Origin of the sequence: Anoxybacillus flavithermus (assembly GCF_002742685.1) — a bacterium.
GTDB lineage: Bacteria > Bacillota > Bacilli > Bacillales > Anoxybacillaceae > Anoxybacillus > Anoxybacillus flavithermus_E.
The window spans coordinates 344,423-389,910 of sequence record NZ_PEDM01000001.1 but is presented as its reverse complement, the minus strand read 5'-3'; the positions used below and the strand labels follow the sequence as shown (position 1 = coordinate 389,910).

The following is a 45,488-nucleotide window of genomic DNA, read 5'->3' as shown; positions in this document are numbered from 1 at the left end:
AGCTTTTTTTCGTCAAAAACCGCATAAAATCAATAAAAACTTAGGGTATGTCTTTAAAACTTTTGACAATACCTACATGAACAGAAAGGTGAATGCTATGAAAAAATGGCTTGTACTCATTCTCGTCTTTTTTCTAATGAGTTGTGCACATGAACAAAAAGAACAACAACAATCGCTGCAGCAAGAAAATATCACCAATGTTAGCCATGACGGAAGCGCGAAACGAGGCGACCAACAACATGCCGAAAAAGCCGTACAGATGTTAAAGGAACGACAAGATGTGAAAGATGCGGTGGCGGTCGAGGCGAACGGACGGTTGCTTGTGGCGTATCAAGTGAAACATTTGCATCGCTTTCGCATGAAACAAATTGAAAAAGAGGTAGGTAAAGCGCTGAATGAACAATTTCGCGAAAAAGTGATCGCCTCGCACGATTTAAAAATTTTTTGGAAAACGAAAGCGTTAAAAGAAAAAATCGAAACGAAAAATATTAGCGAAAAAGAGATCGAAAAAGAAGTAACGATCATTCAAAAATTAAGTGAAGAACAAACGTAGTGAGGTGAAATAATGGCAAACGAAAAGCGAAAACATTTAACGCCCGTTCAACAAGAGTATCATCAATTTGAACAAGTGCGTGAAACGAAGCGGCCGGTGTTGAAAAATTGCGTGCGTGCCTTTTTTGTCGGCGGATTCATTTGTGCCATCGGTCAAGCAATTTCTTATTTTTATATGTACTTTTTCGACTTTACAGAAAAAACGGTCGGCAATCCGACGGTAGCGACGATGGTGTTTATCGCGATGTTGTTAACCGGGTTTGGCGTATATGACCGGTTAGCGCAATTTGCAGGAGCAGGGAGCGCTGTGCCTGTCACCGGTTTTGGCAATGCCGTCATTTCCGCCGCCATTGAACACCGAACGGAAGGATTTGTGCTTGGCGTTGGCGGCAATATGTTTAAACTAGCCGGTTCCGTCATTTTATTCGGCACGTTTTCTGCGTTTGTCGTAGCGCTCATTAAAACAATTGTAGTGAAATGGGGTGGGCTCGGATGATGAAAGGACATCGCACATGGGTATTTGAAAACCGTCCAGTCATCGTCGCCACCGCCACAGTCGGCGGACCGTTTGAAGCGAACGGAAACATTGCCGATGATTTTGACTTATTGCATGAAGACCTTTGGCTTGGGGAAGATTCGTACGAAAAAGCGCATAAAGTGCTGTTTGAAGAAGCGTTTTTTCAAGCGATGAAAAAAGCAAACATCGAAAAAGAACAAGTGCAGTTTATGATTGCAGGAGATTTGATTAATCAAATGACTCCTTCAAGCTTTGCCGCCCGCACGCTCAGCACTCCGTATTTAGGCGTATTTGGCGCCTGCTCGACGTCGATGGAAGCGCTCGCGTTAAGCGCTTTTATCGTCAATTACGGCGGGGCGAAGTACATATTAACAGGTGCCGCAAGCCATAATGCTGCGGTTGAAAAACAGTTTCGTTATCCGACGGAATACGGTGGGCAAAAGCCGCCGACAGCGCAATGGACGGTGACAGGGGCAGGAGTAGCGCTCGTCGGAAGTGAAGGAGACGGGCCGCGCATTACTTCCGCAACGATTGGGAGAGTCGTCGACATGGGATTGACCGACCCGTTTAATATGGGTGGGGCGATGGCACCAGCGGCGGTCGATACGATTGAAGCGCACTTACGCGATATGCAAGTTGATGCGTCGTATTACGATTTAATCGTGACAGGTGATTTAGGAAAAATCGGCCGCACTGTCTCGCTTGATTTGTTGCGAAAAAATGGGATGAAGCTTGAAGAAGAACGATATCAAGATTGCGGATTACTCATTTATCGCGAAGGGCAACCAGTGTTGTCGGGAGGGAGCGGGGCAGGGTGTTCTGCAACCGTCGTGTACGGTCATTTGTTAAACCGGATGAAGCGGGGAGAAATGAAGCGCATGCTTGTTGTAGCGACAGGAGCGCTTTTATCGCCGCTCACGTTTCAACAAGGCGAGACGATTCCTTGCATTGCCCATGCAGTTGCGATTGAATATGGAGGCGATCATTCATGATGGCGATGTTTTTCTGGGCGTTTGTCGTCGGAGGGCTTATTTGCGTCATTGGACAAGTGATGTTTGATGTGTTTAAGTTGACACCTGCCCATACGTTAAGCGCACTCGTTGTGACAGGCGCGATTTTAGACGGATTTGGATTGTACGAGCCGCTTATTGATTTTGCAGGTGCTGGCGCAACGATTCCCATTACAAGTTTCGGCAATGCGCTCGTGCACGGGGCGATGCAAGAGGCAGAAAAACATGGCATCGTCGGGGTGTTGACAGGGATGTTTGAAGTGACAAGCGCCGGCATTTCCGCCGCCATTGTATTCGGTTTTATCGGAGCATTATTATTTAAACCGAAAGGATAGAGGGACATGACAATCGGTTCACAAGTAAAACAAAGTTTGGCGAATATGAAAGCGATTCATGCAACATTGCAAGAGCTTGCGCTGACGTCAACGAATGATGAGGCGCAGCGTGCGTTTCATGAAGCGATGTTACAAACGGAACAAATGATTGCAGCATTAAAAGGGCGCATCTCGACGCTTGAGCGCGAAGAGCCGCAATATAAGGGGATGTAGGTATGCCAGCGTGGTTAGAAGTTGCGATTCGCTCGATTTGTATTTTAATTGGGCTGTTTGTTATTACAAAATTATTAGGGAAAAAACAGTTGTCGAAGCTGTCATTTTTTGAATATATCGTTGGTATTACGATCGGGGATATTGCCGGGTCGATGTCGATGGATTTAGATATTCGGTTAACGGAAGGAATAACGAGCATTTTGATTTGGTCGCTTTTTCCTGTCGCCATTTCAATCATTTCGTTGCGCAGTAAAAAATTTCGCGATTTCGTTGAAGGCAATTCCACCGTCTTTATTAAAAACGGAAAAATTTTAGAAGATAATTTGAAAAAAGAAAAATATACAGCCGATGAATTGCTTGAACAGTTGCGGAAAAAAGACGTCTTTCGCGTTGCGGATGTCGAATTTGCGACGCTTGAGGCAAACGGTGATTTAAGCATTTTATTAAAGCGCGACAAACAGCCGCTGACGATTGGGGATGTCCAAAAGTACGTTCCAGAGGAAAAAGAACCACAAACGGTCATTATGGACGGAAAAATTTTAGACGAACCGCTTGCGACAGCTCGTTTAAACCGCGGTTGGTTAAAGAAACAGCTCGATCAAATGGGCGTTGCTGTCGAAAACGTCTTTTTAGCGCAAGTTGATTCGTATGGTCAACTGACTGTCGATTCATATGACGATCGCATTCAAGTACCAGAGCCGCAACAAAAACAACTATTGCTTGCCTCGATGAAAAAAGCAGAAGCGGACTTCGAACTATTCGCCTTGCAAACGAATGACGCCGAAGCAAAACAAATGTATGAACAACAAGCGAAACAAATGCAACAGCTTATTCAAAAATTGCAGCCGTTTCTTATGTGAAGCCACGACTCGTACGTGGCTTTTTTGGTGTTCGTTATCCCCTTCAACGTAATTTTTTGATTTATATGTACAAACAATCAGCTAAATTAGCTGATTGTTTGAAGAAACTCCTCGACTTGTTCGCGTGTTTTGGCGTTGGCGCTATGTAAGTGGGCGATTTTTTCGCCGTTTTGGAACACAAGCAAGCTCGGAATGCCCATGACGTTGTACGTTTCGGCGATGTGTGGCACATCGTCGCGATTGATGTCATACCATGTAAATTGTGGATAAGCAGCGATCACTTCGTCGATAAATTGATCCATGCGCACGCAGTCCGGGCACCATGTTGTAAAAAACTTTACGACAACAGGCGTGCTTGATGCGATCGCTTGTTCAAATTGTTGTGCGTCTTGTAGTCGTTTCATATGACACGTCCTTTCTTATCATTTCGTGTTTTATTTTAGCACATTTTTACGTTTGTTACGTATGAAAAAGCAAGGGGGGAAGAGGATGGATCGTTTGGAAAAAGAATTGCAATCGTATACGCGCAAAAAACATCAAAAGCACGATGCGTTCATGAAAGCATTTGACACGTGGGGAAAAGAAGTGGAAGCGACGTTAAACAAATTAGAAAAAATAAACGATGCTCTATTTCAACAGTTTCAAGCAAATATGGGCGATGCGGAAGCGTTTTTTGCGAAAAAAGAAAAGCAGTTTGCACGCATGTTTCGACAGTTTCGTGAATGAAGAGAAATTTGATCAGCGCCCATACCAAATGAATTTTTGCGCATATGATGTAAGCGACAACGTTGAAGGAGGTGGAGTCTCATGGGCTTCGGATATTGCGGATATGGTTACGGTGGCTACGGCTACGGCGGCGGATACGGTTCAACATTCGTGTTAATCGTTGTGTTGTTCATCTTATTGATTATCGTTGGTGCAGCGTTCGTTCACTAAGAAGAGGCGTTCCAAAGGGCATACCTTTGGAACGTTTTTTTTTGTTTTTCATATGCTGAAAAAGAAAAGTGAAGGAGGCGGAGAAAAATGGATCAACATTTTTTTAAAAATATCGAAAAGAAAACGGGTGTGAATATGCAAGATATTTTTGCGCTGGCGAATTCTTTACAACATGCGAATTTTAAAGATGAAAAAACGGTGCGCGGCATCGTCAAACGCGTCGCTCAAATTGCGAATCGCAACGTACCGAAAGAATTGGAAGATAAAATTGTGCAGTCGATCGTCAATAACGGAAAACAAATTGATTTTAATACGATTGCGAATATGTTAAATAAAAAATAAGAAAAAAGCGAAAAGTCTTAGACGAGGCTTTTCGCTTTTGTTTCAAGGAAAGAAAGCAAGCGCGAGGCGTTTGCTTTTTTTAATCGGCGCATGGACGGAACAGAAATAAAGAGGCGCTCTTTGGCGCGTGTGATGGCAACGTAAAAAAGGCGGCGTTCTTCTTCAAGCGGAGCGACATCGCCATTTCGATACGCTTCAAGCGCATAGTCATGTGGCAATAGCCCATCGACTGCCCCGATGATATAGACGACCGGAAACTCTAATCCTTTCGAGCGGTGAATCGTCATGAGTTGAATGCCGTCATCGCACGTCGTATGGGCGTATGACTGAACGCGCTTGACGTGAGATAGAAACGCTTGAATCGTTTTAAATTTTCGTGCGACGACTTTGACATCGCGTACGTCGTCGGACCCTTTTTCAATCGTATTTCCTTCATTGCCGCGCTTTTTTAAAAATTCGCCTAAGCCCATCTCTTTTTCGATGAAATCGATCGCATCAAACGGCTTCATCTCTTTTACTTTCGCAAAAAGCGGGGCGATCGTGCGCAATTTTTGTTGTTGAAACGGTTGAATGCCGTCGAGCTTGGCAAGCGCCTCCACAAGCGAACAATCTTGTAAAATGGAGATCGCTTTTACATCGTTTATGACTGTCTGTTTTAAAAACAATACGGTGGCGACGTCTGCCATCGCTTGTTCATCGTTTGGATCGAGCGCAAGTTGAAAAAAGCTTAACAAATAGCGCACGATGCGGCGATTGTAAAACGAGTCACCGTCTGTTGTGACGGGGATGTGAAGTTGTGAAAGTCGCTCAAACACAGCACGCGCCGATGCGTTCGTGCGACACAAAACGGCGATATCGCTCGGTTTGACGCCTTGTTTCATTCGTTCTTCAATGTCGCAGGCGATCATCGTCGCCTCTTCTTCTTCATCGTACGGAAAAAACATCGTCGGCATATGTCTGCTATCTGTTTGGGCGTTCATTTGTTTCGGAATGCGCGTGCGACTTTTCGCAATGATGCGGTTGGCGAGTGCGACGATTGGATGTGATGAACGATAATTTTCCGTTAGCTTGACGATTTTTGTGTTCGGAAAGTCTTGTTGGAATTGGTGAATGAACGATGAATCGGAGCCACGAAATGCATAAATGGCTTGGTCGTCGTCACCGACGGCGCAAATATGATGCGTATGGGATGCAAGTAGTTTCATCGTCTCGTATTGCACACGGTTAATGTCTTGAAATTCATCGATTAAAAAGTAATGAAACCGTTCGTGGTATTGTCGCAATCGTTTTTCATCCGTCCGCAACATGTCATAGCACGCATATAACATATCATCAAAATCAAACAGTTCGAGCTGTTGTTTTTTCATTTCATATTGTTTATACAACTGCACGACGCGCTCGTCCCATTCGTTTTCAATGGCGATATCATCGAGCGATGTGAGCGTATTTTTCCAATACGACATGCGCTGTATTGCTTCATCGTACGGAAAATCACGTTCGTCAATGCCGATGTGGCGTCCGATTTCTTTCATCATCTTTTCTTTTTGCCAGTCACGAATAAGCCGTTCGTGCCGCCAACGGAACGGATCGGCATGTTGTAACATGCGATAAAATAAGCTATGGAATGTGCCGACGGTCGGTATGTCGAAAAGGTTGTACGACTGTAGTCTTTCGGCTAGTTCTTTTGCTGCTTTTGTCGTAAAGGTGACGATCATGATGTTTTTCGCTTTGATGTGATGAGTTGTAATCATTGTTGCGGCGCGTGTCGTTAGCGTGCGTGTTTTGCCGCTGCCAGCCCCTGCAAGAACAAGAAGTGGTCCTTCGACATGATGGACAGCTTCGTATTGCTCGGCATCGAGTGGGATACCGCATACGGTCATTTGTTTTTTTTCTTTCATATGAAACGGTTCGGTTGGGCGAATCGAGATGATGTTCGCTTGTTTTCGTTCTTCTTTTATACAAGCATTTGACACATGATAAAAGTGCGGGGCATGTTCAATCGCTAAATGAAAGCGAACGATTCCACCGCACGTCGGACACGTCCATTTGTTGCGTAAACTTTGTTCGTAAACGAGCTCATATTTTTCTCGTGGTAATGTATGAATGTCAAATAACTTGCCGTTATATTGCGCTTTGTTCATCGGTCAAACTCCTTCGTCTAACGTCAACGTCTATGTTAACAAAACATACAATAAGAGAAAAGGAGTTTTTTGTTGGTTGGCGAATATATAAAAAAAGGAGGCGAGCATATGCATATTCCACCGATTCGTTCAAACCCGCTTCATGTTCCACGCGTCACAAACATACAACGAGCGACAAACGAGAAAAAAGAACAAACATCACAAAAGAAAAAACGACCTCAAGATCGTTCGTTGAAAAAACGTTAATATGCCTGCACGTGCATGCCTTTGCCGTCTTGCCATTCGGCGTATAAAATGTCATCGTAGTTTTCAAAGCCAGCGTGGCGAATATGTTTTTTTAGCCATTGTTCGTCCCAACCGTTCTCTTGTAAATTGTCCCAAATGACTTCCCCGTCGATAATGACCGTCACAGGCAATGTCGCTTCCGATGCAGACATGTGATGATCTTGCCGCGTCGGTTGCTCGTATGGGGCTTTTTTCATGACGCTCACTGTGCCGTCTGTTTCTAAAATGGCGTATTCCACTTCGCGAACGGAAAAGACGTTGCGGGCGCGAAGCAAATGTTGCAGTTGGTTTAGGTCGAGCTTCGTTTGTTTTAGCGCTTCATATAAAATTTTTCCTTTCGAAATGACGATCACCGGTTTTCCTTCTAACAATTCGCGAAGTTCTTTTTTCTTTTGTGTAATCATTTCTGTTGCGTAAATGAGCAGTCCCCATAGTCCAATCGCAAACAATACTTTCGCGAGCCCAACATCGGCATCGTATAGCCCATTTCCAACAAGCTCTCCGAGAACGAGGGCGGAAATAAAGTCAAATGGCGTAATTTGCGTAATTTGTGTCCGCCCAAGTATTTTCGCCATAATAAATAAGGCGATATAACCGACAATGAGTTCGACTGCAATTTGCCCAAATTCGTTCATAACGATATCCTTTCTTCTGTCGCTTCTTTTGTTAGTATGCCAAGGGAAAAAGAAAACATGCGACCGCTATGATCGCATGTTTTTTACCATCGTCACATGTGGAATGCCCGCGTCCAGAAAGACGTCGGATACCGTTTCGTAGCCGAGCTGTTTGTAAAACGGTTCGGCATGTGTTTGGGCGTTTAGTTTCACCTTTGTGACGTGCTGTTTGGCGTATTGTTCGATCGCTTCCATGATCCGTTTGCCAATGCCGCGTCCGCGATATGCTGGAAGGACGCAAATGCGTTCGATTTTCCCGACGTCATCGATTATACGAAAACGTCCTGCGGCAATCGGTTGATCGTCATCGTATATGACGAAATGAATAGATTCGCGCTCGAATGCGTCAATTTCTTCTTCTTCCGACACCCCTTGTTCGTCAATAAAGACGGCGCGGCGAACAAAAAGGGCATCGTGCCAAAGCGCTTCGTCTTGTCCTCGTTTGACGTACATGTTGTTATTCCTTTCCAAGATGAAATGTTTCGTATGCTGACCACGATCCGTTTTCAAGTTGATATAGTAAATGGAAGCGGTCGACTTGTTCTTCAAAATGGACGGACTGCATGTTAAAGCGGCCGAATACATCCGAATATTCGTCGTTTGACAAATCACGTGCGATCGTAATGTGCGGTACGAACGCATAGTCTGTTTGTTCAACAAACGGTGGACGATGTAATTTTTCATGTAGTTTGATGAGCGGCTCTGTTTTTTCCACTTTTAAATAAATGACGTTGTTGACCGGATAAAACGAACTAAATTTCGTGATGCGCAACGTGAATGGCTCTGTTTCGCGTGCGACATCGCGAAGTTGTTGAACGAGCTCATTGAGCTTGTCTTCCTCCACATCAAACGCATATTTTAACGTAATATGCGGTGGGATTAAGGCGTAGTGAGAGTCGTACCGTTTACGATACGAATTTGCAAAATCTTGAATTTTTTTTGATGGAAAAATCGCGATACCACATTTCATGCGACGTTTCCTCCTTTCGTCATTATATTTATATATTATAACAAATTTTCGGAAAATACTGTTACATTTCAATCACTTTTTTTAATCCGATCGGCAAATCTGGCTGCCAGTATGTCCATGAATGATCGCCGTCAAACTCGTGATAATGATAGCGAACTTGTTTTGTTTGAAGAACGTGAGAAAGCGCACGATTTGGTTCAATGAAGTTACGGACAGCTCCGTCTGTCGTTTTCACTTCTTTCTCATGTATGCCGATCGAGTGATAAAGCGCAAGTAAATGCCAGTCCGTAAATGATTGCACGTGCGCTATCACATCATCGTTCACATATGGCGACTGCATGACGACTTTTCCGAACGTATGTGGATATGTCATCGCGGTAAGAAGCGAAACGGTTCCTGCAAGCGAATCGCCAACGAGAATGCGTGTTGTACCCATTTGATATGTCGAAAAATGTTCATCAACGAGTGGCGCCAGTTCGTTTGCTAGAAAGCGCATGTACGCTTCGCGTTTTTTTCCGTTTGGATGATATTTCTCATAGCGATCTGACACGTTGTGATACGGCACGCCGATGACGACAGCACGTATGCCGAGCTCGTCGATGACGCGGCCAATTTTTCCGAACATAAAATAATCTTGTCCATCTTGTGCGATGATGACGAGATGTTTATAAAGCGGCGTGACAGGTTTAGAGCAATATACAGGTAACGATAGTTCCTCGTCTAAATGTTGGCTGTGAAGTGTTAACTCTTGCATGTTCTCCCATCCTTTTTCGACGTTGTTCTTTCTTATCGTACCACATTTCTGCATTTTTTGTCGTTGCATGATATAATGAGAGAACGAGAGGGGGAATAAAACATGAAGCGTATATCAAGTAAAGAAGTGTATGAAAGAACGTTGCAACTATTAACAGAACGTGGTGTGACGATTCCAGCGATTGCTGAGATTGTATATGAAATGCAAAGCCCATACAATAAAAATTTAACGATGGCAGAATGTATTGAAAGCGTAGAAAAAGTGTTACAAAAACGTGAAGTACAACATGCGATTTTAGTTGGGATTGAGCTTGATAAACTCGCAGAAAACGGCATGTTGTCAGAGCCGCTTCAAACGATTGTCGAAACGGATGAAGGGCTGTTTGGCGTCGATGAAACGTTAGCGTTAGGGGCGGTACTCGGATACGGAAGCATTGCGGTGACAACGTTTGGCCATCTCGATAAAAATAAAGTCGGAATCATTAAACAACTTGATACGAAACGTGGCAAAGGTGTGCATACGTTTTTAGACGACTTAGTCGCAAGCGTTGCCGCAAGCGCCTCTGGTCGCCTTGCGCACAACTTGCGCGACGAGGAAGAAGCTGCGTTGAATGCGTAAAAAAAGCCGTAAATCCGTATGGGTTTACGGCTTTTTTGAAGAGATGTGAACATCACATGCAGGAAAATAGTCGATGTTGTCGAATAAAAACATCGAAACGATTGTATGCGAGGTGACTATATGTCCATTGACCACGATCGTCTGTTTAAAGAGTTGATCCAAACGTTTTTTGAGGAATTTATCATTCTCTTTTTTCCGGCGATGCACGAGCATATCGATTTTCGCCACGTCTCGTTTTTATCCGAGGAACTGTTCACCGATGTGACGGCAGGGGAGAAGTACCGCGTCGATTTGCTTGTCGAAACGAAGTTAAAAGGCGAAGACGGGCTTGTGATTGTGCATATCGAAAATCAAAGCTATGTGCAACCATCATTTCCTGAACGGATGTTTATTTATTTTAGCCGATTGTTTGAAAAATACCGTAAAAACATTGTACCTATTGCTGTATTTAGCTACGATACGATCCGCGACGAACCATCGACATTTACCCTCCAATTTCCTTTTGGCTACGTGCTTGATTTTCGTTTTTTCACTGTCGAATTGCGCAAACAAAACTGGCGAAACTACATTCGTCAAGACAATCCAATCGCTGCTGCACTGCTAAGCAAAATGGGATATACTGAAAGTGAACGAGTAGAACTGAAAAAACAATTTTTACGCATGCTTGTCCGGTTGGAATTAGAGGAAGCGAAACAACGATTATTGTTTGGCTTTTTTGAAACATATGTAAAATTATCTGATGAAGAAGAACGAAGACTACGAAGCGAGGTGAATGAAATGGAGACGAAAGAAAAAGAACAAGTGATGGAATTGATTATTTCGTATGAACAAAAGGCGTTAGAAAAAGGAAGAGAAGAAGGAATGAAGCGCCTTGTACGAACGATGGCGAAAAAAGGGATGAGCGTAAAAGACATTGCGAACGTCACGGATCTTTCAGAAGAAGAAGTAAAGCAGTTCGTAGAGAAAGAATGAGTGGGAAGCCCCCAAAAAGCTTTGGGGGCTATGTCGTTTCTTTTTGTTGTTTTAATAAATCGCGAATTTCTGTGAGCAGCTGTTGTTCTTTTGTGATCGTTGGTGCCGTTTCTTTCTTCTCTTCTTGTTTTTTGATTCGTTCGGATAAGTTGTTCAGCAGTTTGACGAATAGAAAGATAGAAAAGGCAATGACTAAAAAGTCAACGACGGTTTGAATAAAAGCCCCGTATTTTACTTCTGCTTCACCGACTTTCCAAGATAAACTGCTAAAATCAATCCCTCCTAAAACGAGACCGACAAGCGGCATAATGATGTCGTTGACGAGGGAAGAAACAATTTTTCCAAATGCTCCACCGATAATGACCCCGACAGCTAAGTCGATGACGTTGCCTCGTACCGCAAATTTTTTAAACTCGTGCCACATCACAATTCCTCCCTTACGTTTGTCCCTAATTTACCATATATCGTTTCGATTTGTCGATTTTTGCATTCGAGGCGCAAGATCGGGCAGTTGTGCATAACATGACGATGAATATGAAAAAAGAGGTGGGAACATGTATCATTACTATCCGCATTATGTGTATGTGCCGATGTATCCGTATCCGATGTATCCGTTTCCGCGAGAACATACGAAAGATTACGGACCGAACCCGTTTGTCATTCAAATTGAAGACGCGACGAAACGAAACAATATGTTTCGTACGACGTTATGGACGGGACCTCATTTACAAGTAACATTGATGAGCCTTCGTGTCGGGGAGGATATCGGCTTAGAAATTCATCCGGGCGTGGATCAATTTTTACGTATTGAACAAGGAGAAGGAATTGTGCGGATGGGCAAAAAGAAAAATGAGCTAACGTTTGAACGACGAGTGGGTGACGGTTCTGCCATTTTTGTGCCTGCAGGAACGTGGCATAATGTGATTAACATAGGGAGCGTTCCGCTAAAATTGTATTCCATCTATGCACCGCCACAACATCCAGCGGGAACCGTCCATCCGACAAAAGCCGATGCTCTTGCAGCAAGAAAATAGGGGACAATTTTTGTCCCCTTTTTCACTGCCAAACTACAAAAAATGTGAAGTGCATCAAAAATTGCCTTGAGTACTCAACTTCAAAACCGAGAAGCTATTGACACAGTGTTGTCGGTTCTATTGGATCTGTGTATTTTGTTCATAGGAAACTGTAATGATTTGAATGCAGAATTTGAAGTATTGATATTATCTCTTTTTATGATTTTGTTCTATTAGTAATTGGATAATGTGTTCGTTTTGTTTAATTTGTATATCGCTATTTTTTTTTAGCTGGTAAGCACATTTCAAAAGAAAAAATAGTGAAAATGCAAAAATAATAATAGCTACAAGTGAAAAGTATCCCATTGCTCTCCGTCCTTAGTAATTAGTTTTCAATCAAATAATAAAAATCATTCTTAGAGCTAGTGAACATTTATTAATCGTCCTACATTCTTGTACTTATAGTAAGCAGATTCCCAGATAAAATTGCCTTAACATAAACATTTGCTCCACCAAGTCCTCCCAACCATGATACATCAGCAGAAAATTTAGCTGTTTGATCCGTATGATTCAAAGTAATGTTATTCAGAGTTCCACCGATAATCCAATAATCATAGGAATAAGCTTTAATAATTTGAGATTGTTCGATATTGTTAGGAATGTTAACATCAATAAAATAACTAATTCCCATATAAGGGGTTGTTGCTTTTACTTGGTAAGTAGACTTCCCATATGGAAAAAGATGTTGATACGAAAATACACTTACTTTGTCATAATTCATGCTTTCCGATAAAGTAAAGGGCTCAACGATAAAGGTTATTTCTTTCCCAAATTCATCGACGATACTTATCTCTTGTTTTTCTTGATTAGACAAATCGAACTGAACGGCAATCTCTTTTTCGTTTTCTGTTTCTTCTGTAACAGATAGTTCTGATGCATATGAAAAAGTCTCGTAAAATCCGAATACAAAAATATTAGTCAGAAATATTGTAAGAGTAAGAATTTTTTTCAATTGGAATACCTTCTAGTAATTATATTATAATTTTAAGATATATTTTACATGATTATAGTCCGAAATTCGATATCATTCACATTATTGTAAAAAATAAGGTTTGTCATATTCCTATATAAGGAGATTTGGGCTAAATTTCTATTACTTTTGCCTTGTGTATCGTTTCAGACATGTTGTTTTTTCGCTAAAGAATGAGTATGCGTTCCGTTATATCAGATAAGGCTTATCTGTTATTTTTTATAATAAAAAAGGGGTGCATCATCACAACATGTGCTTGACAAGCAATATGCTCTCCTAGACAAGGATTTGCAAAAATCATTGACTCACTGATTTTTCCTTACAAGCGCGAGGGGGACATGTTGTGAAAAAATCAAGCGCAACTTTTAGTGAAGAAAAAAGTTGCATTTTTTTTGAAAATCATGTACATTAGTTAAAAATCAGAAAATTCAATATGCATGTGCATTCTTATCAAGAGAAGGGGAGGGACTGGCCCGATGAACCTTCAGCAACCAGCCGAAAGCGGTCAGGTGCTAAATCCAGCGAATTGGCGTTCAATTCGGAAGATAAGAAGAAGCGTTTGTCTATGGACAGAAAGCCTTCTTCTTAGAAGGCTTTTATTTTTTTAGAAAGGAAGAGAGCGAATGAGCCATGTGGAAACAGTATTAGCGCAAATCGGTAATCGAAGCGAGACGACGACAGGAACGGTCAATCCACCTGTATATTTTTCAACAGCGTATCGTCATGAAGGGATCGGACAGTCGACGGGGTACGATTACATTCGGACAGGAAACCCGACGAGACATATTGTCGAGGAGGCGATTGCGCAATTAGAGGAAGGGGATCAAGGCTTTGCATGTAGTTCAGGCATGGCGGCGATTCAAACGGTGTTTGCGCTTTTTGAAAGCGGTGATCATTTTCTCGTATCGGCCGATTTATATGGCGGGACGTATCGGTTGTTTGAAAAAGGGTGGAAGAAATACGGGCTGTCGTTTACATACGTTGATGTTCGCAATCTCGATGCGGTAAAGGCGCATGTGACGGACAAAACGAAAGCGATTTTTTTAGAAACGCCGACAAATCCGCTTATGCAAGAGGCAGATATTGAAGCGGTGGCGGCGTTTGCGAAACAATATGAGCTGCTTCTTATTGTCGATAATACGTTTTACACCCCTGTGTTACAAAAGCCATTAACGAAAGGGGCGGATATCGTCATCCATAGCGCGACGAAATATTTAGGCGGGCATAACGATGTGCTTGCCGGGCTCATTGTCGCAAAAGGAAAAGCGCTGTGCGAGCAATTGGCGATGTATCATAACGCGATCGGAGCGGTGTTGTCGCCGTTTGATTCATGGCTGTTAATTCGCGGCATGAAGACGCTCGCTCTTCGCATGCGTCAGCACGAACAAAATGCGAAAGCCATTTACGAATTTTTACGTGGACACGAAGACGTCACCGATGTGTTATATCCGGGAAGAGGAGGTATGTTGTCGTTTCGCGTGCGCGATGAAAAGTGGGTCAATCCGTTTTTGCGCAGTTTAACGCTCATTACGTTTGCGGAAAGTTTAGGCGGTGTCGAAAGTTTTATTACGTATCCAGCGACGCAAACGCATATGGATATTCCAGAGGATGTTCGCATCGCCAATGGGGTATGTAATCGACTGTTACGTTTTTCTGTCGGCATTGAACACCATGACGATTTAATTGCCGATTTAACACAAGCGTTTCAACGCATGAAAGAGGTGTAAAAAAAGATGGATATACAAACGCGGCTCGTTCACAATAAATGGCAGGTCGATGCGCAAACGGGGGCAGTCAGCGTCCCGATTCATCATGCGTCGACATTTCATCAGTTCGATTTTGATACGTTTGGAAAATATGATTATAGCCGTTCTGGCAATCCAACGCGTGAGGCGTTAGAGGAAACGATTGCGGAGCTTGAAGGAGGAGTGAGCGGTTTTGCGTTCGCATCGGGCATGGCGGCAATTTCTACGGCATTTTTATTGTTGTCAAAAGGCGATCATGTGTTAATTACAGATGACGTATATGGCGGAACGTATCGCATCATCACGGATGTATTCAGCCGATTGGGCATTGAATATACGTTTGTCGATATGACCGATTTAGATACGGTCGCACGTCATATTCGTCCAAATACGAAAGTGATTTATATGGAAACGCCGTCCAATCCGCTTTTAAAAATTACAGACATTCGCGGGGTTGTGAAGCTTGCGAAAGCCCACGGTTGTTTGACGTTTTTAGATAATACGTTCGCGACCCCTTTATTACAGCGTCCGCTCGATCTCGGCGTTGATGTCGTGCTCCATAGCGCGACGAAATTTTTAGCCGGCCATAGCGATGTCGTCGCTGGACTTGCGGTTGTGAAAGATGAGCGACTAGCCAAAGAGCTTCGGAAGTTGCAGTATGCGTTCGGTGCGGTGCTCGGCGTACAAGATGCGTGGCTTGTGTTGCGCGGGTTAAAAACGTTGCACGTTCGGCTTGATTACGCTTCCCGTTCAGCGATGCAGCTCGCGCAGTTTTTACATCGTCATCCGAAAGTAGCACATGTGTATTATCCGGGGCTTTCGCATCACGAAGGGCACGTCATTCATCGCGAACAAGCGCGTGGGTTTGGGGCGGTGTTGTCGTTTGAATTGGAAAATGAACAAGCGGTGCGGACGTTTGTGAAATATGCGTATATTCCGGTATTTGCGGTTAGTTTAGGAGCGGTAGAGTCGATTTTATCTTATCCGGCAAAAATGTCGCATGCGGCGATGCCGAAAGCAGAACGCCTTCGTCGCGGCATTACGGACGGTTTGTTGCGCATAAGCGTCGGACTCGAGGCGATCGATGATTTAATTGCTGACTTTGAACAGGCGTTATCATACGTATAGGCTAGGCATATGCCTAGCCTTAGCTAATTTGGTCGAGGGCATCGCGTTGCAGTTGTTGCTCGACCATGCGATCGAGTTGTTGAATTTTTTTCAAAGCGAGTTCGTCATCGATTTGGCGATAGTGATGTTTGCCGCCTGGTTCTTCATCTGCTTCATCGGCAAGTTTAACGATCGTCTGAAGCGGTTTTCGTTTTAGCTCTCCTTCTGGAAGATACGAATCGGTATGAAGCAAAATGGCGAGGGCGATTTCTTTGGCGTGTTGAGGATGTTCACCGAGTCGAATAAGCAGTTTATGCGCTCGCTCCGCCCCTTTAATCGCATGAATGTCGTTTTGTTTATATGTTTCATAGTCCCACGTTCCGTTTGAGTACCATTCATAATGTCCAATATCATGAAGCAATGCCGCTTTTGTCGCTAAATCAACATTCACTCCATACTGCAAGGCGAGGCGATACGCGTGATATGCGGTCGCAATGGCGTGTGCAACGCCTGAGCGTTTTAAATACTTTTGGGTGATGGGGTGAAGGAAGATGTCAGTTAATGTGACACGTCTCATCGTGCATTCCCCCTTTTTTTGTTTTTCTGATTATCATACCATGTCTTATTTAATAAAGGCAATACATATTTTTCTGTTTTTCTTCCATACTAAGTGAAAAAGTATGGAGGACGCGTATGTTTTTATCATTATTATTATCGGTTATGACAGCGCTTTCGTTCAATGGGGATACTTGCACGAAAAAATTAGAGGAAGCAAACGTGCAATTGTGTGGCAAAGAAGATGGAGATTGGGTGCGCCATTTTACGCTTCACGTCGGTCAACAGACGTATGCGTTTCCGGAATGGGAACACGTGAACGATCCGAAAGCCAATCCGCAATTGTATTCCGTTGATGTAACGGACGATGGAAAGGAAGATGTCGTCGTTTTTCTCGTGAAAGCACGCGGCAACGGCACGTATAAAAACGAAGTGCACGTATTTGCCCATCGCGAAAACGGCATAGAAGAAATGATCGTCGAAGATCCGCGCACTGTCGTTTTAAAAAGCATGAAAATGAAAGAGACAGACGAAGGAACGGAGATTGTCATCGACCATGTCCATGCACTCATTCCGTACAATCGCCAAGGCGAAAAAGGGATGAAAGTGACGTTCGATCGCTTTGTAAAATACGCGCTCGACAAACAAAAACTGAAGGCTGTTTTACTTCTCGAACGAAAAAAAGGCGAATATATCGGCAGTTTCATCGTCACATACGAATATAAAGATGGCTTTTTCCAAGGCACTCACATCGACTTTATCCGCCATTAGCCATTGCCTAGGCAATGGCTAAAAAATTTTTTAAAAAAGTATTTGACAATGTGAGAGAAGGTAAGTATAATGAAAAATGTGTTCGATAGGACAACAACATACGATTCCGTAGCTCAGCTGGGAGAGCGCCACCTTGACAGGGTGGAGGTCGCTGGTTCGAGCCCAGTCGGAATCATCACAACCCCGAGTTCTTTTAGAGAGCTCGGGGTTTTTATTGAATGATGCATATTTCGTATTGCGTCTACGAGATAAAGTGAGCATGTTGTTCAGTAGATTTTTTACGGATTGATTCGGTAATACAAAGCTCTAGGTTTTGCTTTACAAGTTTCTTTTTATTTAGTAATTTTTATATACAAGTATGTTGAAGGTAGGGAATGCCAGTGGGTCAAAATTTTTGTAAATGTTTATATTTTACATCAAATCGGTTAGCGAGATTAATGAATAAAATAGCAGAGGAAGAATTTTCGTATATTGGTTTGTCGCCGATGCACGCTTTTTTGTTGATGACTGTAAGCGACCAACCGGGCATTACGCAAAAAGAATTGAGTGACATTTTGCATATTGCCCCATCGACGAGTACGCGTTTTGTTGAGAAATTGGAAGCAAAACAGCTCGTATATCGCAAAAATGAAGGAAAAATGACTTTCGTCTACTTAACTGAAAAAGGGATAGGAATACAGGATGACATCAAAAGGTGTTGGCGAAATCTTTATAAGCGTTATGCTCAAATTTTAGGTGATGAAGATGCTCAACGTATTACACAACAAATTGATGAAGTGTGCGATCGACTAGAAAAAAAATAAAAAAATTTTTTTAATGTATTGATTGTATGTACAAACAAATGTTATACTTCTTCATGTGAACGGAAATATATTAATCGAATAAACATTTATTTGTATGTACAAACAAATGTTTATATCGAATGAGACAATGTCATGAACGCGTTGGCCAACGGAATCATACATGTCCATTTATGCCGATGGGAAAGATATGATACGTTATTAACAAATATGGGAGGAAGGTTTACTTCTATGAAAACGTTAGTGATCGTTGCGCATCCGCGCATTGATGAATCGAGAGTGAATCGCGCGTGGGTAGAGCGTTTAAAGAAACAGCCGAATGTGACCGTTCATGAACTTTATAAAAACTATCCGAATGGAAACATTAATATCGAACGAGAGCAAAGACTACTGATTGAACATGATCGAATCGTTTTTCAGTTTCCTTTTTATTGGTACAGTAGTCCGTCTTTACTAAAAGAATGGCAAGATGTCGTTTTATCCTATGGCTTTGCATATGGAAGTGAAGGAAATAAGTTGCATGGAAAAGACTTTGTTATTGCTGTATCGACAGGTGGACCAGAAGGTGCTTATCGAGCAGGGGGATACAATCATTACACGATGAGCGAGTTGCTTCGTCCTTTTCAAGCGATGGCGAATTTAACAGGGATGAGATATTTACCGTCATTCCACCTTCATGGTGCTCGTACGTTAACGAACGAGCAAATTGCAGAAAGTGCGGAAAAACTCATTGAACATATAACAACTGTTTAAAAGAAAGGGGAATGAACATGAATACGTTAGTCATATATGCACATCCAAATCCAAACAGTTTTAACGCTGCGATCAAAGAAACTGTCCAACAAACGTTAACGGCGAAAGGGCATGACGTCCGAGTCCGCGATTTGTATGAGTTGCGTTTTCATCCGGTGTTATCATCAGAAGATTTTGTTCAATTTTCACAACATCAAATACCGGATGATATTCGAATTGAACAAGAGCACATCGCTTGGGCAGATCATATCATATTCATTTATCCGACATGGTGGGCGGGCACGCCAGCGATTTTAAAAGGGTTTATCGATCGGGTGTTTACAAACGGTTTTGCGTTTCAATATACAGAAAACGGAGCAGAAGGGTTGTTGAAAAATAAAAAGGCGATCATTTTTCAAACAACTGGTCAGCCGAAAGAGTTTCTTGAATTAGGAAACCTTCCATCAGCGTTTCAAGCGGTGATGAATGCAGGAACGCTTGCATTTACAGGCATGGAAGTTTTAGATCATACTGTATTTTACTCTGTTCCGTATGTGAGTGATGAAGAGCGAAAACAGATGTTAGAAGAAGTGAAACAGAAGGTTAGCTGTTTAGCTTAAACGTGCGATAAGGGGATTAACATATGTATCGGGTGGAATATTTGGCATATAAAAACCGTATTTATGCACAAGCCACAGGTGCTTTAACGGTAAGTGATGTAAAAAATTATGTGAAAGAAATTACGGATATAATTCATCAGAGAGTACGTGAACAGTGGACATTTTTTGCAGATTTAAGAGGAATGGATCAGCTCAATGATGAGTGTTACGTAGAAATTAACAAACTTCGTCAAGTGATGTTGTCTAGTCCTCACCGTTTGAAAAAGTCTGCTGTTGTTGTTGATAACTTAATTAACCAAATTAAATCAGCAAAAGCGATGAATGCCCTTGAGGAAACATTTACTGAAGAGTATTTTCTTCATCCAAAGCAAGCAGAAGATTTTTTAGACGAATAAAGTTTTTAAAAAGTTCCCCGTGGTACTAGTTAGACGGCTAGCGTTTAACTAGTGCGACGGGCTTTGTATTGTGGGATGTAAAAACTACCGTGGATCGACGTTTGTTTTCTTTAGACCATTAAAAAATTTGATAAAATAAAAAAATAACCATCGTATAGGAGTGAGAAGTATGTATATGTATTTATTTGAAAACGATCAACCAGCAGCTTGCTTCTAAGACGGAGCAAGCGCATGTTCCATCTTGTAGAAAAAAGAAAAAAGACGGAGGGGAAAAGATGAGACAAACGTTTTTCGGTTCGTTGTATTTGTCGCTTGCTGCGAGCATTTGGGGTGGCATGTATGTCGTGAGTAAATATGTGCTCGATTATGTTCCGCCATTTACGCTCGTATGGCTTCGTTATGCGGTTGCTTTTTTTGTATTATGGGCAATTTTACGCGTGAAACGCGTTTCGATGCCGAAAGAGAAGCAAGATTGGAAGCATATCATATCCATTGGGATCGTCGGGTATGTCGTTTCTATTTCCTTACAGTTTGTCGGGACAAAATGGTCGGATGCGCATACGGCTTCGCTCATTACGTCAGCCACGCCTGCGTTTATTGTTATTTTCGCTCGTTGGATGTTAAATGAAGTCGTGACGTTACGAAAACTAAGTGCGCTTCTGCTTGCGACGGCAGGGGTTGTTGTCGTCGTTGGATTTGGTGGGGAAGAGACGACGTCATTTTTCGGGAACGTCTTACTCGTTGGAGCGGCCGTAACATGGGCACTTTTATCGGTACTTGTCAAAATGGCATCGGCGCGACTGTCGGTATTAGTTATTACGACTTATGCGATTTTCGTTGCTTTCATCGGCACAACGCCATTGATGGTATGGGAATGGTGGCAAGTGACGTCTGTAACTTTTTCGTTTCCCGTTGTGCTTGGGGTCATTTATCTCGGTGTTGTGTCAACCGCAGGGGCGTTTTTTCTTTGGAATAAAGGGATGGAAATGATGGATGCCGGTGTTGGATCGCTTTTTTTCTTTTTCCAGCCGCTTGTCGGCTCTTTGTTTGGTTGGATGTTTTTGCATGAGCAATTACATGTTTCATTTTGGATTGGTGGAGCGTTGATCGTTATCGGGGTCGTTATTGCAGTGTTTCGAAAAAAGCAAGTGTAAAAGATGTAGGGTGTCCGATCATGTTGGACACCCTTGTTATATGAACGTATATACGGTTAACACAAGTACAGAGACGAAAACGACGATCATGACATTCGCACCGAGCCAAGAGGCAAAAACAGCACTAACAAAGCCAAGGATGCCAAACCATAGGTCGTCTTGGATGAGAAACATCCCAGGAATAATTAAAGCACCAAGCGTCGCGTACGGGACGTTGCGCAATACACCGCGCCAAAACGGCGGCAAGTGGATGCGATGAAAAACGGTCAATGGAAGCATGCGCGGAATGTATGTGACGATGCCCATGCCGAGAATGATGAAAAGAATGTCACTGCGCATATGTTGTCTCCTTTCCTTTTTCTACAATCCATTGGATAAACATGGATGACATAATCGTTGCGATGACGATCGCCCAGCCTTTTGGAACGTGAAGCCATAATAAAAGCATGCAGTTGATGGCGCCCGAACAAACCGCAAGCCAAAGCGCTTTTCGCTCTGTTTTGACGGCGGGAACTAACAGCCCGACAAACATCGCATAAAGGGCAACAGATAAGCTTAGTTGTACGTTTTCTGGCAAATACGCGCCAACGACATGGCCGATGGCAGAGTTGACGACCCAACTGCTGTACGAAATGAAAATAAGTCCGAACATATACGAAGCAGAGACTGTTCCTTCTTTCATCGCCGCGACAGAAAACGTTTCATCTGTAATGCCAAACGCATATAGTGCCTTTTTCCAAAGAGCATCGCGTTCCGCCTTTTCATTTAGGGATGCGGACATTAAAAAATGACGAATGTTTAAAATAAACGTCGTTACAATGATTTCAAACGTCCCGGTACCAAGCGAAATCAAATTGAGCGAAATGTATTGTGCTGCCCCCGCAAATACAATCATGCTCATAAGCGTTGTTTCTACGATGGAAAGACCTGTTGACTTCGCTAACAAACCGAACGTAAGGGCAACAGGTGCGTATCCGATTGCAATGGCGACTCCCGATTTTACACCATGATGAAACATATGTATCCCTCCTTCTTTTTGTATTTTCATAAAATTTTTTCTATTTCGCAAGGCATATATGTTAAATGTGAAACTTTTTTTTCTATTTTTCGTATATTCATGTATTCAAGAGGAAGGGATGATAACCATGCTGAAAAAATTGCTCGAACTACTTTTACACAAAAGCATGCATAAACATCGTTACAGCAGCAGCGATCGTTATACGTACCGTCCGCATCGCCATCCGTCGCAATACGGCTATAAGCATTATAAAAGAAAACATCATAGCCATAGCATATTCTCAAGCTTTTTTAGCAGCTAATGATTCATTTGTTTCAAAAGCCGTATCGGGAAGGTGCAGTCGTGAATGGACGGTATGTCATTGAAAGACAAATCGGGGAAGGAAGTTACGGGGTAGCATACGTGGCGCGCGATGAAGAAACGAAGGAACTTGTCGTTTTAAAACAGATGAAGCGGACGAAAAGAAAGAAGCGGCGTGCATCGTTTGAACGAGAGGCGCTTATTTTAAAAAAGCTCGATCATCCGCAAATCCCGAAGTTGTACGACTCGTTTGACGTGCAAGGCACGTTGCATCTTGTCATGGAATACATTGAAGGGGATACGATTGAGACACTTATTTTTGATAAAAACAAAACGTACGATGAAAAAGAAGCGTTTTCACTATTAGCGGATGTGTTGCGTGTCGTGCAATACATTCACGCACACGGCATTGTGCATCGCGATTTGCGCATTCCGAATATCGTTTTTCGCGATGGGATTGTATATGTCCTCGATTTCGGGCTTGCGCGCTTTTTATCCGAAAAAAATGAACGGCTGTTCACACTTGAACAGCGGCTAAGGCGAAACATTGATGTAAAAAGCGACATATACGCTCTTGGCCATTTTTTATTGTTTTTATTATATTCTGCTTATGAGCCGACAGCGGACGAAGAAAAAAGCTGGGAAGACGAACTGTTGCTATCGGAGAAAGCGCGTCATGTGTTGCGACGTATGTTGCAGATTGATCGGCCGTATGCATCAGTTGAGTCATTGGCGCGCGATGTTGCAATGATTCAGTAGGCGTTTTGTGACGCCTATTTTTTATGTTTCTCAAGTTCACGTTTCGTACGAATGAATGCAATAAGTTGAATGATTTCGTCTTCCGTTAACGGTTCGCCGTCTACTGTCATATGAAACGCCGCATTCGTTAGCTCAATGGTCGGTTGTTCATCATTTGTGACACCAAGCAAATAATCCGTTGTTGTGCCAAATAACGTGGCAAGCTCTTTGACCGCTTCCAGCGACGGCTGGCGGTAACCAGATTCATAACCAGCATATGTACTTTTTGCGATATTGAGTTGGTCGGCAATATATTGCAATGACCATTGCCTCTTTTTCCGTAACTCCGATAATCGTTTTGAAATCATCGTATTCTCTCCCTTACTATGCGTCGTTCGCAAAACGAATAAAAATACTTGTTATTTTCTATTTTCCTAAATATAATTGAATTAAAGGTACGCGAATCGCGAACAATTTTATTTATAGTTTACACTACATGACACAAAGAATACAATAGATGACTTAAAATCGCCATATTTGAGGTGACGAGCATGAAAAACATTTTGTTGCTTGCGACAGGCGGCACGATTGCTTCTGTGCCGAGTGAAGAAGGATTGACGCCGAAGCTGTCGGCAGAAGAATTGACGAGCTACATTACGATCGACAATCAGCCGTATCGGTTACATAGCGAAATTTTAATGAACATCGACAGCACGAATATGCAGCCAGAACATTGGCGTGATATTGCAACGGCGATTTATACACATTACGACAAATACGATGGGTTCGTCGTTACACATGGGACAGATACGATGGCGTATACGGCGGCCGCTTTATCATATATGCTTCAAAACAGCCATAAACCGATTGTGCTAACTGGCTCACAAGTACCGATTGGGTTTCCGAAGACGGATGCGAAAAAAAATGTACGCGATGCGCTTCGGTTTGCTTGTGAAGACGTCGGAGGGGTGTTTGTCGTCTTCGATGGGCGTGTCATTTTAGGAACGCGGGCAGTCAAAATGCGGACGAAAAGTTACGACGCGTTTGAAAGCATTAACCACCCGTACGTCGCCTACATTCATGGGGAAACGATTCATTATCAATATGAGCTACAAAAGCCGAGCGGAAAGCTGCAATTTGACCCGTCGCTTTGTCCGGATGTGTTTTTGTTAAAGCTTCATCCGGGGACAAAACCAGAAATATTCGATTACATTCGCCACTTATATCGCGGCGTCATTATCGAAAGCTTCGGAAGTGGTGGCGTGCCGTTTCAAGGGCGCAATTTATTGCCGAAAATAAAAGAACTGATCGACGATGGCATGGCAGTCGTCATTACGACGCAATGTTTAGAAGAAGGCGAAGATTTAACGCTATACGAAGTTGGTCGGAAAGTGGCACAAAACACCGTTATTTTATCCGGTGATATGAATACGGAAGCGATCGTACCGAAATTGATGTGGGCGTTAGGAAAAACGACCAATTTAATGGAAATTAAAAACATCATGGAAACGCCAATCGCAAATGATATGACAAAAAAACATGAAGAAGGTTGGGATGCGTAAATGATGCGAACGAAAGAAGTGCGACTTGAACGAGATTTGCTTGGCGAAAAAGAAATTCCGTATGAGGCGTATTACGGCATTCAAACGATGCGCGCCGCAGAAAACTTCCCGATTACTGGTTACCGTTTGCATCGTGAGCTCATCGAAGCGATGGCGATCGTAAAAAAAGCGGCTGCGCTTGCGAATATGGAGACGGGGCAACTTGATCGACGCATCGGTGAAGCGATCGTGAAAGCGGCAGATGAAATTATCGCAGGACAATGGCACGATCAATTTATCGTCGATCCGATTCAAGGTGGCGCAGGCACGTCAATCAATATGAACACGAACGAAGTGATCGCGAATCGCGCACTCGAATGGTTAGGAGAGCGAAAAGGAAGTTACCATATCATTAGCCCGAATACGCATGTGAACATGTCGCAATCGACAAACGACGCCTTTCCGACAGCGATTCATATTGCAGTGTTAAAGATGATGAACAAATTGCTTCAGACGATGAAACATATGCATGATACGTTTGCCAATAAAGCGAAGCAGTTTGATCACGTCATAAAAATGGGACGGACGCATTTACAAGATGCCGTTCCGATTCGGCTCGGACAAGAATTTGAAGCGTATCGCCGCGTTGTGAAACGGGATATCGAACGCATTGCCCAGTCGCGCCAACATTTGTATGAAGTCAATATCGGCGCAACGGCTGTAGGTACGGGATTAAATGCCGATCCGATATATATTGAGCGCGTTATTTTTCATCTCGTTCGTTTGACCGACTTGCCGCTCGTGCATGCGGAGCATCTCGTTGATGCGACACAAAACACGGATGCCTATACGGAAGTGTCGGCCGCTTTAAAAATATGTATGATCAACATGTCAAAAATCGCAAACGACCTTCGTCTCATGGCTTCTGGTCCGCGCGCAGGGCTTGGGGAAATTACGTTACCTGCTCGTCAACCCGGTTCGTCCATTATGCCGGGGAAAGTGAATCCGGTCATGGCGGAAGTGGTGAATCAAGTGGCATTTCAAGTGATCGGCAACGATCAGACGATTTGTTTAGCGTCAGAAGCAGGGCAGCTAGAGCTAAACGTCATGGAGCCTGTGCTTGTGTTTAACTTGCTTCAGTCGCTTCATATGATGGACAACGTCTTTCGTGTGTTTACAGATTATTGTTTAGCTAGTATTGAAGCGAACGAAGAGCGAATGAAGCAACACGTCGAAAATAGCATCGGCATCATCACAGCTGTCAATCCGTACATCGGTTACGAAGCGGCATCGCGCATCGCAAAAGAAGCGCTTCATACAGGAAAATCGGTGCGCGAGCTATGCTTGGAGTACGATTTGTTGAATGAACAGCAATTACATGATATTTTAGACCCGTATGCCATGACAAGTCCAGGCATTGCAGGGAAATAACATGAAGCGACAGAGACAAAGAAAAGGAAGGGTACAACATGTCAAGCGGAGCAAACATGCACATTACGATTCGACTACAATTTGCGAAAAACGTCGTCGCTTTTAGCGACATTGCCACAGCGATTGGACAAGCGGGTGGAGATATTGTCGGCATTGACGTCATTTCTTCAAGTAAAACGCATACAGTGCGCGATATTACGGTGAGCGTTCTTGACTCGAAGCATGCGGACGTTGTCGTTGATACGTTGCGAAAAACAACAGGCGTGAAAGTTATTCACGTGTCCGACCGCACATTTTTAATGCACATTGGCGGAAAAATTGAAGTGAAATCAAAAATTCCGATTAAAACGCGTGACGATTTAGCGCGCGTGTACACGCCGGGGGTGGCGCGCATATGCACGGCGATTGCGGAAGATCCGTCGAAGGCGTATTCATTGACGATTAAACGAAATACAGTCGCAGTCATTTCAGACGGAACGGCGGTATTAGGGCTTGGCGACATTGGACCGTATGCGGCGATGCCGGTCATGGAAGGAAAGGCGATGTTATTTAAACAGCTTGCGGGCGTCGATGCGTTTCCGATTTGTTTAGATACGAAAGATACAGAAGAAATTGTGCAAATCGTCAAAGCGATTGCCCCAGCGTTTGGTGGCATTAATTTAGAAGATATCGCTGCCCCACGTTGTTTTGAAATTGAGGAGCGGTTAAAACAAGAGCTCGACATTCCTGTCTTCCACGATGATCAACATGGAACAGCGGTCGTCTTACTTGCAGGTTTGTTAAATGCATTAAAAATTGTAGATAAAAAGATTGAAGATATTAAAGTTGTTTTAACAGGCATCGGTGCTGCAGGAATCGCCTGCACGAAAATGTTGCTTGCCGCCGGCGTAAAAAACATTATCGGCGTTGATCGTCAAGGGGCGATTCATCGCGGGGTGCAATACGACAATCCGTATTGGAACGAATATGCGCAACTGACAAATCCAGAAAATATAAGCGGTTCACTTTCGGATGTCATCGCTGGTGCGGACGTATTTATCGGTGTATCTGCCCCTGGCATTTTAAAAGTAGAAGATGTGAAAAAAATGGCGAAAGATCCAATTGTTTTTGCGATGGCAAACCCGATCCCAGAAATTGATCCAGAGCTTGCGGAACCGTACGTTCGCGTCATGGCGACCGGACGTTCCGACTATCCGAACCAAATTAATAACGTTCTTTGCTTCCCAGGCATTTTCCGCGGCGCGCTTGATTGCCGCGCCATCGAAATTAACGAAGAAATGAAGCTCGCCGCAGCCGAAGCGATCGCCTCTGTCGTCACCGACGAAGAATTAAGCGAAACGTACATTATCCCAAGCGTCTTTAACAACAAAGTGGCTGAACGCGTGCGCGAAGCCGTCATGAAAGCTGCATATAAAACCGGTGTCGCCCGAAAAGACGATATGATGTTTCGATAAAAACATGGCGTGATTGCGCCATGTTTTTTCGTTTCAAGTTTAAGGCATAAGCTTCCGTTGCTTCTTCGTTGTGTTTGAAATAGAATGATAGAGTGAAATTCTAGAACGGATTTGAAAAGAGGTTTTATCATTGTGTGCAACGTGGAGGAAACGACTTATATCATTATATACCTCGATCGTTTGTTTCAGTGGACTGATTATCTTTTTTTATTCTTTTTCCTTTGATCAAGAGCAAATCTTATTTTCGTTATTGTTGGCGATCGGAGTGGTTCTTCTTAATTATTATGACATTAAACTTCCGCCAAATGGAAATGGGACGTCGTTTGATTCTTCGCTACATTTGGCAGTGCTCGTTGTATTTGGAATGAAATACGTTTTATTCAGTTTGTTATTAAGTACGGTATTTATTTTTATTTTTCAATATAAAAAAATGGTTTGGTGGAAGCATATATTTAATTTTTCTATGTATGTTCTTATGATTTGTAGCGCTTATTATACGTTTCTTTTTTTCGATGGGGAGATTAGAGCGATTGATTTTGCGCATTCTCCTGCGTATATCGCTTCTTTTGTCGTATATTACACAGTCAATGCGCTCATCATGGCTTTTTATTTCTTCCTTAACTCATCGCAGCGAATGTACGTCATAGTGACGAGTATTGTGAAAGAAACGATTTTTGAATATATGATTATACTAGGTGGAGCAGTTATTTTGGCGCTTTCTCTTCCTTTTTATCCTATGTTTGGATTAGCTATGTTTACTGCCATTCTTGTCGTTTTGTCGATCATTTTTAGAAAGTACTCATATTTATATGAAGAAGTATTGAAAGATAAAGTATTTATTGAACAATTACTAAACGCTTTACCGAGCGGAATTATTATGAATGATAAGTTGAAAGGGAATTATTTTATTAATGAATCAGCGGTGACGTTGCTTTCCTTGGGGAAAAAAGATATAGAACATATGCTGAATGAAAGGCAAAAACCGAAAGAAAACAAGGCGTTTTGGGAGCTTTTTTTAACGAGTTCCCCTGTAACAAACAAGAAGATCGTTTACAAAACATTAGAAACGAAAACTTTTTTGATGTCTAAAGTACAGTTGAAAAATAGGTATGATGAGCACATTGGGGAAATTACTTATTTCCTCGACATCACCGAAATGGAACAACTAACGAAGCGAATACATCAATCGGAAAAGTTGGCGTTAATGGGGGAAATGGCGGCGAAGGCAGCGCATGAAATTCGCAATCCGCTTGCGGTTATTCATGGCTTTTTAGCGTTTATGAACGAAAATTTAGCGGAAAACGAGCGTAAACAATACCATATTCCGCTTTTATTAAAAGAAATTGACCGCATTAATGCGATTGTTGAAGATATGCTTCTTATTGCAAAGCCGAGCGCACCGATGTTAAAAGAGACGTACATGGAAACGATTGTTCAAGATCTTCTTTTTTTGCTCCAACACATATGTGAAACAAAAAAAATCGCTGTTCACGTTCGTCTGGATCGGGTTCCGTTATGGATCGATCCGAAACAAATGATGCAAGTGTTATACAATTTGCTTCATAACAGCATCGAAGCTATCGAAGAAAACGGCACGATTTGCATATATTCTGATGTCAATGAGGGGACGTACAATATGTATATTTACGACTCCGGTCGCGGAATTTCAAAAGAGATGGAAAAGGCGCTTTTTGAACCGTTTATGACGACGAAATCATCGGGCACAGGCTTAGGGTTAACGATTGTGAAACGAATTATTGAAAACCATGGCGGAACGATTGCGCTTCATGACAGTTCGGAGAAAGGAACGACGTTTGTCATCAGCTTGCCAATTGGGCGATAAAAAAGCCAGCGTGCTAGACGTTGGCTTTTTTATATAGCTATGCAGGGAAATGGCTGATGTTGTCGAATAAAAACGTCAAAAAAGTATGCGAGGTGAATGTATGTCCGTTGATCACGATCGTCTGTTTAAAGAGTTAATTCAAACGTTTTTTGAGGAGTTTATCATTCTCTTTTTCCCAACGATGCATGAGCATATCGACTTTCAACACGTATCGTTTTTGTCGGAGGAGCTGTTTACCGATGTAACGGCAGGGGAGAAGTATCGCGTTGATTTGTTAGTCGAAACGAAATTGAAAGGGGAGGATAGCCTAATTATTGTCCATATCGAAAACCAAAGCTACGTCCAACCATCGTTTCCCGAACGGATGTTTATTTATTTTAGCCGCTTGTTTGAAAAATACCGTAAACACATCGTACCGATTGCCGTCTTTAGCTACGATACGATCCGCGACGAACCATCGACATTTACCCTCCAATTTCCGTTTGGTCATGTGCTTAATTTTCACTTTTTCACTGTGGAACTTCGTAAACAAAACTGGCGAAACTATATTCGTAACGATAACCCAATCGCCGCTGCACTGCTCAGTAAAATGGGTTATACTGAAAGTGAACGGGTAGAATTGAAAAAGCAATTTTTACGCATGCTTGTCCGAATGGAATTAGACGAAGCGAAACAACGGTTATTGTTTGGCTTTTTTGAAACATATGTGAAACTATCAGATGAAGAAGAACGAAGACTGAGAAGTGAGGTGAATGAAATGGAGACGAAAGAAAAAGAACAAGTGTTGGGGCTCATGATTTCGTATGAACGACAAGGCATGAGACAAGGCATGAAGCATCTTATACAAACGATGGTGAAAAAAGGGATGAGTGTCAAAGATATTGCGAACGTCACAGATCTTACGGAAGAAGAAGTGAAACAGCTATTGGAAAAAGAATAAGTTGTTTGCTCATTATCGTCGATCTCCCGTTTTATGAACACTCCGGGAGATTGACGACAATTATCAAGGAAATGAACCGAATTTTCGGATGTGTGATGATGGTGTATAGCTTTTCCGTGTGTTGATACATTGGCACTTTTTATGGTTGTATTGTGCAAAGGATGGAATGTATCGTTCGCTCGGACTTATTCGATTTGTATCATGCCTATGAGGAATAAACACGTCAGCGTGCTAGACGTTGGCTTTTTTCGTATAGGTTTGATAGGTACTATTTTACTTTTTCTTCAAAATTCGTTATAATAAAAAATAGAGGACATCTTTCTTTCCGATTGTGGTAAAGCGAGATGTTTTTTTCATGGAGACATTGATTTCACAACGAAATGGAGGGATTTCTTGTGAAGAAATACGCCATTGTATATTGTGAAAATCAATTTGGTTCCATGGATGGAAAAACAGCGAATGGGCTTGTGCGCGATTCGGGGTTGTATGAGATCGTGGCAGTCATTGATTCAACAAAAGCTGGTCAAGATGCCGGCGAGGTGCTTGATCAAAAGAAAAACGGCATTCCGATTTGTAAAAATCTTCAAGATGCAATGGCCTCCGCAAAAGAAAAACCGAACTACTTCATCTTAGGAATTGCTCCAGCGAACGCTTTTCTCAAAAAAGAAGAACGACAAGTGATCATCGAAGCGATGGAAGCAGGCATGCATATCATTAACCCACTTCAAGAGTTCTTAACAGAAGACGAAGAAATGATGGCGATGGCGAAACGCTACGGGGTAACGATTCGCGACGTTCGCAAACCGCGTCCGAAAAAAGAATGGACGTTGTTTACGGGACGTATTTTGCAAGTGAAAGCGCCCATTGTGGCGGTGCTTGGGACAGATGGCGCATGCGGGAAACGAACGACGGCGATGATCGTCGCAAAAGAAATGCAAAAGCGCGGTTATAAAACGGCATTCGTTGCGACAGGACAAACGGGCTTAATTCAAGGCGCTTCGTACGGATTTGCGATGGATGCGTTTCCGCTTCAATATATGATCGGTGAACTCGAGCGAGAAATTGTGCGCGCGTACGAAACAGAAAAACCCGACATCATTATTGTGGAGGGACAAGGGGCGCTGAGCCATCCAGCTTACGTCAGCTCGGCTGGCATTTTAAAAGGGGCGCGGCCGCAAGCCGTTATTTTACAACACCCACCGAAGCGAAAAGTGCTTGGCGACTTCCCGTTTGTTGAGATGCCGACAGTGGAAAGTGAAATTGCGTTAATTGAACATTTCGGAAAAACAAAAGTTGTTGCGATCACGTTAAATCATGAAGGCATGACAGATGATGAACTAAAACAAACGATGGACGAATACGAACGAAAATTCCGTATGCCTGTGACCGATGTATTAAAATATGGAGCCGACAAAGTCGTTAATCGTCTCATCGATTATTTCCCATCTTTACAAAAACATGAGGTGGCCGTATCATGACGCCGAGGGTCGAAATTGACTTGCGGAAAATTCGCCATAATGCTGTGACGTTGAAAAAATGGTGCGAAGAAAAAGGCATTCAAATGACCGCTGTCGTCAAAGGGGTGAACGGAGATGTGGAAATTGCCCGCACCCTTGTCGATAGCGGTTTGACAAGTTTAGCAGATACGAAAGTGGAGAGAATCGCAAAATTAAAATTAGCGCATATTCCAGCCACATATATGCTTATTCGCACCCCTGCGTTAAGCGAAGTAAGTCAAGTCGTTCAACATGTCGATGTGAGCGTTCAATCGGAAATCGACGTCGTGCGTGCCATTTCGGCAGAAGCGGTGAAGCAAAATAAAACGCATGCGATCATCATCATGGTTGAAATGGGGGATTTGCGCGAAGGCGTCATGCCTGAAGATGTGCCAGCGTTTATTGAACAAATTTTGCGGTTGCCAAACATTCAACTAGCAGGCATCGGAGCGAATTTCGCCTGCTTCGGTGGCATCATTCCAACAGAGCAAAAAATGCGTGAACTTTCGTCGCTTGCGAAACGTATTCAAAAAGAGTATGCGTTATTTTTACCGTACGTATCTGGCGGCAATTCCGCGAACTATTATTGGCTAAAACAAACGACAGACGTCGGTTGCATTAACCATTTACGATTAGGTGAAGCGATTTTTTTAGGGCGCGAAACGATTCGTGGCGCTGCGATCCCTAACTTATATCAAGATGCATTTTGTTTAGTGACCGAAGTCATTGAAGTGAAGATGAAACCGTCTGTTCCGTACGGTGTACAAAGCCGCAATGCATTTGGCGAAACGCCGACGTTTCAAGAACGGGGTATGATGAAACGCGCCATCGTCGGCATCGGCCGCCAAGATGTGCACGTGAGCGGATTGACGCCACTTTCTCCTGTCGACATCATCGGATCGAGCAGCGACCATATTATTGTTGATGCCACACGTACCGACATTCGCGTCGGCGACCATATTCGCTTTGCGGTCGATTATGGAGCGATGATTTCGCTCATGACGTCTCCGTACGTTCAAAAAACGTATGTACAAACAGATGAAAAAAACGGTCGTTTCCCGACAAAAACATCGGCGTAAAAAGCTAGCGTGTTCGGCGCTGGCTTTTTATATTTTCAACATCTCGATTGTTGTTGCATTTCTTTTTTGGTCATGTCGAAAATGTTTGCAAAGTCCGTTACACTTATGTCTTTTTCGCACATTTTTCAGATCGTTTCTTTGATTTTTTCTTTCAACCCTTTTTTCCAACTGCCGTGAATGTTTGGGAGTTCAGCTCGATCTTTGATTTGTGTACCTATGAGGAATTGAAACTATCCACATCCTTTAATAGTGCCATCATTAAGAATGTTTGTATCGCGCCTATTATGCGAAATAAAAAAGTCAGCGCTAAGTGCGCCGACTTTTTTGTTTATAGATCCGTTTTTCAAGTATACGACCGTGGCGAAAGAAAAAAGCGTCGAAAGTATGAGGCAATAGCACAAGCCCTTGCTTATTCGCAAGGGCATTTAAGACTATTCGCTCAACCGTTCTTGCACATCTTCTTCCGTCATATCGAGTATATGTGCAATCTCTGCCACGCTCATCCCTTTTTCGCTCATTTTTCGGATCGTTTCTTTGATTCCTTCTTCTCGTCCTTTTTTCAATCCTTCTTTCAATCCTTCTTCCCGACTGCTGCGAATGTTTGAAAGTTGGTCAAGCAGCCATTTGAGCCGCATTTCGTATGCGTAGCGGTTTTCTGGGTCAACGCTTAAACTTTGCCATTCTTCTAACGCTTCTAAAATGTCTTGTTCTGTCATCGCGATTCCCTCCAATTCGCGAAACATGTCTTCATCTATTCGTTTTGTTCGGCTATCGACCGCCGATAACATCGTCAGCCATGGCCATTCAGGCGATTGCTTCACTTCTCTCCGATATTTCTTCCATTTTACCATAAATTGTGACAAATCGAGTACATGAAATTCAAGGTGCTCGCTCCAAAGAAATTGTTCTTCATCTTCACGGATGTGAAAGACGGTATGGAAGCGGTCGGTTTCATGTGGGAAAAGTGGGTAATTTAAGATGGCGATCATGATGGTCGGAGGAAGGGTGTCGTACCGTTCTCCTTTTGATAACGAAGAGGAAAACAACCGCGCCCAGTAATACAACAGCCGTTCGGGCATGCCGTATTGCGAGATGATTTGAATTTCGACATGAATGCGTTCACCACGATTCGTGCGAACAATGACGTCCAACCGCCCTGTTTTTCCGTCTTCTGTTTCTTTCGTCAGTTCGGTGTTTTCAAACTGCACATCAACGATGCGGTCATCGCCTGTCCGATGCAAAAGCGCGTTTAAAAACGCCATCGTAATGGACTTGCGGCTCGGGTGACCGAACAGCTGTTTAAACATAAAATCCATTTTTAAATCAAGATACTGCATACACTTCATCCTTTCATAATAGAATACACATCTATTACACTCGGGAAATACGGGAAATGCAAAAAGGGAAAATTGAATGTTGAGGCACATTTTTTGTGAAAATCGGGAAAAAAAACGGTAGGAAGAAAATTTTGTGGACTGAAAATTCAATTTTCAATGGGAAAGGCACATTTTTTTTCGATAGGTGACTGGAAACGTTTAGTGACGTAAAGTGACAGTAGTTTACAATAGGAATTTTTGTTATAGTTAAAGTTGTAAAAAGGACAACAAGAGATGGAGGCGCCTTGAAAATTCAAGACACCTCTATTTCACCTAAAACCGTTTTGCCGCTTCTTTCGCGCGTTCGATTGCTTGCTGTTTAATAGCTTCTGCTTCGTTTGGAAATGCGTTCATGCCTTCAACGGCAATCGTTTCGACGTCTGTGATGCCGATGAAAGAGAGGATCGCACGCAAATAGCGATCGCCAAATTCTATTTCTTTTGCTGGACCTTCGGAGTAAATGCCTCCGCGCGCTTGAATGTGAAGCGCTTTTTTCCCTTTCAATAACCCGACAGGACCTTCTTCCGTATATTTGAACGTTTTTCCTGCAAGACAAAGCGTATCAATATATGCTTTTAGTTTTGGAGGGAAGCTAAAGTTCCACATCGGTGTGACGAATACATATTTGTCAGCTTCCATAAATTGTTCGCACAACTCATTGATACGCGCCACTTTTTGTTGTTCATCTTTGCTTAATTGTTCGAACGCTTGTCCTTGTTGCAGTTTGCTCCAGCCGCTAAATACATCGGCGTCAATGTACGGAATGTCCGTATCATATACGTGTAGTTCAACGATTTCATCTTCTGGATGATGTTGTTTGTAAGTCTCTAAAAACGCACGCCCGACTGATAAACTAAATGATTGTTGTTCTTGTTTTGGATTCGCAGTAATGTATAACACTTTGGCCATGACGATTCCTCCTCGGTTATTTTAAGTGAAAAAATATATGTAGATATATTAAAGTATATTACTTACTTTTATAAAGTAAAAAACTTTTTTAAATAGATGACAACCATCGAAAAACAGAGTAGTTTTACATCGGCATTATCGTTGCGATCATTGGGACGATTTTATCAGTTATCGTCAAAGATACGAAACACTATGTTCAGCTACATCGACAACAAAAAAACGAACAATCAAAAGAGACGTTATCGCAAAAAGAAATATTTCAACAGGCGACATGGAAAAATAAAACATTATCTAGCTTTAGCTTAGCAGGACTTGCGACAAATTTGAAAGATGGTGTCGCATGGGGATTATTCCCTTTATATTTCACGTCGCTCCGCAGTCAACCATCACCGACAAGAAAGTGGGTATTGGATTATTCCCTTTATATTTCACGTCGCTCGGGCTATCCGTCTCACAAACGGGGATGATTGTTGCGGTTTACCCTGCTTCATGGGGGATATGTCAGCTTTTCACAGGTGCCATTAGCGATCGAGTCGACAGAAAAAAGATGATTGCATACGGTATGTGGTTGCAGGCGTTGGCGATGTGGTTTATGCTTATTGCTAATCATATCGCGCTATGGATCGTTGGAGCGGTGTTGTTAGGGCTTGGAACAGCGATCGTATATCCGACGTTGCAAGCGGCAATTAGCGATGTGACAGCGATATACTGGCGCGCTTCTGCGATGGGAGTATATCGATTTTGGCGCGATAGCGGCTATGCGATTGGGGCAATGATGGCAGGGGTTATTGCCGACTGGCTTGGATTCCGTTGGGCAATTGGATTGACAGCGATATTGCCGGTACTTGCTGGATGGCGGGTATATACAAAAACGAAAAACTAGGGAACACGCCCCTAGTTTTTCCCATATATATCCCCATTTTGTTTCACCATATTACGTTGATTTAACTCACGCAATGTGCTGCGTACTTACGCTGTTTTTTCAGCTAATTGTTCCGCAGTTGCAGGGGCATCCAGTGCTTGTAAAATTGCTTGCATAGTAGCTGTTACCATTTGATTATCGTTGACGCAACATCGTCAGTCACATTCTTATAAGCTTTTTTTCAGAAATACCCATCCTCTTCCCCATATGAGCAATAAGGGAAGACCGATGAAACGGTCATCAACTTTTCTCCATGCTTCACATAAAGTAATAAAAGAGCATGCGCGGAAGGGGGAGGAGCGGTGAACATTTTAGTCATTTGGCGGTTGTTGACGGTTGGTGGGGTGAATGCCGGATGGCGCAATCGGGCGCTATATTTAAAAAAGCGTGGCATTACGACCGATTTTTTATATACGAAAGATTTGGGCGGCATGCATATGATGGAAGATGTCGCAAACGTGTATGTAGCGAAAAAGAAGCGGGATGTTCATGACATTTTACGAAAAGGGTATGATGCGATCATTGTTGTTGATACGAGCCAAGCGTACGAGTGGTTGAACGACGTTGGCTATGCAGGTCCGATTATTGTCGAGGCGCGCACGCCGGAGTTGTTGAAGTTAAAGCGGAACTTGCAAGGGGTTGAGACGATTGCCCCGCGTCAGTTTATCGTTCCGTCTTATTACCAAAAACGACTTCTTTCCGTCCTCGTTAACGATCAAGCACCGATTACCGTCATTTATAACGGATTAGATGCGTCTTTTTTTCAGCCATCTGTATGCGATGATGTACCGAACAAAAAAAATTATTGCTTATGTCGGACGGTTAGATGGAAGAAAAAATTGGCGGGCGTTTTTGCGCATCGTCTCGCTATTACAAAAAGAGCGGGATGATATCGAGTGTTGGATGATCGGTGGGGCGCATAGCGTCGATAAACAAACGTTTGAAACGGAATGGAAAGAAAAAAAGCTCGATCCGTTCATCAAATGGTTTCCTGTCGTTCCGTATCAACAAATGCCTCACATATACGCCCGCATTCGTCAATCAGGGGGATGCTTACTAGCGACAACGAAAGTCGAATCGTTCGGCAATACGTTTATTGAAGCGATGGCGTGTGGCGTGCCGGTCGTTGCCCCGCGCGTATCTGCCATGCCGGAAGTGATCGCTCACGGAAAAACAGGATACTTATTTCGCGAACATCATACGCGCGGTGCCGTTCGAGCGATTGAAGCGATCATCGACGATCAGGAGCGATATGAAGAGATGAGCGAAGCCGGCAGGGCGCGCGTGCTAGCGCAATTTACGATTGAACGTTGTGCCGAAACGTATGTCGATTTACTACAACATATTGTAGGTGAACAAACATGAACTATGAAATGACGTTCGCAAGCCATAAACATAACTCCCATCTCGTCACGTTTCATGATGGGAAACGGTACGTCGTCAAATTTTATGACACGAAAAAGCCGAAAGCGCTCATTAACGAATGGCTCGCATACCAAATTGCGAAATATATGAACCTTCCGATTCCGCACGCCCGACTCGTTTCTTTACCCGACACGCTCGTACCGATTCCAGATGACACAACGATTGTGAAAACGAAAACGCAGTTTGCTAGCGCGTATATTGACGGGAAAAACGCCCATGAAACGACGCTTCATCGCATCGCCAACGCCGATCAGCTTGCGGGGGTGATCGTTTTTGATTATTGGTTGTACAATCGCGACCGAACGCGAAAAAACGTCATCATCGAACAAAATGGTGAGCATCAGACGTTATGGATCATTGACCATGCTGACATATGCGGTTCATTTGCGTGGACGGTTGAACAGTTAAAACAGCTGCCGCAAACGCTTATCGAAAGCGCTACGCATCGCATGATGGCGCCGTTTGTGACCGTTCAACAATTGGAAGAAGCGATCGCCGTTATGCAAACGATGCCGACACTTTTACTTGAAGAAATGACGAAACATATGCCTGACGATTGGCCGATGACGGAAGAAGAACGAAAGCAACTCGTTCATACGCTCGTGTATCGACGTGATCATGTCGTTCCGCATCTCATCCGCAAATGTTGTAAACAGCTTTGGCCTGAGCTAGCATAGCTTAGGCTTTTTCCATGTGCGAGCGAAAGAAAAATAGATAAATAGGGAAAGGCCGTATCCTTTGTCCGAGATCATGTATATGTTATTAGCAGAGAAAAAATTTGTTAGAAAGGTGTGAGGATATGATGGTGAAAATTGTTTTAGATGCAGGGCATGGAGGGCGTGATCCGGGGGCGGTCGGAAACGGACTTCGTGAAAAAGATGTAACGTTAACGATTGTGACGAAAATAGGGGAGATGTTGAAAGAGTATGAACATGTCGATGTGCACTATACGCGGACAGACGACCAGTTTATTGAACTATCGGAACGGGCACCGATGGCGAATCGGATCGGTGCGGACTTCTTTTTATCCGTTCATGTGAACGCAGGCGGTGGAACAGGATTTGAATCATATATATTCAATGGAAATGTGAGCAAAGAAACCGTTTCATATCAAAACATCATTCATGATGAAGTGATGAAAGCGATTGGAGATGTGCGCGATCGCGGAAAAAAACGTGCGAGCTACGCGGTGCTTCGTCAAACGAATATGCCAGCTTTATTGACGGAAAACTTATTTATCGACAACGCAGGTGATGCCGCAAAGCTGAAATCAGACGAATTTCTGTCGCAAATTGCCCGCGGTCATGTAGAAGGAATGGCGAAAGCGTTCGGGTTGCAAAAGAAACCGCCTGCTCCACCGAAAGATGATGGAAAGTTATACCGCGTGCAAGTCGGAGCATTTCGCGATAGAAAAAATGCGGAACGTCTCGTCGAAGAGTTAAGAAAAAAAGGATACGATGCGATCATTGTTTAACCTCTGCGATTTGCAGGGGATTTTTTATGCATATTTTTCATTTGTTGTTAAAAAATAATGGTGAATGGGGGGATGTTATGAGACTGTTCACATGTGGCATCATCATCGTTTGTCTACATGCGTTGCCATATTTTCTTCTTGGCGAAGATGGGCATATGCGCGTGCACGATAATTTAGATTCGAACATCGCTTGGTATCGTGTGCTCGCACGAAGCGGCGAGCTATTTGGTGCCATTGATGCCACCATTCCGCAAGTCATTAACGGATTGCCGCGCAACGCATACGGAACAGAGTTTAGCGGCATCGTTTGGCTTCATGCCCTTTTTCCGTCCGTCTATGCGTACGGGCTTAGCCAGCTTGTGACGCGCATATTTGCGTTTATCGGCATGTATTTGTTGTTGAAAACGCACGTATTAAAAGAAAAACAAGTACAATGGATTCGCGTCGGCGTAGCACTTACGTTTGCGTTAACGCCGTTTTGGCCGTCAGGGATGCTTAGCACGCTCGGCATGCCCCTTGCGTTATGGGCGCTCCTGAACATTCGTGCGGGCGATCGTTCGTGGAAAAATTATATCGTACTGACGCTTCTCCCACTTTATTCTAGCTTTGTGCTCGGCTTTTTCTTTTTTTTAAGCGGGATGTTTTTGTTTTGGATCGTTGATGCGTGGCGACGTCGTCCGAACGTGCCGCTATTGTTGGCACTCGTGTATATGACCGCCCTTTATTTAGCAATCGAATATCGGCTCGTCCATTCGTTTTTATTTGCGACAGAACCAACAAGCCGCGATGAATATTTCCATGCTCGTTTATCGTTATGGCGCTCGCTGCGATTGACATTAAAAAACTACATGTTCGGTCATACGCATGTGATGACGATTCATACGCTCATTATTTTGCCTGTGACGTTTATCGCCTTATATATCGTCTGGAAACAAAAATGGTGGCGAAACGAACGGCTATTTTGGCAACTGCATGTGCTGAATTTTGCGCTATCGCTTTGGTATGCGTTTTGGTTTTACAAAGGATGGCTTCCTGCGACAGAAGCGTTTCCGTTTTTAGATCGGTTTAATTTTGCGCGCTATCATTTTTTACGTCCGATGGTCATTTACGTGTTATTTGCTTTGTCGCTTCGCATCATTTGGCGCGCATGGGACAGGGGCATCGTTTCGTTTGCGCTCGTGGCTCAACTTATTGTAGCGATGTTGTTTCATGAACAAATCGTCTATCGGGATAAGCCGACGTTTCGTGCCTTTTATGCAGAAAAACAGTTTGACGATGTGAAACAATATATCGGAAAGCCAATACATACGTATCGCGTCGTCAGCATCGGCATGCATCCAGCCATTGCGCAATATAACGGTTTTTATACGTTAGATACGTACAACAATTTTTATCCGCTTTCGTACAAACATCAATTCCGCCAAATCATTGCGAGCGAGCTAAACAAAAATAAAAAGCTAAAGGAATATTTCGATGAATGGGGCGGGCGTTGTTACATCTTTGTCGCTGAGCTCGGGAAAAAGTATATGTTTACAAAACAATCAAGCAAACGCATTCGCCGTATGCAGCTCAATACGAACGTGTTATACGACATGGGTGGGCGATACGTCTTTTCCGCCGTGCCGATTGACAATGCGAAAAAAAACAAACTAAAGCTATTGGGAACGTTTGAACACGAGGAGTCCGCATGGACGATTTATTTATACGAAATAGAAAGGAGTGAAACGACATGACGATTTTAGCGATCGTTGTCCCTTGTTATAACGAGGAAGATATATTGCCAGAGACGATTGAACAGTTGCGGGCGTTGCGGCAACAGCTCATCGAGGAACAGCTCATTTCTGCGGAAAGTAAAATCGTATTTGTCGATGATGGAAGCCGTGATCGGACATGGTCGATCATTTATAGAGCATGTTTGCGACACGAAGAAATTAAAGGGATTAAACTGGCAGGAAATGCAGGGCATCAACATGCGCTACTTGCAGGAATGTTTGCAGCCAAACAAATGGCGCATTGCATTGTGACGCTCGATGCGGATTTACAAGATGATATATATGTCGTTCGTGAGTTTTTGCGTAAATTTCATGAAGGATATGACATCGTTTATGGAGTAAGAAAAAAGCGCGATGTCGATTCGTATATGAAGCGATGGACGGCTGAAACGTTTTATCGCCTCATGAATCGCATCGGGGTGAAACTCATTTACAACCATGCGGATTATCGTCTCATGAGTCGGCGCGCCGTCGAAGCGTTAGCACAATTTCGCGAAGTAAATATGTTTTTGCGCGGGGTCGTGCCGCTTCTTGGATTTCCATCTACAACCGTATATTACGACCGAAAAGAGCGAAAAGCTGGAGTGACGAAATATCCGTTCATGAAAATGATTCGCTTTGCGTTTGACGGATTGACGTCATTTAGCATGATGCCGATTCGTTTCGTTTCCGTTCTCGGCTTTTGTTCATTTTTTGTGAGCATCTTGTTTGCGATGTATGTGTTATTTTTAAAAATGACTGGTCATACACAAACAGGTTGGACGTCGCTTATGATGTCCATTTGGCTTGTCGGAGGATTGCAGCTCATTGCGATCGGGGTAGTTGGAGAGTATATCGGAAAAGTGTATCAAGAAACGAAACAACGTCCGCGCTATATTGTGGATGTCGATTTGTTAAATGGACCGATCATTGCGTCACGTGAACGAGAAACGTTTAGTGAAGAAGGAATTAGTTAAGGCTCCGATTAAGCGGAGCCTTTTTGCATCATTGTTCGTTGAAACGATTGAAACAGGGCGAATGAAACGAACGTAAGCACGATGCCTGTCATATACGGCAAACTCGGCTTTAATGTAAACAGCCATCCAGCAATGGCAGGTCCGCCAATGCGCCCGAGCGAATCGAACGACGATAACAGTCCTGTTGCGCTTCCTTGCCCATCGGTCGTCTGTTTCGTTAATAAGGCGGATACGCATGGGCGAATGACGCCGTTGCCGACCCCGAAAATGGTTAAATACAGGGCGGCCGTCCAAAAATGGTGGATGAATAAAATAAGGAAAAAGCCGAGCGCCGAAAGAAATAGTCCACCACGAATGACCGTTCCTTCACCGAACGACTGAATGAGTTTTCCAAGCAATCCTCCTTGGACGATCGCACCGGCAAGTCCCATAATCATAAAAATGTAGCCAAGCTCTGTCGATGAAAGTCCCGCACGTTTTGCGGCAAAATAAGCAAACGTTGCCTCAAGTCCTGCAAGCGAAAACGTGACGATAAACTGCAATACGTACAGACGCGATACGTCGCTTCGTAGTGCCGCCATAAGTGACGGTCGTTTCGTTTCTCCGTTCGATCGCTTTTCTTTCGGAAGCGATTCATGTAAGAAAAAGAAAACGAATATGGCAGTGATAAGCGCCAAACTGCCTGCGATCCAAAACGGAACGGTTAAGCTCGCCTTTGAAAACACGCCGCCGATCGCTGGTCCGAAAATAAAGCCAAGCCCAACAGCTGCACCGATAATGCCCATGCCTTTTCCACGATTTTCTTCTGTCGTCACATCGGCAACGTATGCCATTGCGGTCGGCATCGTTGCCGCCGATAAAAAGCCGCCGATGATACGTGCGGCAAATAACATCCAAAGTTTTGTCGCTAAGGCAAATAAGAAAAACGAAAGCGCCAAGCCGAAAATGCCGAGCAGTAAAAACGGTTTGCGTCCGTAACGATCGGACAATCGTCCCCACATCGGCGCAAATAAAAATTGCATAAACGAATATACAGCCATTAACCAACCAAGCTGTGTCGGAGTCGCGCCAATGTTTTCTGCGAAAAACGGAAGGACGGGAATAATAATGCCAAATCCAACCATGACGAAAAACATCACAACAAATAAAAGCGGCAAATAACGCCGATCGTTCATCATCACCATCTCCACTATGTAGTTTGCATCTTTATCATAATGGAAACGTGATCATTTTTCAAAGATGTCGCTGCATTGACAACGGAAAAAGTTTTCGCGAAACTGAAAAAAGGATGAACGATGTGGGAGAGTTGAGAAAGATGACATATATCAATCAGCACGTGTTAAACAATTTGTTTTACATTTTAGTGAGCATTTTTTTCTTTTACTTTTTATACGATTACGTTCGATTTTTCCAGCGCCAAAAAGTGTATCAACGTTTGTTGTTTGTTGTTTGCTTAAGCGTGCCGCTTATTTTATGTATGAAATATCCGATTTACATTGCGCCCGATTGCGTGCACGATTTGCGGCAAGTTCCGTTTCTCATCGGCACGTTTTACGGCGGATGGACGGTGAGCCTGCCGTTGCTTATTATTTTACTCGTTGCGCGATGGGTGATGTACGGGTATCAGTTTATTACGGTCGCTGTGTACGTCATGATGTTTATGTTCGGAAGTTTGTTTTCTCCATTTTTTAAACAGTTGCCGAAAACAAAACGGATGATTGCTTCCATGATGATGACGTTTATTCTTGCGATTGCAGCAACAATATTAGCGATAGCAATTTCCGATTTTGAAGTGACCGAGTCGTACATCGTTGATTTTATTCTCGTCCCTCCTGTCGCCGTACTATTTGTTGTGTTTATGATGGAAACGTTACGAGAAGCGTTGCTCATTCGTTCGAAAGCGATCAAGCTGGAGAAAATGGAAGTCGTTAGCCAGCTTGCCGCAAGCATTTCCCATGAAATTCGCAATCCCCTTACCGTTGTCAAAGGATTTATGCAACTGATGAGAGGAAAAGACATATCGGAGGAAACGAAAGAGCAATATATGAATATCGCCCTTGAGGAATTAGACCGCGCCTGTGCCATTATTGACGATTATTTAACGTTTGCGAAGCCGTTCCCAGAAAAAACAGAACCGCTTCATGTGCATCACGAACTACAAAAAGTGATCGACATGTTGCGTCCGTTCGCGAACATTCATGGGGTGAAAATCGTCCCAACACTTATGCCTGCGATCATCAAAGGGAACGGACAATATTTTCGGCAATGTTTTTTAAATATAATAAAAAATGGAATTGAAGCGATAGAAGGCGAGGGGGCGGTGTACGTCGCTGTATATGTCGCTGAAAAAACGGTTACGATCGTCGTGCGCGATGAAGGAAAAGGAATGACGAAAGAGCAGCTTGCGCGATATGGGGAACCGTATTTCAGCACGAAAGAAAAAGGGACAGGGCTCGGGGCGATGGTGTCGGTTCGCATCATTGAAATGATGAACGGCACGTGGACGATGGAAAGCGAAAAAGGGCGCGGAACGACGATGACGGTGACATTTCCTCTTTTATTAGAAAAATAAAAATATTGCGAAATAGCGAAAAAGTATTGTCTTTAACGATTTTGGGCGTTAAAGTATAAAATAAACATCATAAGTAAGGGGAGTTTACAACGATGAGTTTGTTCAGGAGAAAGTCGATTGAATCGCTCATGAGCGATTCAGGGAAAAATGGTACTGCGCTCAAAAAAGAATTAGGTGCATTTGATTTAACGATGCTCGGGATCGGAGCGATTATTGGAACGGGTATTTTCGTTTTAACGGGAGTGGCAGCGGCTGAACATGCAGGACCAGCGCTCGTTCTTTCGTTTATTTTATCAGGATTGGCGTGCGTCTTTGCGGCGCTTTGTTATGCGGAGTTTGCGTCAAGCGTACCGGTATCAGGAAGTGCGTATACGTATAGCTATGCGACATTTGGTGAATTGATTGCTTGGATGCTTGGCTGGGATTTAATTTTAGAGTATGGCGTGGCTGCTTCGGCAGTTGCGGCGGGTTGGTCTGGTTATTTTCAAGGATTGCTTGCCGGGTTTGGCATTGAGTTACCGAAGGCGTTGACAAGCGCTTACGATCCAGCGAACGGAACGTTTATTGATGTGCCAGCGATTGTGATCGTTTTGCTTATTACGTTTTTATTGACGCAAGGCGTTCGCAAATCCGCCCGTTTTAATGCCATTATGGTCTTCATTAAAGTTGCGGTCATTTTATTGTTTATTGCGGTTGGGGTTTGGTATGTGAAGCCAGAAAACTGGACGCCGTTTATGCCGTTTGGGTTTTCAGGTGTTGCCGCAGGAGCTGCGACGGTGTTTTTTGCTTACTTAGGGTTTGATGCTGTATCGACAGCGGCAGAAGAAGTGCGCAATCCACAGCGCAATATGCCGATTGGGATTATCGCATCGCTTGCGATTTGTACACTTCTTTATATTGCCGTCTCGCTCATTTTGACAGGCATTGTGCCGTATGATCAATTAGGGGTAAAAAATCCAGTTGCTTTTGCGTTAAATTATATTCATCAAGATTGGGTGGCTGGGTTTATTTCGCTCGGTGCGATTACAGGCATTACGACCGTACTTCTTGTCATGCTTTATGCGCAAACGCGCCTCTTTTATGCGATTAGCCGCGACGGCTTGCTTCCTTCGTTGTTTGCGAAAGTGAGCGCGCGCAAACA

General features: G+C 43.3%; 54 protein-coding genes, 1 tRNA gene and 1 riboswitch (1 of these 56 cut by a window edge). Of the genes, 40 read left to right on the top strand and 15 right to left on the bottom strand.

Features of this window, described 5'->3' with window-relative positions:
- Positions 1 to 97 precede the first annotated feature (97 nt).
- Genes CS060_RS02045 through CS060_RS02020 form a run of 6 tightly spaced genes read left to right on the top strand, consistent with a single transcriptional unit; the run spans position 98 to position 3,487 of the window.
- The gene (locus CS060_RS02045) at positions 98 to 553 is read left to right on the top strand and encodes a YhcN/YlaJ family sporulation lipoprotein (RefSeq protein WP_099668636.1); all 456 of its coding nucleotides are present in this window, start codon (positions 98 to 100) and stop codon (positions 551 to 553) included.
- A 12-nt stretch (positions 554 to 565) separates the two neighbouring features.
- On the top strand, positions 566 to 1,048 hold the full coding sequence (spoVAC, locus tag CS060_RS02040; protein WP_099668635.1) for a stage V sporulation protein AC: 483 nt from the start codon (positions 566 to 568) through the stop codon (positions 1,046 to 1,048).
- A complete protein-coding gene (gene spoVAD / locus CS060_RS02035; RefSeq protein WP_035048895.1) occupies positions 1,045 to 2,061 on the top strand; it encodes a stage V sporulation protein AD in 1,017 nt (338 codons plus the stop codon). Before spoVAC ends, spoVAD begins: the two co-directional genes overlap by 4 nt.
- Positions 2,058 to 2,414: a stage V sporulation protein AE gene (gene spoVAE / locus CS060_RS02030; RefSeq protein ID WP_035048897.1), complete on the top strand. Its 357-nt coding sequence runs from the start codon at positions 2,058 to 2,060 to the stop codon at positions 2,412 to 2,414. Before spoVAD ends, spoVAE begins: the two co-directional genes overlap by 4 nt.
- Positions 2,415 to 2,420: 6 nt before the next feature.
- Positions 2,421 to 2,627 (top strand): DUF1657 domain-containing protein, encoded by a 207-nt coding sequence (locus tag CS060_RS02025; RefSeq protein ID WP_035048899.1) that lies wholly within the window; start codon positions 2,421 to 2,423, stop codon positions 2,625 to 2,627.
- A gap of 2 nt (positions 2,628 to 2,629) precedes the next feature.
- Positions 2,630 to 3,487, top strand: coding sequence for a DUF421 domain-containing protein (locus CS060_RS02020; RefSeq protein WP_035048901.1), 858 nt, complete (start codon positions 2,630 to 2,632; stop codon positions 3,485 to 3,487).
- 86 nt (positions 3,488 to 3,573) lie between these two features.
- On the opposite strand, the gene CS060_RS02015 is transcribed toward CS060_RS02020, so the two are convergent.
- Positions 3,574 to 3,891, bottom strand: coding sequence for a thioredoxin family protein (locus tag CS060_RS02015; RefSeq protein ID WP_035048903.1), 318 nt, complete (start codon positions 3,889 to 3,891; stop codon positions 3,574 to 3,576).
- Positions 3,892 to 3,976: 85 nt separating this feature from the next.
- On the opposite strand from CS060_RS02015, the gene CS060_RS02010 reads away from it, so the two are divergent.
- From CS060_RS02010 to spoVIF, 3 genes are all read left to right on the top strand, one after another.
- Positions 3,977 to 4,213: a hypothetical protein gene (locus CS060_RS02010; RefSeq protein WP_099668634.1), complete on the top strand. Its 237-nt coding sequence runs from the start codon at positions 3,977 to 3,979 to the stop codon at positions 4,211 to 4,213.
- An 81-nt stretch (positions 4,214 to 4,294) separates the two neighbouring features.
- The gene (locus CS060_RS02005; RefSeq protein WP_009362140.1) at positions 4,295 to 4,423 is read left to right on the top strand and encodes a YjcZ family sporulation protein; all 129 of its coding nucleotides are present in this window, start codon (positions 4,295 to 4,297) and stop codon (positions 4,421 to 4,423) included.
- 87 nt (positions 4,424 to 4,510) lie between these two features.
- Positions 4,511 to 4,765 carry a sporulation-specific transcription regulator SpoVIF gene (gene spoVIF, locus CS060_RS02000; RefSeq protein ID WP_006322845.1) on the top strand — a complete coding sequence of 85 codons (255 nt, stop codon included), beginning with the start codon at positions 4,511 to 4,513 and terminating at the stop codon, positions 4,763 to 4,765.
- 17 nt (positions 4,766 to 4,782) lie between these two features.
- Here the strand turns inward: spoVIF and CS060_RS01995 are convergent, their stop codons facing one another.
- Positions 4,783 to 6,906 (bottom strand): ATP-dependent helicase, encoded by a 2,124-nt coding sequence (locus CS060_RS01995; RefSeq protein WP_099668633.1) that lies wholly within the window; start codon positions 6,904 to 6,906, stop codon positions 4,783 to 4,785.
- Between the two features lie 108 nt (positions 6,907 to 7,014).
- Here CS060_RS01995 and CS060_RS14025 point away from each other — a divergent pair, with 108 nt between their 5' ends.
- A complete protein-coding gene (locus CS060_RS14025) occupies positions 7,015 to 7,152 on the top strand; it encodes a hypothetical protein (protein ID WP_180271037.1) in 138 nt (45 codons plus the stop codon).
- Here CS060_RS14025 and CS060_RS01990 read toward each other — a convergent pair.
- The 4 genes from CS060_RS01990 to CS060_RS01975 form a co-directional block, all read right to left on the bottom strand.
- On the bottom strand, positions 7,149 to 7,826 hold the full coding sequence (locus tag CS060_RS01990; RefSeq protein WP_099668632.1) for a DUF421 domain-containing protein: 678 nt from the start codon (positions 7,824 to 7,826) through the stop codon (positions 7,149 to 7,151). The genes CS060_RS14025 and CS060_RS01990 overlap by 4 nt on opposite strands.
- Positions 7,827 to 7,892: 66 nt before the next feature.
- On the bottom strand, positions 7,893 to 8,318 hold the full coding sequence (locus CS060_RS01985) for a GNAT family N-acetyltransferase (protein WP_035048907.1): 426 nt from the start codon (positions 8,316 to 8,318) through the stop codon (positions 7,893 to 7,895).
- 4 nt (positions 8,319 to 8,322) lie between these two features.
- Entirely contained in the window at positions 8,323 to 8,835 is a 513-nt protein-coding gene (locus CS060_RS01980; protein ID WP_035048909.1) for a YjcG family protein, read from the bottom strand.
- Between the two features lie 61 nt (positions 8,836 to 8,896).
- Positions 8,897 to 9,589: an alpha/beta hydrolase-fold protein gene (locus tag CS060_RS01975; protein ID WP_099668631.1), complete on the bottom strand. Its 693-nt coding sequence runs from the start codon at positions 9,587 to 9,589 to the stop codon at positions 8,897 to 8,899.
- 102 nt (positions 9,590 to 9,691) lie between these two features.
- On the opposite strand from CS060_RS01975, the gene CS060_RS01970 reads away from it, so the two are divergent.
- Positions 9,692 to 10,207, top strand: a complete 516-nt coding sequence (locus tag CS060_RS01970) for a phosphatidylglycerophosphatase A family protein (protein ID WP_006322857.1) — start codon at positions 9,692 to 9,694, stop codon at positions 10,205 to 10,207.
- A 120-nt stretch (positions 10,208 to 10,327) separates the two neighbouring features.
- Entirely contained in the window at positions 10,328 to 11,179 is an 852-nt protein-coding gene (locus tag CS060_RS01965) for an Rpn family recombination-promoting nuclease/putative transposase (protein ID WP_099668630.1), read from the top strand.
- A 28-nt stretch (positions 11,180 to 11,207) separates the two neighbouring features.
- Here CS060_RS01965 and mscL read toward each other — a convergent pair whose 3' ends face one another.
- Entirely contained in the window at positions 11,208 to 11,603 is a 396-nt protein-coding gene (mscL, locus tag CS060_RS01960; RefSeq protein WP_035048913.1) for a large conductance mechanosensitive channel protein MscL, read from the bottom strand.
- A gap of 130 nt (positions 11,604 to 11,733) precedes the next feature.
- On the opposite strand from mscL, the gene CS060_RS01955 reads away from it, so the two are divergent.
- A complete protein-coding gene (locus CS060_RS01955; protein ID WP_035048915.1) occupies positions 11,734 to 12,213 on the top strand; it encodes a cupin domain-containing protein in 480 nt (159 codons plus the stop codon).
- 424 nt (positions 12,214 to 12,637) lie between these two features.
- Here CS060_RS01955 and CS060_RS01950 read toward each other — a convergent pair whose 3' ends face one another.
- Positions 12,638 to 13,204, bottom strand: a complete 567-nt coding sequence (locus tag CS060_RS01950) for a DUF5626 family protein (RefSeq protein WP_099668629.1) — start codon at positions 13,202 to 13,204, stop codon at positions 12,638 to 12,640.
- A 462-nt stretch (positions 13,205 to 13,666) separates the two neighbouring features.
- Positions 13,667 to 13,774: riboswitch (SAM riboswitch) on the top strand.
- A gap of 71 nt (positions 13,775 to 13,845) precedes the next feature.
- Here CS060_RS01950 and CS060_RS01945 point away from each other — a divergent pair.
- Both CS060_RS01945 and metC read left to right on the top strand, forming a co-directional pair.
- Positions 13,846 to 14,949 (top strand): methionine biosynthesis PLP-dependent protein, encoded by a 1,104-nt coding sequence (locus tag CS060_RS01945; protein ID WP_035048918.1) that lies wholly within the window; start codon positions 13,846 to 13,848, stop codon positions 14,947 to 14,949.
- A 6-nt stretch (positions 14,950 to 14,955) separates the two neighbouring features.
- Positions 14,956 to 16,095, top strand: a complete 1,140-nt coding sequence (gene metC / locus CS060_RS01940) for a cystathionine beta-lyase (protein WP_099668628.1) — start codon at positions 14,956 to 14,958, stop codon at positions 16,093 to 16,095.
- Positions 16,096 to 16,114: 19 nt separating this feature from the next.
- Here metC and CS060_RS01935 read toward each other — a convergent pair whose 3' ends face one another.
- On the bottom strand, positions 16,115 to 16,651 hold the full coding sequence (locus CS060_RS01935; protein ID WP_009362746.1) for an HD domain-containing protein: 537 nt from the start codon (positions 16,649 to 16,651) through the stop codon (positions 16,115 to 16,117).
- 116 nt (positions 16,652 to 16,767) lie between these two features.
- Between CS060_RS01935 and CS060_RS01930 the strand changes: the two genes are divergently transcribed.
- From CS060_RS01930 to CS060_RS01900, 7 genes are all read left to right on the top strand, one after another.
- The gene (locus tag CS060_RS01930; RefSeq protein ID WP_035049693.1) at positions 16,768 to 17,400 is read left to right on the top strand and encodes a hypothetical protein; all 633 of its coding nucleotides are present in this window, start codon (positions 16,768 to 16,770) and stop codon (positions 17,398 to 17,400) included.
- 102 nt (positions 17,401 to 17,502) lie between these two features.
- A tRNA-Val gene (locus CS060_RS01925) sits at positions 17,503 to 17,575 on the top strand.
- Positions 17,576 to 17,774: 199 nt separating this feature from the next.
- The gene (locus CS060_RS01920; protein WP_099668627.1) at positions 17,775 to 18,203 is read left to right on the top strand and encodes a MarR family winged helix-turn-helix transcriptional regulator; all 429 of its coding nucleotides are present in this window, start codon (positions 17,775 to 17,777) and stop codon (positions 18,201 to 18,203) included.
- Between the two features lie 228 nt (positions 18,204 to 18,431).
- Positions 18,432 to 18,953, top strand: coding sequence for an NAD(P)H-dependent oxidoreductase (locus tag CS060_RS01915; protein WP_035049690.1), 522 nt, complete (start codon positions 18,432 to 18,434; stop codon positions 18,951 to 18,953).
- A 17-nt stretch (positions 18,954 to 18,970) separates the two neighbouring features.
- Positions 18,971 to 19,552: an NAD(P)H-dependent oxidoreductase gene (locus CS060_RS01910; protein ID WP_035049688.1), complete on the top strand. Its 582-nt coding sequence runs from the start codon at positions 18,971 to 18,973 to the stop codon at positions 19,550 to 19,552.
- Positions 19,553 to 19,575: 23 nt separating this feature from the next.
- Positions 19,576 to 19,947, top strand: a complete 372-nt coding sequence (locus tag CS060_RS01905; protein WP_035049685.1) for a hypothetical protein — start codon at positions 19,576 to 19,578, stop codon at positions 19,945 to 19,947.
- A gap of 275 nt (positions 19,948 to 20,222) precedes the next feature.
- The gene (locus CS060_RS01900) at positions 20,223 to 21,101 is read left to right on the top strand and encodes a DMT family transporter (RefSeq protein WP_035049683.1); all 879 of its coding nucleotides are present in this window, start codon (positions 20,223 to 20,225) and stop codon (positions 21,099 to 21,101) included.
- A gap of 36 nt (positions 21,102 to 21,137) precedes the next feature.
- Here the strand turns inward: CS060_RS01900 and CS060_RS01895 are convergent, their stop codons facing one another.
- Positions 21,138 to 21,440, bottom strand: coding sequence for an AzlD domain-containing protein (locus CS060_RS01895; protein WP_035049681.1), 303 nt, complete (start codon positions 21,438 to 21,440; stop codon positions 21,138 to 21,140).
- Positions 21,430 to 22,119: an AzlC family ABC transporter permease gene (locus tag CS060_RS01890; protein WP_035049679.1), complete on the bottom strand. Its 690-nt coding sequence runs from the start codon at positions 22,117 to 22,119 to the stop codon at positions 21,430 to 21,432. The genes CS060_RS01895 and CS060_RS01890 overlap by 11 nt, the downstream gene beginning before the upstream one ends.
- Positions 22,120 to 22,246: 127 nt before the next feature.
- On the opposite strand from CS060_RS01890, the gene CS060_RS14020 reads away from it, so the two are divergent.
- Both CS060_RS14020 and CS060_RS01885 read left to right on the top strand, forming a co-directional pair.
- Complete coding sequence (locus tag CS060_RS14020) at positions 22,247 to 22,420, top strand: hypothetical protein (protein WP_180271036.1); 174 nt, start codon at positions 22,247 to 22,249, stop codon at positions 22,418 to 22,420.
- On the top strand, positions 22,420 to 23,178 hold the full coding sequence (locus tag CS060_RS01885; protein WP_035049677.1) for a serine/threonine protein kinase: 759 nt from the start codon (positions 22,420 to 22,422) through the stop codon (positions 23,176 to 23,178). The genes CS060_RS14020 and CS060_RS01885 overlap by 1 nt, the downstream gene beginning before the upstream one ends.
- Positions 23,179 to 23,192: 14 nt before the next feature.
- On the opposite strand, the gene CS060_RS01880 is transcribed toward CS060_RS01885, so the two are convergent.
- Positions 23,193 to 23,525, bottom strand: coding sequence for a helix-turn-helix domain-containing protein (locus CS060_RS01880; protein WP_035049675.1), 333 nt, complete (start codon positions 23,523 to 23,525; stop codon positions 23,193 to 23,195).
- A 183-nt stretch (positions 23,526 to 23,708) separates the two neighbouring features.
- Here CS060_RS01880 and CS060_RS01875 point away from each other — a divergent pair, with 183 nt between their 5' ends.
- The 7 genes from CS060_RS01875 (at position 23,709) to CS060_RS01845 (ending at position 32,941) form a co-directional block, all read left to right on the top strand.
- Complete coding sequence (locus tag CS060_RS01875) at positions 23,709 to 24,719, top strand: asparaginase (RefSeq protein ID WP_035049674.1); 1,011 nt, start codon at positions 23,709 to 23,711, stop codon at positions 24,717 to 24,719.
- On the top strand, positions 24,720 to 26,129 hold the full coding sequence (gene aspA / locus CS060_RS01870; RefSeq protein ID WP_099668625.1) for an aspartate ammonia-lyase: 1,410 nt from the start codon (positions 24,720 to 24,722) through the stop codon (positions 26,127 to 26,129). It abuts the gene before it with no gap.
- A gap of 38 nt (positions 26,130 to 26,167) precedes the next feature.
- Entirely contained in the window at positions 26,168 to 27,583 is a 1,416-nt protein-coding gene (locus CS060_RS01865) for an NAD-dependent malic enzyme (RefSeq protein WP_035049672.1), read from the top strand.
- A gap of 265 nt (positions 27,584 to 27,848) precedes the next feature.
- On the top strand, positions 27,849 to 29,426 hold the full coding sequence (locus tag CS060_RS01860) for a sensor histidine kinase (protein WP_257211101.1): 1,578 nt from the start codon (positions 27,849 to 27,851) through the stop codon (positions 29,424 to 29,426).
- Positions 29,427 to 29,526: 100 nt separating this feature from the next.
- Positions 29,527 to 30,366, top strand: a complete 840-nt coding sequence (locus CS060_RS01855; RefSeq protein WP_035049670.1) for an RpnC/YadD family protein — start codon at positions 29,527 to 29,529, stop codon at positions 30,364 to 30,366.
- Between the two features lie 395 nt (positions 30,367 to 30,761).
- Positions 30,762 to 31,844 (top strand): N-acetyltransferase DgcN family protein, encoded by a 1,083-nt coding sequence (locus tag CS060_RS01850; protein WP_231563696.1) that lies wholly within the window; start codon positions 30,762 to 30,764, stop codon positions 31,842 to 31,844.
- The gene (locus tag CS060_RS01845) at positions 31,841 to 32,941 is read left to right on the top strand and encodes an alanine/ornithine racemase family PLP-dependent enzyme (protein WP_035049667.1); all 1,101 of its coding nucleotides are present in this window, start codon (positions 31,841 to 31,843) and stop codon (positions 32,939 to 32,941) included. Before CS060_RS01850 ends, CS060_RS01845 begins: the two co-directional genes overlap by 4 nt.
- 431 nt (positions 32,942 to 33,372) lie before the next feature.
- Here the strand turns inward: CS060_RS01845 and CS060_RS01840 are convergent, their stop codons facing one another.
- Complete coding sequence (locus CS060_RS01840; protein ID WP_035049665.1) at positions 33,373 to 34,278, bottom strand: Rpn family recombination-promoting nuclease/putative transposase; 906 nt, start codon at positions 34,276 to 34,278, stop codon at positions 33,373 to 33,375.
- Between the two features lie 312 nt (positions 34,279 to 34,590).
- Positions 34,591 to 35,226 (bottom strand): FMN-dependent NADH-azoreductase, encoded by a 636-nt coding sequence (locus tag CS060_RS01835; RefSeq protein ID WP_035049663.1) that lies wholly within the window; start codon positions 35,224 to 35,226, stop codon positions 34,591 to 34,593.
- A 340-nt stretch (positions 35,227 to 35,566) separates the two neighbouring features.
- Between CS060_RS01835 and CS060_RS01830 the strand changes: the two genes are divergently transcribed.
- The 7 genes from CS060_RS01830 to CS060_RS01805 all read left to right on the top strand — a co-directional run bounded on the left by CS060_RS01830 (position 35,567) and on the right by CS060_RS01805 (position 41,775).
- Entirely contained in the window at positions 35,567 to 36,109 is a 543-nt protein-coding gene (locus CS060_RS01830; protein WP_257211100.1) for an MFS transporter, read from the top strand.
- Between the two features lie 341 nt (positions 36,110 to 36,450).
- Entirely contained in the window at positions 36,451 to 37,038 is a 588-nt protein-coding gene (locus CS060_RS14400) for a glycosyltransferase family protein (protein ID WP_306559364.1), read from the top strand.
- Positions 37,001 to 37,513 (top strand): glycosyltransferase family 4 protein, encoded by a 513-nt coding sequence (locus CS060_RS14395; protein ID WP_306559363.1) that lies wholly within the window; start codon positions 37,001 to 37,003, stop codon positions 37,511 to 37,513. The genes CS060_RS14400 and CS060_RS14395 overlap by 38 nt, the downstream gene beginning before the upstream one ends.
- Positions 37,510 to 38,250 (top strand): HipA family kinase, encoded by a 741-nt coding sequence (locus tag CS060_RS01820; RefSeq protein ID WP_052025628.1) that lies wholly within the window; start codon positions 37,510 to 37,512, stop codon positions 38,248 to 38,250. Before CS060_RS14395 ends, CS060_RS01820 begins: the two co-directional genes overlap by 4 nt.
- 125 nt (positions 38,251 to 38,375) lie before the next feature.
- The gene (locus CS060_RS01815) at positions 38,376 to 39,047 is read left to right on the top strand and encodes an N-acetylmuramoyl-L-alanine amidase (protein WP_035049703.1); all 672 of its coding nucleotides are present in this window, start codon (positions 38,376 to 38,378) and stop codon (positions 39,045 to 39,047) included.
- Positions 39,048 to 39,073: 26 nt separating this feature from the next.
- Complete coding sequence (locus CS060_RS01810) at positions 39,074 to 40,780, top strand: DUF6044 family protein (protein WP_099668624.1); 1,707 nt, start codon at positions 39,074 to 39,076, stop codon at positions 40,778 to 40,780.
- Positions 40,777 to 41,775: a glycosyltransferase family 2 protein gene (locus tag CS060_RS01805; protein WP_035049658.1), complete on the top strand. Its 999-nt coding sequence runs from the start codon at positions 40,777 to 40,779 to the stop codon at positions 41,773 to 41,775. The genes CS060_RS01810 and CS060_RS01805 overlap by 4 nt, the downstream gene beginning before the upstream one ends.
- An 8-nt stretch (positions 41,776 to 41,783) precedes the next feature.
- Here CS060_RS01805 and CS060_RS01800 read toward each other — a convergent pair whose 3' ends face one another.
- Entirely contained in the window at positions 41,784 to 42,950 is a 1,167-nt protein-coding gene (locus tag CS060_RS01800) for an MFS transporter (RefSeq protein WP_180271042.1), read from the bottom strand.
- A 140-nt stretch (positions 42,951 to 43,090) separates the two neighbouring features.
- Here CS060_RS01800 and CS060_RS01795 point away from each other — a divergent pair, with 140 nt between their 5' ends.
- Positions 43,091 to 44,347, top strand: coding sequence for a sensor histidine kinase (locus tag CS060_RS01795; RefSeq protein WP_257211098.1), 1,257 nt, complete (start codon positions 43,091 to 43,093; stop codon positions 44,345 to 44,347).
- Positions 44,348 to 44,439: 92 nt separating this feature from the next.
- Positions 44,440 to 45,488 carry the 5' portion of a branched-chain amino acid transporter BcaP gene (gene bcaP / locus CS060_RS01790; protein WP_035049656.1) on the top strand. It continues 367 nt past the right edge of the window, so only the first 1,049 of its 1,416 coding nucleotides appear in the window; it begins with the start codon at positions 44,440 to 44,442; the stop codon falls past the right edge of the window.

What these genes read in the sequence shown, in the direction of transcription:
- CS060_RS02045 (WP_099668636.1), top strand. Translation starts at nt 98, where the DNA reads ATGAAAAAATGGCTTGTACTCATTCTCGTCTTTTTTCTAATGAGTTGT.
- spoVAC (WP_099668635.1), top strand. Translation starts at nt 566, where the DNA reads ATGGCAAACGAAAAGCGAAAACATTTAACGCCCGTTCAACAAGAGTAT.
- spoVAD (WP_035048895.1), top strand. Translation starts at nt 1,045, where the DNA reads ATGATGAAAGGACATCGCACATGGGTATTTGAAAACCGTCCAGTCATC.
- spoVAE (WP_035048897.1), top strand. Translation starts at nt 2,058, where the DNA reads ATGATGGCGATGTTTTTCTGGGCGTTTGTCGTCGGAGGGCTTATTTGC.
- CS060_RS02025 (WP_035048899.1), top strand. Translation starts at nt 2,421, where the DNA reads ATGACAATCGGTTCACAAGTAAAACAAAGTTTGGCGAATATGAAAGCG.
- CS060_RS02020 (WP_035048901.1), top strand. Translation starts at nt 2,630, where the DNA reads ATGCCAGCGTGGTTAGAAGTTGCGATTCGCTCGATTTGTATTTTAATT.
- CS060_RS02015 (WP_035048903.1), bottom strand. Translation starts at nt 3,891, where the DNA reads ATGAAACGACTACAAGACGCACAACAATTTGAACAAGCGATCGCATCA.
- CS060_RS02010 (WP_099668634.1), top strand. Translation starts at nt 3,977, where the DNA reads ATGGATCGTTTGGAAAAAGAATTGCAATCGTATACGCGCAAAAAACAT.
- CS060_RS02005 (WP_009362140.1), top strand. Translation starts at nt 4,295, where the DNA reads ATGGGCTTCGGATATTGCGGATATGGTTACGGTGGCTACGGCTACGGC.
- spoVIF (WP_006322845.1), top strand. Translation starts at nt 4,511, where the DNA reads ATGGATCAACATTTTTTTAAAAATATCGAAAAGAAAACGGGTGTGAAT.
- CS060_RS01995 (WP_099668633.1), bottom strand. Translation starts at nt 6,906, where the DNA reads ATGAACAAAGCGCAATATAACGGCAAGTTATTTGACATTCATACATTA.
- CS060_RS14025 (WP_180271037.1), top strand. Translation starts at nt 7,015, where the DNA reads ATGCATATTCCACCGATTCGTTCAAACCCGCTTCATGTTCCACGCGTC.
- CS060_RS01990 (WP_099668632.1), bottom strand. Translation starts at nt 7,826, where the DNA reads ATGAACGAATTTGGGCAAATTGCAGTCGAACTCATTGTCGGTTATATC.
- CS060_RS01985 (WP_035048907.1), bottom strand. Translation starts at nt 8,318, where the DNA reads ATGTACGTCAAACGAGGACAAGACGAAGCGCTTTGGCACGATGCCCTT.
- CS060_RS01980 (WP_035048909.1), bottom strand. Translation starts at nt 8,835, where the DNA reads ATGAAATGTGGTATCGCGATTTTTCCATCAAAAAAAATTCAAGATTTT.
- CS060_RS01975 (WP_099668631.1), bottom strand. Translation starts at nt 9,589, where the DNA reads ATGCAAGAGTTAACACTTCACAGCCAACATTTAGACGAGGAACTATCG.
- CS060_RS01970 (WP_006322857.1), top strand. Translation starts at nt 9,692, where the DNA reads ATGAAGCGTATATCAAGTAAAGAAGTGTATGAAAGAACGTTGCAACTA.
- CS060_RS01965 (WP_099668630.1), top strand. Translation starts at nt 10,328, where the DNA reads ATGTCCATTGACCACGATCGTCTGTTTAAAGAGTTGATCCAAACGTTT.
- mscL (WP_035048913.1), bottom strand. Translation starts at nt 11,603, where the DNA reads ATGTGGCACGAGTTTAAAAAATTTGCGGTACGAGGCAACGTCATCGAC.
- CS060_RS01955 (WP_035048915.1), top strand. Translation starts at nt 11,734, where the DNA reads ATGTATCATTACTATCCGCATTATGTGTATGTGCCGATGTATCCGTAT.
- CS060_RS01945 (WP_035048918.1), top strand. Translation starts at nt 13,846, where the DNA reads ATGAGCCATGTGGAAACAGTATTAGCGCAAATCGGTAATCGAAGCGAG.
- metC (WP_099668628.1), top strand. Translation starts at nt 14,956, where the DNA reads ATGGATATACAAACGCGGCTCGTTCACAATAAATGGCAGGTCGATGCG.
- CS060_RS01935 (WP_009362746.1), bottom strand. Translation starts at nt 16,651, where the DNA reads ATGAGACGTGTCACATTAACTGACATCTTCCTTCACCCCATCACCCAA.
- CS060_RS01930 (WP_035049693.1), top strand. Translation starts at nt 16,768, where the DNA reads ATGTTTTTATCATTATTATTATCGGTTATGACAGCGCTTTCGTTCAAT.
- CS060_RS01920 (WP_099668627.1), top strand. Translation starts at nt 17,775, where the DNA reads ATGCCAGTGGGTCAAAATTTTTGTAAATGTTTATATTTTACATCAAAT.
- CS060_RS01915 (WP_035049690.1), top strand. Translation starts at nt 18,432, where the DNA reads ATGAAAACGTTAGTGATCGTTGCGCATCCGCGCATTGATGAATCGAGA.
- CS060_RS01910 (WP_035049688.1), top strand. Translation starts at nt 18,971, where the DNA reads ATGAATACGTTAGTCATATATGCACATCCAAATCCAAACAGTTTTAAC.
- CS060_RS01905 (WP_035049685.1), top strand. Translation starts at nt 19,576, where the DNA reads ATGTATCGGGTGGAATATTTGGCATATAAAAACCGTATTTATGCACAA.
- CS060_RS01900 (WP_035049683.1), top strand. Translation starts at nt 20,223, where the DNA reads ATGAGACAAACGTTTTTCGGTTCGTTGTATTTGTCGCTTGCTGCGAGC.
- CS060_RS01895 (WP_035049681.1), bottom strand. Translation starts at nt 21,440, where the DNA reads ATGCGCAGTGACATTCTTTTCATCATTCTCGGCATGGGCATCGTCACA.
- CS060_RS01890 (WP_035049679.1), bottom strand. Translation starts at nt 22,119, where the DNA reads ATGTTTCATCATGGTGTAAAATCGGGAGTCGCCATTGCAATCGGATAC.
- CS060_RS14020 (WP_180271036.1), top strand. Translation starts at nt 22,247, where the DNA reads ATGCTGAAAAAATTGCTCGAACTACTTTTACACAAAAGCATGCATAAA.
- CS060_RS01885 (WP_035049677.1), top strand. Translation starts at nt 22,420, where the DNA reads ATGATTCATTTGTTTCAAAAGCCGTATCGGGAAGGTGCAGTCGTGAAT.
- CS060_RS01880 (WP_035049675.1), bottom strand. Translation starts at nt 23,525, where the DNA reads ATGATTTCAAAACGATTATCGGAGTTACGGAAAAAGAGGCAATGGTCA.
- CS060_RS01875 (WP_035049674.1), top strand. Translation starts at nt 23,709, where the DNA reads ATGAAAAACATTTTGTTGCTTGCGACAGGCGGCACGATTGCTTCTGTG.
- aspA (WP_099668625.1), top strand. Translation starts at nt 24,720, where the DNA reads ATGATGCGAACGAAAGAAGTGCGACTTGAACGAGATTTGCTTGGCGAA.
- CS060_RS01865 (WP_035049672.1), top strand. Translation starts at nt 26,168, where the DNA reads ATGTCAAGCGGAGCAAACATGCACATTACGATTCGACTACAATTTGCG.
- CS060_RS01855 (WP_035049670.1), top strand. Translation starts at nt 29,527, where the DNA reads ATGTCCGTTGATCACGATCGTCTGTTTAAAGAGTTAATTCAAACGTTT.
- CS060_RS01845 (WP_035049667.1), top strand. Translation starts at nt 31,841, where the DNA reads ATGACGCCGAGGGTCGAAATTGACTTGCGGAAAATTCGCCATAATGCT.
- CS060_RS01840 (WP_035049665.1), bottom strand. Translation starts at nt 34,278, where the DNA reads ATGCAGTATCTTGATTTAAAAATGGATTTTATGTTTAAACAGCTGTTC.
- CS060_RS01835 (WP_035049663.1), bottom strand. Translation starts at nt 35,226, where the DNA reads ATGGCCAAAGTGTTATACATTACTGCGAATCCAAAACAAGAACAACAA.
- CS060_RS01830 (WP_257211100.1), top strand. Translation starts at nt 35,567, where the DNA reads ATGGGGATTATTCCCTTTATATTTCACGTCGCTCCGCAGTCAACCATC.
- CS060_RS01820 (WP_052025628.1), top strand. Translation starts at nt 37,510, where the DNA reads ATGAACTATGAAATGACGTTCGCAAGCCATAAACATAACTCCCATCTC.
- CS060_RS01815 (WP_035049703.1), top strand. Translation starts at nt 38,376, where the DNA reads ATGGTGAAAATTGTTTTAGATGCAGGGCATGGAGGGCGTGATCCGGGG.
- CS060_RS01810 (WP_099668624.1), top strand. Translation starts at nt 39,074, where the DNA reads ATGCATATTTTTCATTTGTTGTTAAAAAATAATGGTGAATGGGGGGAT.
- CS060_RS01805 (WP_035049658.1), top strand. Translation starts at nt 40,777, where the DNA reads ATGACGATTTTAGCGATCGTTGTCCCTTGTTATAACGAGGAAGATATA.
- CS060_RS01800 (WP_180271042.1), bottom strand. Translation starts at nt 42,950, where the DNA reads ATGAACGATCGGCGTTATTTGCCGCTTTTATTTGTTGTGATGTTTTTC.
- CS060_RS01795 (WP_257211098.1), top strand. Translation starts at nt 43,091, where the DNA reads ATGACATATATCAATCAGCACGTGTTAAACAATTTGTTTTACATTTTA.